The sequence below is a fragment of the Variovorax sp. YR266 genome, assembly GCF_900107295.1.
Taxonomy (GTDB): Bacteria; Pseudomonadota; Gammaproteobacteria; order Burkholderiales; family Burkholderiaceae_C; genus Variovorax.
The window spans coordinates 332,935-389,470 of record NZ_FNPM01000007.1 but is presented as its reverse complement, the minus strand read 5'-3'; the positions used below and the strand labels follow the sequence as shown (position 1 = coordinate 389,470).

Annotated in this window: 53 protein-coding genes (2 of these 53 running past the window's edge); 20 read left to right on the top strand and 33 right to left on the bottom strand. The window is 66.7% G+C overall.

Annotated features, from left to right (window positions below; genetic code table 11):
- Window positions 1-1,777: the 5' portion of a DNA internalization-related competence protein ComEC/Rec2 gene (locus BLW48_RS20455; RefSeq protein WP_093177165.1), read on the bottom strand. 641 nt of this gene lie to the left of the window's left edge; only the first 1,777 of its 2,418 coding nucleotides appear in the window; the start codon lies at window positions 1,775-1,777; its stop codon lies off the left edge, out of view.
- 171 nt (window positions 1,778-1,948) lie between these two features.
- Between BLW48_RS20455 and BLW48_RS20450 the strand changes: the two genes are divergently transcribed.
- From BLW48_RS20450 to BLW48_RS20425, 6 genes are all read left to right on the top strand, one after another.
- Window positions 1,949-5,458: a transglutaminase family protein gene (locus BLW48_RS20450; RefSeq protein ID WP_093177163.1), complete on the top strand. Its 3,510-nt coding sequence runs from the start codon at window positions 1,949-1,951 to the stop codon at window positions 5,456-5,458.
- A 62-nt stretch (window positions 5,459-5,520) separates the two neighbouring features.
- Window positions 5,521-8,271, top strand: coding sequence for a circularly permuted type 2 ATP-grasp protein (locus BLW48_RS20445; protein WP_093177162.1), 2,751 nt, complete (start codon window positions 5,521-5,523; stop codon window positions 8,269-8,271).
- 35 nt (window positions 8,272-8,306) lie between these two features.
- Window positions 8,307-9,128 (top strand): basic amino acid ABC transporter substrate-binding protein, encoded by an 822-nt coding sequence (locus tag BLW48_RS20440; protein ID WP_093177160.1) that lies wholly within the window; start codon window positions 8,307-8,309, stop codon window positions 9,126-9,128.
- An 11-nt stretch (window positions 9,129-9,139) separates the two neighbouring features.
- Entirely contained in the window at window positions 9,140-10,108 is a 969-nt protein-coding gene (locus tag BLW48_RS20435; RefSeq protein WP_093177159.1) for a transglutaminase family protein, read from the top strand.
- On the top strand, window positions 10,105-10,563 hold the full coding sequence (locus tag BLW48_RS20430) for a RidA family protein (RefSeq protein ID WP_093080114.1): 459 nt from the start codon (window positions 10,105-10,107) through the stop codon (window positions 10,561-10,563). Before BLW48_RS20435 ends, BLW48_RS20430 begins: the two co-directional genes overlap by 4 nt.
- 76 nt (window positions 10,564-10,639) lie before the next feature.
- Window positions 10,640-11,236 (top strand): nucleotidyltransferase family protein, encoded by a 597-nt coding sequence (locus BLW48_RS20425; RefSeq protein ID WP_093177157.1) that lies wholly within the window; start codon window positions 10,640-10,642, stop codon window positions 11,234-11,236.
- A gap of 25 nt (window positions 11,237-11,261) precedes the next feature.
- Here the strand turns inward: BLW48_RS20425 and BLW48_RS20420 are convergent, their stop codons facing one another.
- From BLW48_RS20420 to BLW48_RS20395, 6 genes are all read right to left on the bottom strand, one after another.
- Entirely contained in the window at window positions 11,262-11,927 is a 666-nt protein-coding gene (locus tag BLW48_RS20420) for an aspartate/glutamate racemase family protein (RefSeq protein ID WP_093177156.1), read from the bottom strand.
- Between the two features lie 21 nt (window positions 11,928-11,948).
- Window positions 11,949-13,403, bottom strand: a complete 1,455-nt coding sequence (locus tag BLW48_RS20415; protein WP_093177154.1) for an MFS transporter — start codon at window positions 13,401-13,403, stop codon at window positions 11,949-11,951.
- Between the two features lie 362 nt (window positions 13,404-13,765).
- Window positions 13,766-14,608 (bottom strand): MurR/RpiR family transcriptional regulator, encoded by an 843-nt coding sequence (locus BLW48_RS20410; RefSeq protein ID WP_176928712.1) that lies wholly within the window; start codon window positions 14,606-14,608, stop codon window positions 13,766-13,768.
- Window positions 14,609-14,789: 181 nt separating this feature from the next.
- Window positions 14,790-15,368, bottom strand: coding sequence for a hypothetical protein (locus BLW48_RS35425; RefSeq protein ID WP_177142363.1), 579 nt, complete (start codon window positions 15,366-15,368; stop codon window positions 14,790-14,792).
- A gap of 82 nt (window positions 15,369-15,450) precedes the next feature.
- Entirely contained in the window at window positions 15,451-17,013 is a 1,563-nt protein-coding gene (locus BLW48_RS20400; protein WP_093177153.1) for a serine hydrolase domain-containing protein, read from the bottom strand.
- Between the two features lie 156 nt (window positions 17,014-17,169).
- Entirely contained in the window at window positions 17,170-17,625 is a 456-nt protein-coding gene (locus tag BLW48_RS20395; RefSeq protein ID WP_256216930.1) for a MarR family winged helix-turn-helix transcriptional regulator, read from the bottom strand.
- A gap of 79 nt (window positions 17,626-17,704) precedes the next feature.
- Here BLW48_RS20395 and BLW48_RS20390 point away from each other — a divergent pair, with 79 nt between their 5' ends.
- Entirely contained in the window at window positions 17,705-19,204 is a 1,500-nt protein-coding gene (locus BLW48_RS20390) for an FAD-dependent oxidoreductase (protein WP_093177151.1), read from the top strand.
- Window positions 19,205-19,308: 104 nt separating this feature from the next.
- On the top strand, window positions 19,309-21,045 hold the full coding sequence (locus BLW48_RS20385; RefSeq protein WP_093177149.1) for a GMC family oxidoreductase: 1,737 nt from the start codon (window positions 19,309-19,311) through the stop codon (window positions 21,043-21,045).
- Here BLW48_RS20385 and BLW48_RS20380 read toward each other — a convergent pair.
- The 8 genes from BLW48_RS20380 to BLW48_RS20345 form a co-directional block, all read right to left on the bottom strand.
- Complete coding sequence (locus tag BLW48_RS20380; RefSeq protein ID WP_093050851.1) at window positions 20,945-21,970, bottom strand: LacI family DNA-binding transcriptional regulator; 1,026 nt, start codon at window positions 21,968-21,970, stop codon at window positions 20,945-20,947. The genes BLW48_RS20385 and BLW48_RS20380 overlap by 101 nt on opposite strands.
- Before the next feature lie 52 nt (window positions 21,971-22,022).
- Window positions 22,023-23,012 carry a 2-hydroxyacid dehydrogenase gene (locus BLW48_RS20375; protein WP_093177148.1) on the bottom strand — a complete coding sequence of 330 codons (990 nt, stop codon included), beginning with the start codon at window positions 23,010-23,012 and terminating at the stop codon, window positions 22,023-22,025.
- A 5-nt stretch (window positions 23,013-23,017) separates the two neighbouring features.
- Entirely contained in the window at window positions 23,018-23,971 is a 954-nt protein-coding gene (locus tag BLW48_RS20370; protein ID WP_093080089.1) for a sugar kinase, read from the bottom strand.
- A gap of 10 nt (window positions 23,972-23,981) precedes the next feature.
- Window positions 23,982-24,725: a sugar phosphate isomerase/epimerase family protein gene (locus tag BLW48_RS20365; RefSeq protein WP_093177146.1), complete on the bottom strand. Its 744-nt coding sequence runs from the start codon at window positions 24,723-24,725 to the stop codon at window positions 23,982-23,984.
- Window positions 24,726-25,481 carry an amino acid ABC transporter ATP-binding protein gene (locus BLW48_RS20360; protein ID WP_093050863.1) on the bottom strand — a complete coding sequence of 252 codons (756 nt, stop codon included), beginning with the start codon at window positions 25,479-25,481 and terminating at the stop codon, window positions 24,726-24,728.
- 29 nt (window positions 25,482-25,510) lie between these two features.
- Entirely contained in the window at window positions 25,511-26,308 is a 798-nt protein-coding gene (locus BLW48_RS20355) for a transporter substrate-binding domain-containing protein (RefSeq protein ID WP_093050866.1), read from the bottom strand.
- A 61-nt stretch (window positions 26,309-26,369) separates the two neighbouring features.
- On the bottom strand, window positions 26,370-27,023 hold the full coding sequence (locus tag BLW48_RS20350; RefSeq protein ID WP_093177145.1) for an amino acid ABC transporter permease: 654 nt from the start codon (window positions 27,021-27,023) through the stop codon (window positions 26,370-26,372).
- Between the two features lie 24 nt (window positions 27,024-27,047).
- Window positions 27,048-27,719, bottom strand: coding sequence for an amino acid ABC transporter permease (locus tag BLW48_RS20345; RefSeq protein ID WP_093050872.1), 672 nt, complete (start codon window positions 27,717-27,719; stop codon window positions 27,048-27,050).
- Between the two features lie 144 nt (window positions 27,720-27,863).
- Between BLW48_RS20345 and BLW48_RS20340 the strand changes: the two genes are divergently transcribed.
- Window positions 27,864-29,552, top strand: coding sequence for a CorA family divalent cation transporter (locus BLW48_RS20340; protein ID WP_256330846.1), 1,689 nt, complete (start codon window positions 27,864-27,866; stop codon window positions 29,550-29,552).
- Between the two features lie 21 nt (window positions 29,553-29,573).
- On the opposite strand, the gene BLW48_RS35850 is transcribed toward BLW48_RS20340, so the two are convergent.
- On the bottom strand, window positions 29,574-29,915 hold the full coding sequence (locus BLW48_RS35850) for a hypothetical protein (protein WP_256330845.1): 342 nt from the start codon (window positions 29,913-29,915) through the stop codon (window positions 29,574-29,576).
- A 305-nt stretch (window positions 29,916-30,220) separates the two neighbouring features.
- Window positions 30,221-31,864: a tannase/feruloyl esterase family alpha/beta hydrolase gene (locus BLW48_RS20330; RefSeq protein WP_256330849.1), complete on the bottom strand. Its 1,644-nt coding sequence runs from the start codon at window positions 31,862-31,864 to the stop codon at window positions 30,221-30,223.
- 307 nt (window positions 31,865-32,171) lie between these two features.
- On the opposite strand from BLW48_RS20330, the gene BLW48_RS20325 reads away from it, so the two are divergent.
- Complete coding sequence (locus tag BLW48_RS20325; RefSeq protein ID WP_177142362.1) at window positions 32,172-32,654, top strand: MarR family winged helix-turn-helix transcriptional regulator; 483 nt, start codon at window positions 32,172-32,174, stop codon at window positions 32,652-32,654.
- Between the two features lie 80 nt (window positions 32,655-32,734).
- Here BLW48_RS20325 and BLW48_RS20320 read toward each other — a convergent pair whose 3' ends face one another.
- Both BLW48_RS20320 and BLW48_RS20315 read right to left on the bottom strand, forming a co-directional pair.
- Entirely contained in the window at window positions 32,735-33,271 is a 537-nt protein-coding gene (locus BLW48_RS20320; protein WP_093177141.1) for a cysteine hydrolase family protein, read from the bottom strand.
- Between the two features lie 62 nt (window positions 33,272-33,333).
- Window positions 33,334-34,926: an esterase/lipase family protein gene (locus BLW48_RS20315; protein ID WP_093177139.1), complete on the bottom strand. Its 1,593-nt coding sequence runs from the start codon at window positions 34,924-34,926 to the stop codon at window positions 33,334-33,336.
- Window positions 34,927-35,146: 220 nt separating this feature from the next.
- Between BLW48_RS20315 and BLW48_RS20310 the strand changes: the two genes are divergently transcribed.
- Window positions 35,147-36,268 carry an MBL fold metallo-hydrolase gene (locus tag BLW48_RS20310; RefSeq protein ID WP_093050883.1) on the top strand — a complete coding sequence of 374 codons (1,122 nt, stop codon included), beginning with the start codon at window positions 35,147-35,149 and terminating at the stop codon, window positions 36,266-36,268.
- Here the strand turns inward: BLW48_RS20310 and BLW48_RS35625 are convergent.
- From BLW48_RS35625 to BLW48_RS20275, 7 genes are all read right to left on the bottom strand, one after another.
- Entirely contained in the window at window positions 36,265-36,534 is a 270-nt protein-coding gene (locus BLW48_RS35625) for a hypothetical protein (RefSeq protein ID WP_157632220.1), read from the bottom strand. The genes BLW48_RS20310 and BLW48_RS35625 overlap by 4 nt on opposite strands.
- A 299-nt stretch (window positions 36,535-36,833) precedes the next feature.
- Entirely contained in the window at window positions 36,834-37,025 is a 192-nt protein-coding gene (locus BLW48_RS20300; RefSeq protein ID WP_093050889.1) for a hypothetical protein, read from the bottom strand.
- Window positions 37,025-39,433, bottom strand: coding sequence for a DNA topoisomerase IV subunit A (parC, locus tag BLW48_RS20295; RefSeq protein ID WP_093050892.1), 2,409 nt, complete (start codon window positions 39,431-39,433; stop codon window positions 37,025-37,027). Before parC ends, BLW48_RS20300 begins: the two co-directional genes overlap by 1 nt.
- A 55-nt stretch (window positions 39,434-39,488) precedes the next feature.
- Complete coding sequence (locus BLW48_RS20290; protein WP_093177138.1) at window positions 39,489-40,610, bottom strand: Kelch repeat-containing protein; 1,122 nt, start codon at window positions 40,608-40,610, stop codon at window positions 39,489-39,491.
- Window positions 40,611-40,624: 14 nt separating this feature from the next.
- Entirely contained in the window at window positions 40,625-41,533 is a 909-nt protein-coding gene (locus BLW48_RS20285) for a lytic transglycosylase domain-containing protein (RefSeq protein ID WP_093177136.1), read from the bottom strand.
- 14 nt (window positions 41,534-41,547) lie between these two features.
- Window positions 41,548-43,545 carry a DNA topoisomerase IV subunit B gene (locus BLW48_RS20280; RefSeq protein ID WP_093177135.1) on the bottom strand — a complete coding sequence of 666 codons (1,998 nt, stop codon included), beginning with the start codon at window positions 43,543-43,545 and terminating at the stop codon, window positions 41,548-41,550.
- A gap of 90 nt (window positions 43,546-43,635) precedes the next feature.
- Window positions 43,636-44,091, bottom strand: a complete 456-nt coding sequence (locus BLW48_RS20275) for a DUF2846 domain-containing protein (RefSeq protein WP_093177133.1) — start codon at window positions 44,089-44,091, stop codon at window positions 43,636-43,638.
- 179 nt (window positions 44,092-44,270) lie between these two features.
- Between BLW48_RS20275 and BLW48_RS20270 the strand changes: the two genes are divergently transcribed.
- The 6 genes from BLW48_RS20270 (at window position 44,271) to BLW48_RS20250 (ending at window position 49,220) form a co-directional block, all read left to right on the top strand.
- Window positions 44,271-45,500 (top strand): MFS transporter, encoded by a 1,230-nt coding sequence (locus BLW48_RS20270; protein ID WP_093177131.1) that lies wholly within the window; start codon window positions 44,271-44,273, stop codon window positions 45,498-45,500.
- 36 nt (window positions 45,501-45,536) lie between these two features.
- Window positions 45,537-45,665 (top strand): hypothetical protein, encoded by a 129-nt coding sequence (locus BLW48_RS35845; RefSeq protein ID WP_256330844.1) that lies wholly within the window; start codon window positions 45,537-45,539, stop codon window positions 45,663-45,665.
- Window positions 45,666-45,678: 13 nt separating this feature from the next.
- Window positions 45,679-46,248, top strand: coding sequence for a class I SAM-dependent methyltransferase (locus tag BLW48_RS20265; RefSeq protein WP_093177130.1), 570 nt, complete (start codon window positions 45,679-45,681; stop codon window positions 46,246-46,248).
- Window positions 46,249-46,291: 43 nt separating this feature from the next.
- Window positions 46,292-47,218 (top strand): 4-hydroxy-tetrahydrodipicolinate synthase, encoded by a 927-nt coding sequence (gene dapA, locus BLW48_RS20260; protein ID WP_371127351.1) that lies wholly within the window; start codon window positions 46,292-46,294, stop codon window positions 47,216-47,218.
- A gap of 140 nt (window positions 47,219-47,358) precedes the next feature.
- Window positions 47,359-48,438: an outer membrane protein assembly factor BamC gene (bamC, locus tag BLW48_RS20255; protein WP_093050915.1), complete on the top strand. Its 1,080-nt coding sequence runs from the start codon at window positions 47,359-47,361 to the stop codon at window positions 48,436-48,438.
- A gap of 5 nt (window positions 48,439-48,443) precedes the next feature.
- Window positions 48,444-49,220, top strand: coding sequence for an MBL fold metallo-hydrolase (locus BLW48_RS20250; RefSeq protein ID WP_093177128.1), 777 nt, complete (start codon window positions 48,444-48,446; stop codon window positions 49,218-49,220).
- 79 nt (window positions 49,221-49,299) lie between these two features.
- Here the strand turns inward: BLW48_RS20250 and BLW48_RS20245 are convergent, their stop codons facing one another.
- The 3 genes from BLW48_RS20245 to BLW48_RS20235 form a co-directional block, all read right to left on the bottom strand.
- Window positions 49,300-49,554 carry a hypothetical protein gene (locus BLW48_RS20245; RefSeq protein ID WP_093050920.1) on the bottom strand — a complete coding sequence of 85 codons (255 nt, stop codon included), beginning with the start codon at window positions 49,552-49,554 and terminating at the stop codon, window positions 49,300-49,302.
- A gap of 93 nt (window positions 49,555-49,647) precedes the next feature.
- Entirely contained in the window at window positions 49,648-50,154 is a 507-nt protein-coding gene (locus BLW48_RS20240) for a hypothetical protein (protein ID WP_093080060.1), read from the bottom strand.
- A complete protein-coding gene (locus BLW48_RS20235; RefSeq protein ID WP_093177127.1) occupies window positions 50,144-51,286 on the bottom strand; it encodes a JmjC domain-containing protein in 1,143 nt (380 codons plus the stop codon). Before BLW48_RS20235 ends, BLW48_RS20240 begins: the two co-directional genes overlap by 11 nt.
- Before the next feature lie 14 nt (window positions 51,287-51,300).
- Here BLW48_RS20235 and BLW48_RS20230 point away from each other — a divergent pair, with 14 nt between their 5' ends.
- Window positions 51,301-51,825 carry an FKBP-type peptidyl-prolyl cis-trans isomerase gene (locus BLW48_RS20230; RefSeq protein WP_093050929.1) on the top strand — a complete coding sequence of 175 codons (525 nt, stop codon included), beginning with the start codon at window positions 51,301-51,303 and terminating at the stop codon, window positions 51,823-51,825.
- Window positions 51,826-51,902: 77 nt separating this feature from the next.
- On the opposite strand, the gene BLW48_RS20225 is transcribed toward BLW48_RS20230, so the two are convergent.
- The 4 genes from BLW48_RS20225 to coaBC form a co-directional block, all read right to left on the bottom strand.
- Entirely contained in the window at window positions 51,903-52,403 is a 501-nt protein-coding gene (locus BLW48_RS20225) for a glycine zipper 2TM domain-containing protein (protein ID WP_093080054.1), read from the bottom strand.
- A gap of 184 nt (window positions 52,404-52,587) precedes the next feature.
- Window positions 52,588-53,034, bottom strand: a complete 447-nt coding sequence (gene dut, locus BLW48_RS20220; protein WP_007835673.1) for a dUTP diphosphatase — start codon at window positions 53,032-53,034, stop codon at window positions 52,588-52,590.
- On the bottom strand, window positions 53,035-53,502 hold the full coding sequence (locus BLW48_RS20215) for a hypothetical protein (RefSeq protein WP_256330843.1): 468 nt from the start codon (window positions 53,500-53,502) through the stop codon (window positions 53,035-53,037).
- On the bottom strand, window positions 53,502-54,725 hold the full coding sequence (gene coaBC, locus BLW48_RS20210; RefSeq protein ID WP_093177125.1) for a bifunctional phosphopantothenoylcysteine decarboxylase/phosphopantothenate--cysteine ligase CoaBC: 1,224 nt from the start codon (window positions 54,723-54,725) through the stop codon (window positions 53,502-53,504). The genes BLW48_RS20215 and coaBC overlap by 1 nt, the downstream gene beginning before the upstream one ends.
- Before the next feature lie 124 nt (window positions 54,726-54,849).
- Here coaBC and BLW48_RS20205 point away from each other — a divergent pair, with 124 nt between their 5' ends.
- Window positions 54,850-56,532, top strand: a complete 1,683-nt coding sequence (locus BLW48_RS20205) for a CTP synthase (protein ID WP_093050939.1) — start codon at window positions 54,850-54,852, stop codon at window positions 56,530-56,532.
- A protein-coding gene (locus tag BLW48_RS20200) for a DUF1330 domain-containing protein (protein WP_093050941.1) crosses the window boundary here: on the top strand, window positions 56,529-56,536 show its start. 283 nt of this gene lie beyond the right edge of the window; the window shows 8 of its 291 coding nt (coding positions 1-8); its start codon is at window positions 56,529-56,531; its stop codon lies beyond the right edge, outside the window. The genes BLW48_RS20205 and BLW48_RS20200 overlap by 4 nt, the downstream gene beginning before the upstream one ends.

Sequence of the window (56,536 nt, the reverse complement as noted above, 5' to 3'; positions counted from 1 at the left end):
CATGCGCCCGCAGCAGCGGCACGAGCACGCGATGGCCGGCATCGCTTTCAAGGCTGTAGCGCGGGCCGGCGTCGTAGAGCAGGCTGTGCGTGGCAGTGCGCACGAGCACCGCATTGCCCTGGCCGATGTCGGCAGCGAGCAACTCGAATTCGCCGGCCGCCGGCCGGGGCGCCTGCCACAGCAACACTGGCAGCAGCAGCGGAATGCCGAGGCTGCGCAGCGACCAGGACAGCCGCATGGCGAGCAATGCACCGCCGGCCACGCCGCAAGCGGCCATCCACAAAGGCGGCGCGGCCATCGACAGCGTGGCATACGGCAGCCCGGCCAGCCATTGCAGCAGCAGCGCCAGCACCTGCACGGCCCGGGCTGCAAGGTCCCACAGCGGCGCCACGGCGACGCCCAGCATGGCCAACGGCGTGATCACAAGCGTGACCCAGGGGATCGCCACCGCATTGGCCAGCAGGCCGATCAGCGACACCTGCTGGAACAGCAGCAGGCTCAGCGGCGTGATCGCCAGCGTGATGACCCATTGCTCGCGAAAGAACTGCAACAGGCGGGAAGCGGCGCCGGTCTTCCGCTCGCCCGGCACCGCGGCGTCCGTGGCGAACAGCACGCCCACCGCCACGAAGCTCAGCCAGAAGCCGGCCTGCATCAAGGCCCACGGATCGAGCGCGATCACCACGGCCGCCGTCAGCAGCCACACATGCGGCCAAGGCCAGCGCCGGCCCGTGAGGCGCAGCAGCGCGACCGTCGCCAGCATCCACACAGTGCGCTGCGAGGGCACACCCCAGCCGCTGAAGAGCGCGTAGAGCGTGGCCAGCAGCACGCCGCCTATCAACGCCGCCTGCTGCGCCGGCACGCGCAGCATCAGCCGCGCGCTGCGCCGCCAGAGCAGGCCGACGATGTGCGCGGCCAGCCAGGCAAACATCGTGACGTGGAGGCCGGAGATCGACATCAAGTGTGCCACGCCCGTGGCGCGGAACACGTCCCAGCCCGAGCGGTCGATGGCGCTCTGGTCGCCGGTGACCAAGGCCGCGATCACGCCGGCCTGGGCGCGGTCGGGCACGCGCTCGAAGACGCCGTCGCGCACGGCTTCTCGTGCGCGCTCGATGGGATGCCACCACGTGCTTGCCACCAGCACGGGCGCCGCATCGCGCGCGCCGGTTCGCACATAGCCGCTGGCATGCAGGCCCTGCTCCCACATCCAGAGTTCGCTGTCGAAGCCATGGGGATTGCGGCTGCCGTGCGGCGCCTTCAGACGCACCGTCAGCCGCCATCGCTCGCCGGCGTGCAGGGAGCCGACTGTGCTGGCCAAGGGCGTGCGGCTTTCGGAAGCACGGCTCCACAGGCTCGAGCCTTCGGCATACCAGCCGAGTGCAATGCGATCGGGCACCGCGGGCCGCCCCTGCGCATCCGGATCAGCCCAACCCGCGGACTCGACATCCAGGCGGAACTGCGTTCCAGCTTCATTGCGCTGAGGCATCTCCGATACGACGCCCGTGACCTGCAGGTCGCGCCCTTCGAGCGCCGGGTCCAGCGCGCCGTTCGCATAGACCGCCGCGCGCCATCCCGCGAGCCCTGCGCCGGCCATCGCGCCGCATAGCAAGGCGATGAGCATCAGGCCCCTGCCCGGCATGCGTCGCCAACACAGGCCGGCCACTGCCACGAACAGCAAGCCGGCGTAGGCCCACGCCGGCCAAAGCACCGCCTGCTGCAACTGCAAGGCCGCTCCCAGCAGCGAGCCACCCAGCGCCACGAACGCCCCCGCTCCACCCATGGCACCGCCAGACGCACGAAACGGCGTCAACGAAAAACTCCCGAACCCATGATGCAAACCCTCCCCAAAGTCACGCTCAGTGGCGCGTTAATTGCTTGGCATCTGGGCTAGTATGCGTCTCACAAGAGACATCTTTTCGATGCAATCTCGCAGTACTGCACACAAAAACGCATGTCCATTCACGCCGCTCTCCACCACGTCACCCACTACAAATACGACCGCCTGGTGCAGTTGGGCCCACAGGTCGTGCGCTTGCGTCCCGCGCCGCATTGCCGCAGCAACGTCATCTCGTATTCGCTGCGGGTCGAGCCGGCCGAGCACTTCGTCAACTGGATGCAGGACCCGTTCGCCAACTACCAGGCGCGGCTCGTGTTCCCCGAGAAGACGCGCGAATTCAAGGTCACGGTCGACCTCGTGGTCGAGATGGCGGTCTACAACCCCTTCGACTTCTTCCTCGAGCCACAGGCCGAGAACTTCCCGTTCAAGTACACGGCCTCGCAGGCCGAAGAGCTCGCGCCCTACCTCGTCACCGAAGCGCCCACGCCGCTGCTGCAGGCCTACCTCGACAAGATCGATCGCAAGGAGCAGCGCACCATCGACTTCCTGGTCGGCATCAACCAGCAGGTCCAGCAAGACGTCAATTACCTGATCCGCATGGAGCCCGGCGTGCAGACGCCGGAAGAAACGCTCACCAGCGGGAGCGGCTCATGCCGCGACTCGGGCTGGCTGCTGGTGCAACTGCTGCGCCACTGCGGGCTGGCCGCGCGTTTCGTCTCGGGCTACCTGATCCAGCTCACGCCCGACGTGAAGGCGCTCGACGGCCCCAGCGGCACCACGGTCGACTTCACCGACCTGCACGCCTGGTGCGAAGTGTTCCTGCCGGGCGCAGGCTGGATCGGCCTCGACGCCACCTCGGGCCTGCTGGCTGGCGAGGGCCACATTCCGCTGGCCTGCACGCCCACGCCTTCGAGCGCGGCGCCCATCGAGGGCGGCGTCGACGAATCCGAGGTCGAGTTCGGCCACGAGATGAAGGTCACGCGCATCTACGAATCGCCGCGCGTCACCAAGCCCTACACCGAAGAGCAGTGGTCCGAAGTGCTGGCCCTGGGCGACGCTGTCGACGCGCGCCTTAAGGCCGGCGACGTGCGCCTCACCATGGGCGGCGAGCCGACCTACGTGGCCACCAGCGACCGCGACGCGCCCGAATGGAACACCGACGCCCTCGGCCCCACGAAGCGCGGCTACGCCACCGAGCTCGTGCACAAGCTGCGCGCCGAGTACGGCAAGGGCGGCTTCCTGCATTTCGGCCAGGGCAAGTGGTACCCGGGCGAGCAGTTGCCGCGCTGGGCGCTGTCGATCTTCTGGCGCGCCGACGGCCAGACGCTTTGGCACGACCCCGAACTGTTTGCCGACGAGCGCTTTCCCACGCACTACACGAGCGAGGACGCGCGCCGCTTCACCACCGTGCTGGCCCACAAGCTCGGCCTGACCGAGCGCTACATCCAGCCCGGCTACGAAGACATCTACTACTACCTCTGGCGCGAACGCCGCCTGCCGGTGAACGTCGACCCCTTCGAATCGAAGCTCGACGACGAACTCGAACGTGTGCGCCTGCGCCGCGTGTTCACGCAGAAGCTCGACGCGGTGATCGGCTACATGCTGCCCATCGAGCCCGGCAATGCGAACGGCGACGCCCCCGCGCTCGCCGGCCCGGCCTGGAAGACCGGCCCCTGGTTCCTGCGCGACGACCGGCTCTACCTGATCCCCGGCGACTCGCCCATGGGCTACCGCCTGCCGCTCGACTCGCAGCCGTGGGCCAGCAAGGGCGACTACCCCTACCTGATCGAACGCGACCCGACCGCGCCGCGCGGCGCCCTGCCGAGCGCGGCCGACTACCGCGCGCGCTATGCCGTAGGCACAACCGGCACAGGGGCCGACCTCGGCGCAGTGCCCTATGCCTTCGGCGCACCGCCCGTCGTGCCCGCCTCGCTACGCATGCAGGCGCCGGGCGCCGGCGAAGGCGATGCATCGGCTGCAGCAGCAACTGACGATGCGGACGACAAATCGACCACGCGCCAGCCGCTGCGCGGCGAATCGGCCCACTGGGTCACGCGCACCGCGCTGTGCGTCGAAGTGCGCGACCCGCGCCGCGCCAACGGTCCCTCGGCCGAGAAAAAGGGCAATGCATCGGGCGTGCTCTACGTCTTCATGCCGCCGCTCGCGCGCCTGGAGGACTATCTCGACCTGGTCGCAGCAGTCGAAGCCACCGCGCGCGACCTGGGCGTGCGCATCGTGATGGAAGGCTACCCGCCGCCGCGCGACCCGCGCCTGAAGATGCTGGCCGTCACGCCCGACCCGGGCGTGATCGAAGTCAACATCCACCCGGCCCACAACTGGAAGGAACTGGTCGACCACACCGAGTTTCTCTACAACGCCGCGTTCGAAACCCGCCTGTCGGCCGAGAAGTTCATGACCGACGGCCGCCACACCGGCACCGGCGGCGGCAACCACTTCGTGATGGGCGGCGCCACGCCCGCCGACAGCCCCTTCCTGCGCCGGCCCGAGCTGCTGGCCAGCCTGCTGCTCTACTGGCACAACCATCCGTCGCTGAGCTATCTGTTCTCGGGCATGTTCATCGGCCCGACGAGCCAGGCGCCGCGGGTGGACGAGGCCCGCAACGACCAGGTCTACGAGCTGGAAATCGCCCTGAAGGAAATCGCGAAGAACCGCGAGATCTATGGCCAGAACATGCCGGCCTGGCTGGTCGACCGCACGCTGCGCAACATCCTGATCGACGTGTCGGGCAACACGCACCGCAGCGAGTTCTGCATCGACAAGCTCTACTCGCCCGACTCGAGCACCGGCCGCCTCGGCCTGCTGGAGCTGCGCGCTTTTGAAATGCCGCCGCATGCGCGCATGAGCATCGCGCAGCAGCTGCTCATTCGCGCGCTGGTCGCCCGCTTCTGGGACGAGCCCTACAAGGCCCCCGTCACCCGCTGGGGCACCGAGCTGCACGACCGCTTCCTGCTGCCGACCTTCGTCAAGATGGATTTCGACGACGTCATCAGCGAAATGCGCCAGGCAGGCTTCGCCTTCGATGCCGACTGGTTCGCGCCGCACTTCGAGTTCCGCTTCCCGCTGGTGGGCCAGATGCAGGCGATGGGCGTGGAGCTCTCGCTGCGCAACGCGCTCGAACCCTGGCACGTGATGGGCGAAGAAGGCTCGGCCGGCGGCACGGTACGCTATGTCGATTCGTCGCTCGAACGCATCGAGGTGCGCGTGACCGGCCTGAACGAGAGCCGCCACGTCATCACCGTCAACGGCAAGGTGCTGCCGCTGCAGCCCACCGGCGTGGTCGGCGAGTTCGTGGCCGGCGTGCGCTACAAGGCGTGGAACCCGCCTTCGGCCCTGCACCCGAGCATCCCGGCCCACGCGCCGCTGACCTTCGACCTGGTCGACACCTGGATGAAGCGCTCGCTGGGCGGCTGCCAGTACTTCGTCGCCCACCCGGGCGGGCGCAATTACGACACCTTCCCGGTCAACGCCTACGAGGCCGAAAGCCGCCGCCACTCGCGCTTCACCCGCACCGGCCATACACCCGGACTCATGCGCACACCCCCGGCGACCATCGAGCTGCCGGGCAGCCGCGAATTCCCGTTCACGCTGGATCTGCGGCGATAAGGGGACATTTAGCACGCTGCCCAAACGGATACCCGTGAAGGCAGTGTGACAATCCCCCTCCTGTGGAACCTTTGAACGAATCCCTGTTCGACGCCCAGGCACTGGAGTTTCCAGCGGCCCTGGCGTCGGCGCTCGCCCCGCCGGCCCTGCCCGGCCATTTCGATGAACTGCGTGGGCAGTCCACCGCGGTAGCGCCTGTACGGCCAGTGCCGGGGGCTGCGCCAGCCCCTGCGCCCGCCCCGCTGCTGTACGACGCCGCGGTCGAACGACCACCGGCCACTGGGCAGTCGCAGTCCCAATCGCAGTCGTCGCAGTCTCAATCCCAGACGCAGACACAGGGCCCTTCCGGCGAACAACCGCCGCTCACGCCCGCCTGGAACGCCTTCTTCGAACAGCTCGGCCCGGGCGGCTTCAACGACCTGCCCCGACGCGCGGCCAGCCTTGAACGGCAGATCCGCGACAACGGCGTCACCTACAACGTGTACGCCGACGCCAATGGCCCGCAGCGCCCCTGGTCGCTCGACCTGTTCCCGCTGATCGTCTCGCCCGAAAGCTGGAGCCAGATCGAGGCTGGCGTGCTGCAGCGCGTGCGCGTGCTCGACCGGGTGATGGCCGACGTCTACGGCCCGCAGCAGCTGCTGGCCGAAGGGCTCATTCCCCCGGCGCTGGTGCGCGGCCACCCCGGCTATCTGCGCGCGCTGCACGGCGTGAAGCCGCCGGGCGACACCTGGCTGCACATCACCGCCTTCGACCTCGCACGCGGCCCCGACGGCAACTGGTGGGTGGTTTCGCAGCGCACGCAGGCGCCCTCGGGCCTGGGCTACCTGCTTGAAAACCGCCTCGCCATCACGCGGCAGTTTCCGCAAGCCTTCGAGGCGCTGCACGTGCAACGCCTGGCCGCCACCTACAGCGCCATGATGGAAGGCCTGCAGCGCATGTGCCCGGCCGGCGTACCGCCGCACATCGCGCTGCTCACGCCCGGCCCGTACAACGAAACCTACTTCGAACACGCGTACCTCGCGCGCTACCTGGGCATCACGCTGGTCGAAGGCAGCGACCTCACGGTGCGCGACCAGCGGCTCTACCTCAAGACGCTGCAGGGCCTGCGCCCGGTGCACGGCCTCATCAAGCGGCTCGACGACCAGTTCCTCGACCCGCTGGAACTGCGCCCCGATTCCACGCTCGGCGTGCCCGGCCTGCTGCAGGCCATTCGTGCCGGCAACGTGCTGGTGGCCAACATGCCGGGCTCGGCGTTCCTCGAATCGCCCGCGCTGCTCGGCTTCTTGCCGGGGCTGGCGCGCCGCCTGATCGGCGAAAAGCTCAAGCTGCCCGCGCTGCCCACCTGGTGGTGCGGCGAGCGTGCCGCGCTCGAATCGGTGCTGCCGCAGCTGGCCGACTGCGCCATCAAGCCCACCTACCCCGGCTTCGACGGCCGCGCCAGCTTCGACGCCGTGCTCGGCAGCCAGCTCGGCCGGCGCGAGCTCGACGAATGGGCCGGCCGCATCGTGCGAGAAGGCGACGTGCACACCGTGCAGGGCTACCAGCCGCTGTCGCAGATGCCCACCTGGGCCAACGACATGGGCCCGGGCCACATCGCGCCGCGCGCTGTGCTGCTGCGCGTGTTCGCGGTGAGCGACGGCGCGCAGTCGTGGCGCGTGCTGCCCGGCGGCCTGGCCCGGCTTGCGGGGCCCGATGCGCAGATCGCGTCGATGCAACGTGGCGGCAGCAGCGCCGACGTGTGGGTGCAGACCCACGGCGAGGTCGACCGCACCACGCTGCTGCAGCCGCACGCCACGCCGGCATCGCTCGCGCGGCACCGCGCGCCCGTTACCAGCCGCGCCGCGGAAAACATGTTCTGGCTCGGCCGCTACACCGAGCGCGCCGAAAACGCCGTGCGCCTTGCGCGCCTCACGCTCAACCTGCTGGGCAGCGAAGACCAGTCCTCGCGCCCGTTGCTCGAATGGCTGCACCGCATGGCGCTACGAAATGCACTGGTGCCGGCCGAAGTGCCGAGCGCGCCGCAATCGCGCCGCGTGTTCGAACGCGCGCTCATCGCCGAACTGGGCGATGTGGAGCGCGGCGGCAGCGTGGGTTTCAGCCTGATGTGCATCCGGCAAGCGGCCGCCGCCGTGCGCGAGCGCCTGTCGCAGGACAACTGGAACCAGATCGTGCGCGCCGAGACCGACTTCCTGCGCCGCGCGGCCGAGCAGGCTGGCGAGGGCAGCTTTGCCAGCAGTGCCGCGTTGCGCGCCCTCGAGTCCGCCAGCACCGCGCTGGCCGCCATGACCGGCGCGCAGACCGACCGCATGACGCGCGACGACGCCTGGCGGCTGCTGTCCATCGGCCGCCACATCGAGCGACTGGGCTTCTTGTCGAATGCGCTGGAGGCCGGCTTTGACAACGGCGCCGTGCACGAGGTGAGCGGCTTCGAGGCGATGGTGGCGCTGTTCGACAGCACCATCACCTTCCACGCCCGCTACCAGCAGCGCCGCGACGTCGCCACCATGGTCGACCTCCTGGTGCTCGACGCCGAAAACCCGCGCTCGCTCGCATGGGTCACGCAGACCCTGCGCGGGCGCATTGCACGGCTGGCCGGCAGCGCGCCCGGCAAGCTGACCGCACTGTCGTACGAACTGCCCGACCCGGCCGGCTGGACGCTCGAACACCTCTGCGCCGCAGGGCCCGAGGCCAACTACCCGGCCCTCGTCGAGCTGCTCGCCAACTGCGAGACGGCCGCCTACCATGTGTCCGACGCGATCGGCACACGCTACTTCACGCTGACATCCGAATCGCTGCGCTCGGTCGGAGCCTGATTTCCAGACAAAGACAGTTCCAAGGAGGCATATCCATGTCAGGCATCGCCATCAACCGCCGCTTCGCACTCACCGCCGCCGGCCTGCTCGCGGCGCTCGCCATCGCGGCCTGCAGCAAGCAGGAGCCTGCCGCGCCCGCCGCAGCCAGCGCACCGCCTCCACCTGCCGCCGCCCGGGTGCTGGTGGTCGGCACCGACGCCGCCTACACGCCCTTCGAATCGCAGAACGACAAGGGCGAGATCGTGGGCTTCGACATCGACGTGGTGAAAGCGGTCGCGCAGAAAGCCGGCATCGAGGTGAAGTTCGTCAACACGCCGTGGGAAGGCATCTTCAACGCGCTCGACCAGGGCGACCGCGATCTGCTGGTGTCGGCCATCACCATCACCGACGAGCGCCGCCAGACGATGGATTTCTCGCAGTCGTATTTCGACGCCAGGCAGCTGATCGCCGTGAAGAACGACTCGCCCGTCACGAAGTTCGATGACATCAAGACCCTGAAGGTCGGCGTGCAGAACGGCACCACGGGCGACGAGGTGGTGGGCAAGCTGCTGGGCAAATCGAGCACCGCCATCAAGCGCTTCGAATCGACGCCGCTCGCGCTCAAGGAACTCGAAGCCGGCGGCGTGCAAGCCGTGGTGGCCGACAACGGCGTGGTGGTGCACTACATCGCCAACAACACTGCAGGCGGCTTCAAGACGGTGAGCGATGCGAACTTTCCGGTCGAGAAGTACGGCATTGCCGTGAAGAAGGGCAACACCGAACTGCTCGCCAAGATCAACCAGGGCCTCGAAGGCATCCGGGCCGACGGCACCTACGCCAAGATCTACGCTTCGCATTTCGGCGCCGAGTCGAAGTAGGCCAACCCATCATGCTGCTACACGTCACCCACGAAACGCGCTACGAGTACGCGCCGCCGGTCGAGACGGCGCAGCACCTCGCCCATCTGAAGCCGCTGGCCACCGACTCGCAGCGGCTCGTGAGCCACAAGCTCGCCATCGAGCCGGCGCCCGCACAGCGCAGCGAGGTGGCCGACCTGTACGGCAACACGCGTGCCTTCTTCGCGCTGGAGGCCACGCACGACCGGCTCGTCGTCACGGCCGAGAGCGTGGTCGAAACCTCGGTGCCCGTGCTGCCCGCCACCGTGGCGCGCGAGCTGCCCTGGGAGAGCGTGCGCGAGCGCTTCCGCTTCCGCAAGGACGCCACCTTTGACGCGGCCTCGGAGTTCGTCTTTCCGTCGCCCTACGTGCCGCGCCACGACGACTTCACGGCCTATGCGCGCGCCAGCTTCGTGCCCGGCCGCCCCACCTTCGACGTGGCGATGGACCTCACCGAGCGCATGTACGAAGACTTCGCGTACGACGCCGACAGCACCGAGATCAACACCCCCGCCGTCGAGGCCCTCGCGCAGCGCAAGGGCGTGTGCCAGGACTTCGCCCACATCATGATCGCGTGCTTCCGCACCATGGGCCTGCCCGCGCGCTACGTGAGCGGCTACCTGCTGACGCAGCCGCCACCCGGCCAGCCCCGGCTGGTGGGCGCCGACGCCTCGCACGCCTGGGTGTCGGTGTACCTGCCCGGCGACGGCCCCGAAGGCGTCGGCAGTCAAGGCGGATGGGCCGACTTCGACCCCACCAACGGCCGCCAGCCGGGCGAAGACTACGTCACGCTCGCCATCGGCCGCGACTACTCCGACGTGTCGCCGATGCGCGGCGTACTCCATGGTGGCGCAAGGCACACGCTGCGGGTCGGCGTGACCGTGCAGCCAGTGGGGGAAGTGGTCGAGGGCCTTCCGCAAACCCGGACACAATCGCCTTCCCAAGACAAGGAGTCTCCATGAGCGTTTACGACAAACTTTCCAGCCTCGGCATCACCCTGCCCCCGGTCTCCGCCCCTGCCGCCGCCTACGTGCCCTTCGTGCAGACCGGCAACCTCGTGTTCCTCTCGGGCCATATCGCGAAGAAGGACGGCAAGGTCTGGGCCGGCCAGCTCGGCGCCAACATCAGCACCGAAGAAGGCAAGCAGGCCGCACGCGCCATCGCCATCGACCTGCTCGGCACGCTGCATGCGGCCGTGGGCGACCTCAACAAGGTCAAGCGCATCGTCAAGGTGATGAGCCTGGTCAACTCGGTCGGCACCTTCACCGAACAACATCTGGTGACCAACGGCGCGAGCGAGTTCTTCGCTGAAGTCTTCGGCCCCGAAAAGGGCGCGCATGCACGCAGCGCCTTCGGCGTGGCACAGGTGCCGATGGGGGCTTGCGTGGAAATCGAGCTGATCGCTGAAGTCGGCTGATCCGCTTCTTTCGCATCTCCACGATTCGAGGCCTGACGGCGATGGTCGTCAGGCCTCTTTGCATTGCGTCGACACCATGCCATTGACACCCACCGGCTTGATCGGGCAAGCCATGCAGGACCCGGTCAACGCCGCGCTGCTTTCACGCCTGCCCGGCCTCGGGCTTCGCCAGGGCTTCCTGACCGCCGGCTGCCTGTTCCAGGCGACGTGGAACCGTCTTTCCGACAAACCGCCCGGCTGGGGCGTGAAGGATTACGACGTCTTCTACTTCGACGACACCGACCTGTCGTGGGAAGCCGAAGACATCGTGATCCAGCGCGTGCAGAAAGCGGTGGCCGACCTGGGCGTGAGTGTGGAGGTCAAGAACCAGGCGCGCGTTCACCTCTGGTATGAGCAGCGCTTCAAGTCGCCCTACCCCCGGCTCGGGTCCGCGCGCGACGGGATCGACCGCTACCTCATCGCATGCACCCGCGTCGGCATCGACCTGGCCGACGGAACGCTCTATGCGCCCGACGGGCTGGACGACCTGGCAGCGGGCATTCTGCGCATGAACCCGCTGCTCCCGATGCGCGAGTTGTTCCTCAAGAAGGCGGCGGACTACCAGGCACGATGGCCGTGGCTGCGGATCGTGCAGCCCGAAGCGGCTACTCGCGCTTCCAGCTCGACACTGTGATGAACACGTCCACGGTGCTCATTCCTCATGCTCCCCGGGTTGATGCGAACCGCGAACACAGCAGTCGCATGGCGGCCGAGATGGGCGCGATCACCGGCACGTCGAACCGTGGGGCCAGCGCCAGTGCGGCCTGCCCCAGCGGGCCGCCGCCGATGATCACCGCCTGGGCGCCGTCTTCGTCGATGCAGCACTGCACGGCCTTTGCCAGCGCTTCTTCCAGCGCCTGCGGATCAGCTGCCAGCGCGCGCGGGTCGCCTTGCGTCAGGCGGATGCCGGTGTAGAGAGCGCGCAGTCCCAGCGCGGCCGCCCTGCCCTCGATGGGCGACACCAGTTCGGGCGTGACCGTGGCAATGCCGAAGCGGCGACGGCCCTCGCTGGCCGCGAGCATCGATGCTTCGGCGATGCCGACCACCGGCACGCCTGCTTCACGGCGCAGCAACTCGATGCCCGGATCGCCGAAGGCGCTGACAATCACGCCATTCCACCTTCCGCCGGCAGCGGAACGCCAGGCTTTCAACACCTCCGTCGCAGCCGCATTCAGCTCGTCTTCATTGACGATCATGGTCGGCCCGCCGGCCGCGGTGATGCCTGTCACGCGGCACCCGGCCGGTGCCTCGCTGCTGGCGATCTTCGCCATCATTGCGGTGGTCGACGACGACGAGTTGGGGTTGATGAGCAGGATTTCTTGCATGCGTGAGGACTCTCTGAAAATTCAACCCGGCTGCACGATCTTCGTGGTCGGGGCAGCGTCGTCGCCGGGGCTTTCACCCGGCAGCGGCAACGCATCGGGCGACTGGCCATAGGTCTCGGGCACGCTCTGCACGCTGACCACGAAGACCGCGTACATACCGGCCGCAAGGCTGAACACGCCGACCAGGCCGAAGGCATCGAAGAGCCGGCCCGCCACCAGCGGCATCAGCGCGCCTGCCGCTGTGCCAGTGGCAAGAATGAAGGCCGTGCCGAAGGCTCGCACCCGGGTCGGGTACAGCTCGGGCGCGAAGATCCAGATCGTCGTGTTGAGCAGCAGCACGAAGAACTGGAACACCGCGCCGGCAATCAGGATCACCACGATGCTCTTGGCAACGAAGCCGATGGTCAACGCCGCCAGGCAGGCGCACACGGCGCCGGCCGTCAGCACGCGCTTGCGCGGAAAGTGAAAACCCAGCAGCGAGGCTGCGATGGCCCCCAGCAGGCTGCCGCCCTGCATCACCATCGTGAAGAGCAGGCTCTTCGACATGCTGTAGCCCAGGGCAACAAGGATGGTCGGCATCAGCGTGAGCACCGAGATCTGCGCGCCGTAGGTCATCCAGATCGTGATGCACAGCGGAATGGTCCGCCGCGCCAGTGCGCCGCGAAAGATCTCGGTCACGCGTACCTTGATGCGGGCATTCGGCGCGGCCAGCCCATCGTCGGTGATGTACTGATGCTGCGGCACGTTCTTCTTCGAAAGCCTGCCCGACGCCAGTCGCGACAACACCGCATTGACTTCCTTCACCTTGCCCTGCGACAGGAGGAAGCGCGGCGTCTCGGGGATGTAGCGGCGATAGAAAGCACCGAGTAGCGCCGGCACCATCAGGCAGGCGAACAGCCAGCGCCATGCGTTGTCGCCCGGGAACATCCAGAACACCAGCAGGCCGAAGCCCGGCGCCAGGAAGTTGCCGAGCCCACCCGCACCGACGTTCACCAGCCCGACAGCGGTGCCGCGGAACTTGGTCGAGCAGAACTCGGCCAGCATGGTGACGGCGATCGCGATCTCGCCGCCCAGCCCGAAACCCACGACCGCGCGGCCCAGCGCCATCACCGCCAGGTTGGGCGCCATCGCGCAGATGCCTGCGCCGAGGGTGAACAGCAGCAGGTCGATCGACAGCATCACGCGCCGGCCGTAGCGGTCGGCGATGAAGCCCGAGATGATCCGCCCCACCGCCGCGCAGGCGAAGGTAACGGTGTTCAGCAAGCCGATGTCGGAAGCGCTGAGCCCCCACTGCTCGCGCAGCATCGGTCCCACGATACCCACGGCGTTCTGCTCGAAGCTGTCGAACAGGCAGCCGATGAGGATCAAAAAGATGATCGTGTGGTGCGATCGGGTGACGCCGATCTTGTCGAGCGCTCTGTCGAGTTCGGCGACCCGGGGCGAGTCGGGTCCGGAAGAGAGTGCAGGTCCAGCCATAGGAAACCCCTTGAGAAAGGTATGAAGTGCTTTGCTCGGCGCAGTCCGGAATCGCTTCGCATGCTATCGGCGACTCCATCGGTCTGACATATCGATTTCACCTAGTTTGTTTTTGTGAAATCTCAATTTCATACGAAACATCCCTACGCAAGCTACATGCCCGCCTGCGCGTGACGCACGTAAGCCACGTGCCGCAGGGGTACTTTTCAGAGGGGAAAGCGTGGGATGACCGTCACAGGCGGGCGCATCCGAGACCTGTTGCAGCCTCTGCGGATGCACCTTGGATGGGCAGATGCGCACTACGGTCGTGCGTCTTTTCAGTGCACTCCGACCAGATCAGGCCAGTCGAGCGCCGCTGCCGCTCAAAGCTCGCCGTTTTCCTCGTGCTCGAGCTCGATCGCGGCCAGACGCTTGCGACCGGCGGAGCCCGAGGCTTCGATCACCATCGTGGCGATCAGGTCGCAGATGCCCATCACGGCAGTGTGATTGTCCAGAAGCCCCGGCCCCCGGCAATCGCATTGCAGCGACCAGGTGGCCCCAGCGAAGTCCGGCGAGGCCTTGTCGCTGATGTAGACGATCTTCGCGCCGGCCTTGCTGGCGCCCGCGAGCAGGATGTCCATCTGCCGCGTCTGCCGTCGCGTGCCGAAGACGATCACGCAGTCGCGCCCGGTCAGGCCAGCCAGGTGCTCGGCCAACGTCTCGCCGGGCCCCGGAATGGCGGTGACGCGCGGCACCACCTGCACGATCTGCCAACGCAGGTAAAGGGCAAAGGCATGGCTGCTGCGGCTGCCGAAGATCAGCACCTGCCCCGCGCCGATGATCGCCTTCACGATGCCGGCCATCTGCCTGTCGTTGAGCCGGTCGAAGGTGCTGGCCAGGTTGGCCTGCGACTGCTGGAAATGCGTGGCGACAAGGTGGCCGCGCTTCGACGCCTCGGTCGCGTTCTGGAACAGCGGCGAACCCGTCTGCTTTTCCTCGCGAACCTGGCGCCGGGCCTCTTCGTAGTTCTCGTAGCCGATGCGACGGATGAAGCGGCTCACCGTCGAAGGCGACACCCCCGCCAGTTCCGCCAGCTCGTTGCCCGCATAGCTGGCCAGCTCGCCCGGAAACTCCAGGACGAAATCGGCAAGCTGCCGCTCGGTTGCGGACAACTGGTCGAGCTGGCTGCGGACGCGGCGGACAAAGGAATCTGCGGACATGGGCATGCGAGTGGGAGAGGCGCACGATGATGCCATGCCGTCCCCTTCCCGCAGCAGGATGTACGTCCCTCCTCTTCCCTGGAGATCCCGGACTTGATCGCAGCATCCCGCACCCTCGTCGCCCTGGCCGCACTGTTCGTTGCAGCTCATTCAATGTCGAGCCATGCGGCAGAACCGACGTGGTTCATCATGAACCGCGAATCGGGCCGCGTGCCGCTCGCGGAGTTGCGCGACGTCTTTCCGTCGCTGACGGATCGCGAGGCAGCGCATTGGCGACGACCTGCACCGCCTCGCGCCGACGACGCACCACGGCGGTCGGCCGCATCCGCGGCCCGCCCGGCGCCCTCGGGCGATTCCGATGCGCCCCATTGACGATGGGCAGCGGCTGCGACGGCTGCCGGTGCGCCTCGAAGCGCGCTTCCTTCTGCTTCAGGTAGTGCATGAGCACATGCGAAACCATATTGAGGCCGAAGGTGCCGAACGCAGCAGGAATGATGTAAAGCGCAATCGACAGCTCGGACGAGAAGACGATGTCGTCAGCCAGCGAAGGCGTGGCCTGCGCCTCCAGCGAGAGCGCGCGCAGCACGAAGATGTCGACGCCCGCGAGCAGGATCAGCAGCAGGCCGAAGGCAAGCACGGCCTTCTTGGAGAACTCGCGCCGCACGAACAGCGTGACGAAGATCGCGGCCGGGCACACCAGCGAGCAGAGCACCAGCACCCAGAAGCGCACCTGCGTGAAGATCGTGGCGTCCGAAAGCATGTGCATGACGGACATTGAGCCACGAACCGCGCCCGTCAATTTGTCCGGGAAGTGAAGCGCCGGTAAAAGCGCCTCTCAAAAAGTGTGGCTAAGTCTTCGCGCGCGTCCCCGTGAGCGTAGGCATTTCGGTTGCGCTGGAGTTCACATTGACGCTGCGGTCGAAGCGCATGTACGGCCCGGAGAAGCGGCACTCCACGGTGTCGCGGAAGGCCGACTCGACGAAGGTCCACGTCATGACGAAGGTGCGCGCGTCGCGCCACTCGCCGCTGGCCACCACGCGCATCACCTCGGGCTGGTACTCGTGGTGCAGCTTGTTGCCGGTGATGGTGGTGTCGCCCTCGAAGGGCTTGCGCAAGCCGACCTGCACCTTGTGCGTGCCGCGGTCGTCCTCCATGGTGAAGACGCAAGACTCCGCGGAAGAGAAGTCGAGCCGCATGGACTTGATCTTCTCCGGGTTCTCCGCAAAGTCAAAGCGCTGGCCCGACACGTTCGCGGCAACGGGCGAGCTGGTCGGCTTCACCGGCGGCAGCAGTTGCAGCGTGCGCGTGCGGGCCTTGAGCGCGGCGTAGTCCTTCTCGCTGGCCACGGCAGTAGCGCCGAATGCCGCGGGAAAGTGCTTGTACAGGATGCTTGCGTTGAACCCGGCCTTGGGCGGCAGCGCTGAGTTGAGCGCGAGCACCGCGTTCTGCTCGGGGAACACCACCGAGTACTGGCCGAACAGGCCGTCGGCGTTGTAGGCGCCGTGCTGGCCCAGCCACCACTGGTAGCCGTATCGGTCCTTGGTGTGCGGCGCGTGCACCGAATCGACCCAGGCCTTCGTAAGGATCTGCTTGCCGTTCCACTGCCCGTTCTGCGCGTGCAGGATGCCGAGCTTGAGCGAATCGACCGTCTTCCAGCTCAGGCCGTTGGCGCCTGGCGAAATGCCCTCGGGGCCCACGTCCCACTCATAGCCGGTGATGCCCAGCGGCTCGAAGAAACGCGGCTTGAGGTAGTCGGCCGTCGATTGCCCGGTGGTCTTCGTCACGATGGCCGACAGCATGTAGGTAGCCGCGCTGGTGTAGACGAACTTGCTGCCCGGCGTGTAGACCACGGGGATCTTGAAGAACTCGGCAATCCAGCTTGTGCGAATGGGTCGCCACACCGAGCCCGACACCATCGACTCGTGTCCGGTGCGCATGGTCAGCAGGTCGCGCACGGTCATTGCCGCGAGGTTGGCGCTGACCGTGGGCGGCAGGTGCTCGGGAAAGAAGGACACGACCTTGTCGTCGAGTCCGAACTTGCCGTCGGCAATGGCCATGCCGACCGCGCACACGGTGACGCTCTTGGTCAGCGAATGCGTCATGTGCCGGCGCTCGGGCTTGTAGGGGTCCCACCAGCCCTCGGCCACCACATGGCCGTTGCGCCACAGCATGAAGCTGTGCAGCTCGAACGCGCCGCGCTCGGCATCGTCGAGAAAGGCGAGGATCGACGCCGACGAAATGCCCTGCGCCTCGGGCCGGCTGCGCGGCAGGCCGTCGGCAAAGGTGGGTACCGCGGCGCCAGTGGCTGCCCAGCCGATGCCGGGCAGCGAGGCCATGGCGGTGCCGCCAAGGGAAAGGCGCAGCAGGCCGCGGCGCGAGATGGCGGGGGTCGTTGTTGTTGTCTCTTCCATGTTCCTGGCTTCCTTGTCTTGCGGGATGGACCGGTTGCGACAGTGTCGCGCCGGTGGCTGTCAATCGCCTGTCCGCAGCGGCAGAGGAAACCCGATGAGGCCCCGGTCGCGCACCATGTGTTCAAAGGTCAGCGAGGCAGCGCCCCCTCAACCCGATCAACGCTCGCCTGCAGGGCCCGCCTCGATATCGACCGCAAACTTCTGCAGGAGCCGCACCAGCTCCTCGAAATCCTGCTGTTCCCACTTGGCAAATATGGCGCGCCCCAGCCGTTCCCTTGCTGCATCCACGGCATCGGTCATGACCTTGCCCTTCGGCGTCACGATCGCTTCGCGCACGCGCCGGTCGTGAACGCCGCCCTGGCGCTCCACCAGGCCAAGACTCTCCAACTTCGCGACCTGCCGGCTGACCGTGGTGTAGTCGCGCCCGACACGGTCGGCGAGCTCGACCACGCCGATCGGTCCTACGCGTTCGATGCCCACCAGCAGCGGAAACAAGGCGCGGTCGAGCGAGATGCCCGCTTCGCGCACCATCGCCTCGTCGCGCTGCGGGCGATTCATGACGCTCACAACGGTCAGCAGCGCACCGTGCAGCGCCCGCAGTTGCGCGGACATATGTGTATCTTGCACATTTATTTTCTTTGGCATAGCATCCGCTCCTATTGAGTGCATATTACACATATTGGAGTTTGCCATGACACAGCAGTTTTCCGCCCACGTCCTGATCTGCGGCGCCGGCGCAGCCGGCCTCACGCTCGCCATCGACCTGGCGCGGCGAGGTGTTTCCTTCCGCCTGATCGAGAAGATGGACACGCCTTTCCGGGGCTCGCGCGGCAAGGGCATCCAGCCGCGAACGCAGGAGGTCTTCGAGGATCTGGGCATCCTCGAGCGGATCGTCGCGGCCGGCGGCCTGTATCCGCCCTCGCGTGAATACCGCGCTGACGGCAGCCATGCCGATTCGCTGGTGATGGCGCACGAAGCACCGACACCTTCTGAACCCTATGGCTCTCCTTTGATGGTCCCGCAGTTCCTGACCGAGGGCGTGATGCGCGAGCGCCTGACCGATCTCGGGCATCGACCTGCATTCGGCCGCGAACTGATCGGCTTCGAGCAGGACGAGGACGGCGTGACGGCGCGGCTGGCCAGCGCGGCGGGTGAAGAAACGCTGCGCGTGCGCTTTCTCGTCGGCGCCGACGGTGGCCGCAGCTTCGTGCGGCATTCGCTGGACATCGGCTTTCCGGGCAAGACGCTGGGCGTGCGTGCCGTGGTGGCCGATGTCGTCCTGTCAGGGTTGGGGCGCGAAGCATGGCACCGCTTCAACGAAGGCGAGATGAATGCACAGATGTCCCTGTGCCCGCTCGCCGGAACGGAGCTGTTCCAGCTGCAGGCACCGATACCGCTGGAGGGCGACATCGACCTCTCCGCACAGGGGCTGGCAGCAATGGTTGCCGAACGCACCGGCCGCGACGACATCCGTATCCACTCGGTCTCGTGGGCCTCGGCCTTCAGCATGAACGCGCGTCTGGCCGATCGCTACCGGGCAGGTCGCGTGCTGCTGGTCGGCGACGCCGCACACGTCCATCCCCCCACCGGCGGCCAGGGGCTCAACACCAGCGTGCAGGACGCCTACAACCTTGGCTGGAAGCTGGCGGCAGTTGCCGCCGGCGCACCCGGTACCGTGCTCGACAGCTACGAGGAGGAGCGCCGCCCGATTGCCGCGGACATGCTCGGGCTTGCCACGAAGTTGCTCGGCGAAGCCAAGCGCGGCGAGATGCGGCGCGGGCGGGAAGTGCATCAGCTCGACCTCGGGTACGCCGAATCGTCCCTCGCGATGGAGAAGCCGGCACGCGTTGGCGGCCTGCGTGCGGGTGACCGCGCGCCCGATGCGCCGGTCACCGGCGCCGCCGGGCAACCGACGCGCCTGTTCGAGCTGTTCAAGGGCGCGCAGTGGACGCTGCTGGGCTGCGAGGTCGAGCGTCGCGACGTGGCACCGCGCCCAGGCCTGCACATCCACACCTTCGGCGAAAGAGGCGACCTGCGCGACCATGGCGGCCATTTCCGCGAAGCCTATGGGCTCGCGTCGGGCGACTGGGTGCTGGTGCGCCCGGACGGCTATGTCGGCGCCATCGTCGACTCCGCCCACATCGAAGAGCTGCAGAGGTATCTGCACGACCTCGGCATGACCTCGACCTGACTTCGGAGACAAGGGAAAACGCCAAGCCCTGATTGCACGTTCATTCCTACAGTCGAATCCGTCCGCGCGGACGCAGGCAGCACAGAACAAAAGGAAGAAGCGCCATGGAATTCGACTACGTCATCGTGGGTGGCGGCTCCGGCGGCGCCACGCTGGCCTCGCGGCTGAGCGAAGACCCCGCCGTGAAGGTCTGCCTGGTCGAGGCCGGCGGCGACGGCCGCGGCATCCTGGTGCGGGCGCCTGCCGCCACGGTGGCAATGCTGCCGGGCCGCCCGCGCATCAACAACTACGCCTACCAGACCGTGCCGCAGCCCGGCCTGAACGGGCGCAAAGGCTACCAGCCGCGCGGGCGCTGCCTGGGCGGCTCCAGCGCGATCAACGCCATGCTCTACGTGCGCGGCCATCGCGACGACTACGACGACTGGGAGCGCGCGGGCTGCACCGGCTGGTCGTTCGACGCAGTGCTGCCCTACTTCAAGCGCGCCGAGGGCAACCAGCGCGGCGCGAGCGCACTGCACGGTGCCGACGGGCCGCTGCAGGTCTCGGAGCAACAGAGCCCGCGCCCCATTGCCGAAGACTTCGTGCGGGCCGCTGCGGAGTGCGGCATTCCGCGCAACGACGACTTCAATGGCGCCGAACAGGAAGGCGCGGGCCTCTACCAGGTCACGCAGTTCCACGATGGCGCGCGCAACGGCGAGCGCTGCTCGGCGGCCGCCGCCTACCTGCATCCGGTGATGAACCAGCGCCCCAACCTCACAGTGCTAACCGACACGCAGGCCCTGCGCGTGGTGCTCGAAGACCGGCGCGCCACCGGCGTGGAGGTGCGGCGCAAAGACGGCAGCATCGAGACCCTTCACGCCCGGCGCGAAGTGGCGCTGTGCGGCGGCGCATTCAACTCGCCGCAACTGCTGATGCTCTCGGGCATCGGCGACCCGGCCGAGTTGGGCCGCCACGGCATTGCCGTGCAGCATGCACTGCCGGGCGTCGGCCAGAACCTGCAGGACCACACCGACTTCATCCTCGCCTACACCTCGAAGCACACCGACCTGTTCGGCATCGGCGTGGTGGGTGGCCTGCATCTGGTGAAGGCCATCGCCGAGTGGCGCAAGAGCGGCAAGGGCATGATCGCGACGCCGTTCGCCGAGGGCGGCGCCTTCATCAAGTCGTCGCCCGAACTGCGGCGGCCCGACCTGCAACTGCACTTCGTGATCGCGATCACCGATGACCATGCACGCAAGCTGCACGCGGGCTTCGGCTTCTCGTGCCACGTGTGCGTGCTGCGTCCCAAGGGCCGCGGCGACGTGCGCCTGAACGATGCCGGCCCAGGCTCGCCGCCGCGCATCGATCCGCGCTTTCTGTCAGACCCCGAGGACATGGCGCTGCTGCTGCAGGGCGTGAAGAAGATGCGCGAGATCCTGCGCGCGCCGACGCTCGAAAAGTACCGCCACCACGAGCTCTACACGGCCGACGCGCACACCGACGAAGAACTCATTCAGCACATTCGCGCGCGCGCCGACACCATCTACCACCCCGTGGGCACCTGCAAGATGGGCACGGATGCGATGGCGGTGGTCGATGCAAAGCTGCGCGTGCACGGCATCGAGAACCTGCGCGTGGTCGATGCCTCGATCATGCCGACGCTGATCGGCGGCAACACCAACGCGCCGACGATCATGATTGCCGAACGCGCGGCCGACTGGATGCGCGGGCCGATCACCTTCGACCGCGCGCAGCAGGACGCTAGAGCGCCTGCGACGAGCCCCGCACCACCAGCTCTCCAGGCAGCAGCAACTGGCGCGGCGCCGCATCCAGCCCACGCAGCCTCTCGATCAGGCAGGTAGCGGCCGTGCGGCCGATGGCGTCGGTAGGCTGTGCCACGGTGCTCAGGCCGGGGCCGATGAGCGAGGCCCATTCGGGATCGTCGAAGCCGACAAAGCCGAGGTCGGCACCAAACTGCCAGCCCAGCCGCGCCATGGCCTGCGCGATGCGCAGCGTGACCACGGCATTGCCCGCGACCACCGCGGCACGGCGGCCGCGCTTGGCGCGCTGGCGCAGAGCGCGCAGGGCCTCGTCGAGCGCATCGCTCTCGCCCTCGACGCACTCGAACACCTCGCCCGCCACGCGCGGCTCGTGCGCGGCCACGCAGGCACCGAAGGCGGCCGTGCGTTCGCGCCGCGAGCTCACGCCCTTCTGCGGCTCGGTGACGTAGAGCAGCTCGCGATACCCGCCTTCGACCAGATGACCGCAGGTGGCCTGCATCGCGGCGTGGTTGTCGAGCGAGACGAAGTCGGTGTGCATGCCGGTGTGGCGGCGGTCGACCAGCACCGCCGGCTTGCCGTGCAGCGTGACCGCGTCGACCACATTGCTGCCGCGGCCCAGCGTGTTGAGGATGAAGCCGTCGACCTGGTAGCCCGCCAGCGCGTCGATGGCCTCGCGCTCGCGTTCGCTCTCGTTGCCGAGGTTGAACAGCATCACGAGGTAGCCGGCGTCCTGGCAGGCCTTCTCGGCGCCGCGCAGCACCGCCACCGAGTACGGATTGGTGATGTCGGCCACGATCAGGCCGATGAGCCGCGAGCGGCCATGGCTCAGCGCCTGCGCCATCGGGCTCGGCGAATAGGCCAGCGCCGCGATGGCGACTTCGACGCGCGCGGCGATGTCGGGGCTCAGCAGCCGCTCGCGGTGATTGAGGAAGCGCGAGACGGTGGCCTTGGAGACGCCGGCGGCTTCGGCGACGTCGGCGATGGTGGCGCGGCCGGTCGGCTTCATGGTTTTGCTCCCGCCCTCCCCCAGCGGGGGAGGGAGAAAAACCGGCTCGTGCTCATGCGTTCGCCGTGTCGTACGGCGCAGTCGGCTTCTCTCCGGCCAGCACCTGCAGCAGGTTCGTCGTGGCGAGCTCGGCCATGGCGTGTCGCGTCTCGTGCGTGGCCGAGCCGATGTGCGGCAGCGGCGTCACGCGCGGATGGGTGCGCAATGGCGAATCGGCCGGCAGCGGCTCTTTCGCGAACACATCGAGGCCGGCGGCGCGCAGTGTGCCGTGGTCGAGTGCGTAGAGCAGCGCGTCTTCGTTCACGGTGGCGCCACGGCCACCGTTGATGAAGGCTGCACCGGGCTTCATGCGCGCGAAGAAGGCGGTGTCGATCATGCCGCGCGTCGCGTCGGTCAGCGGCAGCATCGCGAGCACGATGTCGGCGCGCGCGAGCAGGTCGTCCAGCGGCGTGTGCGTGGCGCGGCCCTGCAATTCGGGCGCCTGCGTTGCCAGGTCGACCGGGCGGCGTGCGTGATACAGCACCGGCATGCCGAAGCCCAGCGCACCACGGCGCGCCACGGCCTGCCCGATGCGGCCGAAGCCGAGGATGCCCAGAGTCTTGCCGTGCACGTCGGTGCCGAAGAGCTCTTCGCCGATGTTCTTCGTCCAGCGGCCTTCGCGCACGAGCGTCGAGAGCTCGACCACGCGGCGCTGCGTTGCCATGAGGATCGCGAACACCGTGTCGGCCACCGTTTCGGTGAGCACGTCGGGCGTGTGGCACAGCACGATGCCGCGCTTGTGCAGCTCGGCCAGCGGATAGTTGTCGACACCGACCGACACGCTCGAAATCACCTGGAGCTGCGGCGCCCCATCGAGCAACGCGGCATCGACCGGGTGGCTCGACCCGATCAGCCCGTGCGCGCTGTGAAGCGCGGCGGCAAAGGCCTCGGGCTCCCTGCGCGGATCGGCCACGACCACATGGTGCGCGGCTTGCAGGCGCGCCAGCTGGTCTTCGGGCAACGGCCGGAAGACGAGCACGTTCTTCTTCGACACATTCGCCATGGTGTTCAGAGCCCCGCTTCTTCGAGTTGCGCCCGCGTCGGCAGGCCTTCGGTGTCGCCCAGCACCTGCACTGCACGCGCGCCGATCCATGCGCCGCGGCGCACGGCCTCGGGCACGCTCTTGCCTTCGAGCAGCGCGCTCACCACGCCGGCTGCGAAGCCGTCGCCCGCGCCCACGGTGTCGATCACTTCCTTCACCGGGAAGCCATCGACACGGCCGGTGCCGGCCACATCGCTGTCGTAGTAGGCGCCCTCGGCGCCGAGCTTGACGACGACCAGCTTCGCGCCGCGATCACGATAGAACTTCGCCACGTCTTCGGGCTTGTCATGGCCGGTGAGCAGCAGCCCCTCTTCGATGCCGGGCAGCACCCAGTCGGCGCGCGAGGCGAGTTCGTTGACCCAATGGCGCATGGTCTCGGTGGACGACCACAGCGTGGGGCGCAGGTTGGTGTCGAACGAGATGGTGCGGCCAGCGGCGCGCATCACGTCCATGGTCTTGAGCGCGGCCTGCAGGCTGGTGTCGGAGATGGCGGCGAACACGCCGGTGGCGTGCAGGTGACGCGCCGAACGCAACCATGCTTCGTCGACGTCGGCCGGGCCCATGTGGCTCGCGGCCGAGCCCTTGCGGTGGTATTCGATCGGCGGGTCGCTGCCGTCGGTGACACGGCCCTTGAACTGGAAGCCAGTGCGCTGCGTTGCGTCGGTGATCACGTGCGAGCAGTCGATGCCTTCGGCGCGCATCGCGGCCAGCAGCGCGCGGCCCATCGAGTCGGTGCCGAGCCGGCTGGCCCAGCCCACCTTGAGGCCCAGGCGCGAGAGGCCGATGGCCACGTTGGTCTCGGCGCCGGCAGTGCGCTTGTGGAACGCCTCTGCGTTTTCCAGCGGGCCGGGCCGATCGGCCACGAGCAGCAGCATGGCTTCGCCGAAGAGTGCAACGTCGAAGGCGGTTGGTTCTGTCATGTTTTTGTTCCTACGCCCGCGCGGCGCGGATGAAGTCGATCTGCGCGCGGGTAACGGCCAGCAGGTCGTCGCCCACGAGCGGGTATTCGATGGCGTGCGGCACGTCGGCAGGCAGCGCACGCAGCACCGAGCGCCATGGCGCGACCGAGTCGCCCAGCGGCACTGCCACCCACTTGTGCGGCAGGCGCTGCGCACCCTTGCAATGCACGTAGCGCACGCGGTGGCCGAGCGCCTGCGCGGCCTGCAGCGGGCATTCGCCGAGCCAGTGCCAGTTGCCCATGTCGAAGGTCATGCCGAGCGGCACGCCGGCGCGGTCGGCCACGTCGAAGAAGGTCTGCAGCGCGGGCAGCGTGCCGGCGCGCACGGTCTGGTCGTTCTCGATGAGCAGCTCGACGCGGGTTTCCGCAAGCTCCACCTTCAGGCCCCAGAGCGAGCCGTGCGAGGAAGCCTGGAAGTCGCCGATGGACATCTTCAGCCGCTTCGCGCCCACGCGCGTGGCGGCAGCGATGCCGCGCTTGAGCGCGGCGCTGTCGAGCCAGCCGCCCTGGGCCCACAGGCCCTCGGGGCTGGAATACACGGAGGCGAGCCCGTTCAATGCGGGCAACTCGGCATCGGCGTCGCGCAACATCTCGCCGCGCACTTCGACCGAATCGGCGCCGGCCGCGCGTGCCAGCTGCGAACACCAGAGCTGGCCATGCCGCCCCACCTCGGCCGCGCCGAAGGACGACAGAGAAATCAGAACGGAGAAAGACATTCAGTGTGCTTGGTGGGAGCTGAGGATCTGGCCGAGGAACTGTCGCGTGCGCTCGTCCTTCGGGTTGCCGAAGAACTCTTCGGGCGGCGCCTGCTCGACGATCTTGCCTTCGGCCATGAAGATCACGCGATCAGCGACGCTGCGGGCAAAGCCCATTTCGTGCGTCACGCACAGCATGGTCATGCCGTCTTCGGCCAGGCCAATCATGGTGTCGAGCACTTCCTTGACCATCTCGGGGTCGAGCGCCGAAGTGGGCTCGTCGAACAGCATGATCTTGGGCGTCATGCACAGCGCGCGCGCAATCGCAACGCGCTGCTGCTGGCCGCCCGAGAGCTGGCTGGGGTACTTGCCAGCCTGCTCCGGAATGCGCACGCGCGTGAGGTACTTCATGGCCACCTCTTCCGCCTGCGCCTTCGTCATGCCGCGCGAACGCATCGGCGCAAGCGTGCAGTTCTCGAGGATGGTGAGGTGCGGGAACAGGTTGAACTGCTGGAACACCATGCCGACCTCGGCACGCACCGCGTCGATGTTCTTGCCGCCGGCCGTGAGGTCGATGCCGTCGACCACGATGCGGCCCTTCTGCACCGTCTCGAGCCGGTTGATGCAGCGGATGAGCGTGGACTTGCCCGAGCCCGAGGGCCCGCAGATCACGATGCGCTCGCCCTGGCGCACCGACAGGTCGATGCCGGTCAACACCTGGAATTCACCGTACCACTTGTTGACCGCTTCCATGCGGATGATCGATTCCGTCGTCATGCCAGGATTCCTTCAGCCTCGGGGGTTGCTTATTGCATTTTGGGCAGGTCGGCCTGCAGCCACTTCTGATACAGCTTGTTGAGCTCGCCGTTGGCGGTGTTCTTCTGCACGAACTCGTTCACCGCCTTGTGCAGCTCTTCCTGGCCCGGACGCATCGCGATGCCCATCGACTGCTGCACCAGCGTGAACTTGTTTTCGAAGGTGTTGGCGGGTACGCGCTTGGCGATCTGCGCTGCCACGGTCACCGAGCAGCCAATGGCATCGACCTGGCCCGAGATCAGCGCCTGCATGGCCGATGCATCGTCGTCGAAGCGGCGGATTTCGGTGCCTTCCGGTGCGGCCTTGGTCACGGCCACGTCTTGCGTCGAAGCGCGAGCCACGCCCACGCGCAGGCCCTTCAGGTCGCCTGCCGCCTTGATGGAGGTCTTGGTCGCACCGTACAGCACGATGGTGGCGGCTGCGTAGGGCTGCGAGAACTGCACCTGCTTCGCGCGCTCGGGCGTAACGGCCAGCGAAGCCACCAGCAGGTCGACCTTGTTGGTCAGCAGGAAGGGAATGCGGTTCGGGCCGGTCACCGGCACGATGTTGGCCTTGACGCCCCAGTCCTTGGCCAGCAGCTTGGCCACGTCGGCGTCGTAGCCGTCGGGCTGGTTCTTGGCGTCGGTGGTGCCGTAGGGCGGAAAGTCGACCAGCATGCCGATGGTGATCTCGCCCTTCTTCTTGATGTCGGCCACGGTCTGCGCCGAGGCGAAGGGTGCGAACACGGTGAGGGCGGCGCCGAGGCCGAGGGCTGCCAGCGCTGCGCGGCGGGAGGTGATGACGGTCATTGGATGTGTCTCCTGAATAAGGGAAGGAAGCGACGAGAAAGAAAAAGAACAACGAAAAGGGTCAGCGCGCGAGCGCCCGGGCGCGGCGGCGCTCCATGCGCGCGGCCAGCAATGAAAGCGGCCAGCAGATCGCAAAGTAGATGGCTGCTACCACCGAGAACACGATGAGCGGCTGGAAGGTGGCGTTGTTGACGATCTGCCCCGCACGCGTGACCTCGACAAAGCCGATGATGGCCGCGAGCGAGGTGCCCTTGATGATCTGCACCAGATAGCCCACCGTGGGCGCCAGCGCGATCTTGAAGGCCTGCGGCAGCACCACGTCGCGCATGCGCGAGCTGTACTTCAGGCTCAGCGCCTCTGCTGCTTCCCACTGTCCGCGCGGAATGGCCTCGATGCAGCCGCGCCAGATCTCGCCGAGGAAGGCCGCGCTGTTCAGGATGAGCGCTACGCCGGCGGCAACCCACGGATTGATGTCCAGCCCCAGCACCGGCGCGCCGAAGAACACCAGGAACAGCTGCAGCAGCAGCGGCGTGCCCTGGAAGATCTGGATGAAGGTGGTCGATACGGCCCGCGCCCACGTCGATTCGGACGTGCGCATCAGCGCAATGATGAGCCCCAGGATCGCGCCGCCCACAAAGGCGATGGCCGACAGCGCCAGCGTCCACTTGGCCGCTTCGAGGATGAAAAGGAATTCGGGAAAGCCGAAGGTGCGCATGTTGTTGTCTCCGTCCGTCGTCTCTTACCGGCGGTCCGGGTAGTTGAGCGTGCGCTTGTAGATCAGCTTGAACATGGCCGAGAAGGCCAGCGCCAGCGCGAGATAGATGGCGGCCACGACGATGTAGATCTCGAAGCTGCGGAAGGTCTGTGACTGCAGGTTGGCGGCCACCGAGGTCAGGTCGTCGGCCGAGATGACCGACACCACGGCCGAGCTCAGCATCAGCAAAATGAACTGGCTCGTGAGCGCCGGGTAGATGGCCTTCAGCGCGGGCTTGATGATGACGAAGCGGAAGATTTCCCAGGGCTTGAGGTTCAGCGCCCTGCCCGCCTCGATCTGCCCCTTGGGAATCGACTCGATGCCCGCGCGGATGATTTCCGTGGCGTAGGCGCCCAGGTTCACCACCATGGCCACCAGCGCTGCCGTCTGCGGCGACCAGCGCAACCCGATGGCCGGCAGCGCGAAGAAGAAAAAGAACAGCTGCACGAGGAACGGCGTGTTGCGGATCACCTCGATGTAGGCATTGACCAGAAAGCGCAGCCAGCCCGGCCCCGAGGTCTTGCCCCAAGCACAGAAGATGGCCACCACCAGGCCCAGCACCGTGGCAATGAGCGAGAGCTGGACCGTGATCCACGTGCCCTTGAGCAGCAGCGGCCAGGCGGCAAAGACGGCGTCGAATTGAAACTGGTAGTTCATGGTGGGCGGACCCGAATGCGCGCCGGGTGGGCGCGTGCGTGCCCCGAAAGCAAGGCTTGCAGCTTATATGAAACCGGTTTCATGCTCATATAGGGATTCCCCTAGGTGGTCGTTTTGTCTCACCTTCTGCCTACACTGAAGCCCATGCTGAACCCACCCGCGGCCACCATGCCCACAGAGGCACATACGCCCCTCACGGGCGCCCCCACCGTGCAGCATTTCCGCCAGGCCCTTCTCTGGCCCTTGCGGCTGATGCCTGCGCCGCACGCTGCACACCATCACGCCCCCTGGCATGTGCTGCGCGAGATGGGCGACGCCTCGCCGTGGCGCGAAGAGGTCGACGAATACACCGGCGACAGCAGCCGCTTTCACGAGCGGCACTACAACGAGTTCGTGAGCTTCCTGCCGTACGTGCAGCGCTTCCTGTACGGCGAAGGCCGCTCGCGTGGCGATGGCATGGGCGGCGACGGCGATTCGCCGATGCGCATCTTCCGCCGCCACGACATTGCGGCCGTGCGCCTGGTGGCGCAGCCAGGCGACGCGCCGGTCACGCTCGATGTGATCCATTGCGACCTGTACTTCTTCTTCGACATCGACGTGGTGCTGCTCAACCTCGAAGTCGGCGCGAACAACCTGAGTCTCGCGCAGGCGCAAGACATCCTCTACCGCTTCGGCCGCGCCTACCCCTCAGGTTGGGAACCCGACGGCTCGGCACTGCACTGCATGGCCAGCGTCGAATGGCTGGCCGCCGACGGCCATGTGCTCGCGAGCTCCGACGCGCAGCAGCGCGAGGCCTTTCTCTCGCACGTGGCGCAGCATCGCGCGCCACGCATCTCCGCCCATTGGGCCTACCTGATGCAGCCGCTGGTAAGCGACCATTCGGAAGACCCCGGCGTGCTGCGCTACCGGCAGATCGAGTACTACCGCATGCCGGTCATGGCTTATCTCTCGCTGGACGACCCGCGCCGCCTCACTCGCGACGACTTCGTGCGGCTCGCGCTGGTCACCGGCGCAGGCGCTACCGACGCCCACCTGCCCTACGCGGAACATCACCTCGCGGACTTCGAGCACAAGTACTGCTACGACCGCTTCTGGGTGAACGCAGGAGCAGCGCCCAACACGCGCTACCTGTGCAACGGCCATGCGCTCATCGTGGTGGGCGACGCGAACTCCGAATTCTTCTGCTGCCGCGACCGCGGCGTGCTCGCGCAGTTCAGGCATCAGCACTTCCTGCTGTTCCTCATTGCGCATTTCCAGAAGGCCTCGCTGCTGATGTTCTCCGACCAGTTGGTGGAGGCGCTCAAGCGGCTGGACATTCGCAGCACGCCGAGCGTGAAGCAGTTCAAGCGCGCCATCCGCGCGAGCTTCGAGCGCTTCCTGCGCTTCACGCACCGCTACTGGTTCCACGAAATTTCAGAGCAGGCGCAGGTGCGCGCGCTCTCGCACATGTGCGCCACGCACCTCGGGCTCGACCCACTCTACGACGAAGTCAAGGCACGCATCGCCGACATGAACACGTATCTCGACGCCGACAGCCTGCGCAGGCAGGCCAGCACTGTCGTGCGGCTCACGGTGGTCACGCTGTTCGGCCTCATCGGCACCATCACCACCGGCTTCCTCGGCATGAACCTGCTGGCTGAGGCCGACGCGCCGCTGTGGCGCAAGGCAATGTGGTTCGGCGTGGTGTTCGTCGCGACGACGTGGCTGACGATCTACACGATGGTGAAGTCGCAGCGGCTGTCGGATTTCATCGATGCGCTGTCGAACGACCGGCTGGGATTCAGGGGCAAGATGGCCGCACTGGCGCGGGTGTGGCGGCCTGGGGCGGATTGACCGGCGCTTGCCCCGAGCCACTCATCGATCAGGTTCGCAGACTTGCTTGCTCAAAGCGTCGCGCAAGGAGCCGATCGTGCTGTCCGCAGCGTCGATCCGCCGTTGCAGCTCCTCATTGACCAGGCGGAACAGTGCGCCGAATTCGGATCGGGTTGGATAGATCTCCTCGCGCTCATTCACCTGCATCGGAACGACGAGCTTTTCGAGGCATACGTAGGCGCTGTGCACTTGGCGAATGCCCTCGACGTCGTCGCCTGCTTGCAGGGCAACCGACTCGGCATTTGAATGGGGATGAGCCGACTTCGGCGTTGAGGCGGCATCGGTTTTCGGCGCGTGCTTGAGCACGCGAGCAGACTTGGTCACGAGCGACCTCCCGAGGTTGCGATTTGCAAAAACCGCCACACCCGCTGCTAAACGGGGCGGCAGCTCGGACGGGTTAGCAGACCGGGCAACCTCTTGCGAGAAACCGGCAGGGCGCGAGCCCTCCCATCCGAGCCGCCAAAACTGGAAGCGCGAATGACAAAGCCGCAGGTCCTGCGGGGAAACTGCGGCTCACGTCGCAGAGATTGCTTCGGGCTGCTAAACCCGATCACGCCTTGTTCGGCATGACGGGCGCAGTATAGCCACGCACTTCGCTCGCGGCCGAGTGCTACCAGCCGCGAAGCCTTTCATTGGCAGCTGAAACTCTCGGCCTTCTCGATATCGCCCGTGCCCTTGTAGCGCGCAACCTTCGGGTAGGCGCAGAGCGGCCGGCTGCGGGTGGGCGACCAGCCGGAGGGAACATCCCCGTTCACGCCGCCTGCGTTGCCCGCACCGCGCGCCGAAGCGACGACGGAATCGGCGGCCTCGCCCTTCTCCACCCAATTGACGAGCGGTGCGAGCATGTCGAACTGATCGGTGGTCGGGCCGCCGGCGCAGTGGTTCATTCCGGGCACCCGATAGAACCGTGCGAAGTTGGACGCATCGCCGCCGTTGGCCGCCGTCAGCTGGTCATACCAGTGCTGCGTATCGTCGCTCGAGAAGATGGGGTCGCTCGTTCCATGGTAGGCCATGACCTTGGCGCCGCGCTTCTTCAAGCGACTCAGATCCGTAGGGTTCGGCGGCGTCATGAACGAAAGCGAGTTCTCGGTGTAGAGCCCGTCGGTCGACGTGATCTTCGAGAGGATCGAATCGATGTTGGCCGTGAGCGTGAAATTGGGACCATTGAAGCCGGTCGGGTTCTCGGGCGGCACCTGCCAGACGAAGGCGACCGCGCCCGAGTCGAGGTTCAATGAATTCGAGAACTTCCACGATGACCAGCCGGTGGTGTTCAGGCCCGCATCGAAGGGAAAGCTCGCATAGATCTTCTTTCCACTGCCGTCGAGCGCACCCGCGAAGAGTTGCGCAATGCGAAGCTTCTGGTCGGCCGAGAGGCATGTGCCATCGCGCGAGCCGCTGCAGGTGGGAACGTCGCGGTCGAGCGAGAAAGCCGCCTGGCATGCGCCGGTGTCCTGGACGATGCCGTCGGTGGTGCCGTCGAGGGCGTCGCACTTGGCGAGGACTGCATTGGAGACCAAGGTACGTTCGGCCAGCGTGAAACCCGTGCCCGGATCGCCCGGGGTGGTTGCCAGGGCGTTGTAGTTCTGGGCGCCGACGATGTTTGCGGAGGCCGCAAGGGGAAGCCGGAAGCCGGGGTCGCCCACCAGGAAGCCGTCGTAGTCGTCCGCATAGCGTGACATGGCAACCATCGTGTGGCGCCCGCCGTTGGAGCAGCCGCCGATATAGGAGCGGTCCGGGCCCTTTCCATAAGCCGACGCGATCAACGCCTTCGCCATCGGCGTGAGCTTGCCGACCGCCTGGTAGCCGTAGTCGAGACGAGCCTGTGGATCGATGCCGAAGAACGGCGTGGGCGCCTGGTGCCCCGCGTCGGAGCTGATCACCGCGAAGCCCTTGTTCAGGGCGTTGTCCAGAACACCGCCTCCGCCCACCGGCCCGGTGGCTGTGCCGACGCTGCCGTCGAGCCCCCCGTTGGCCTGATAGAAATACCGCCCGTTCCAGTTCACCGGCAAGCGCATCTCGAAGCCGATCGCATAGCTCTGGCCGTCGACCGGGCTTGTGCGCTGATACATCGATCCGCGCACCTGGCAATGCGCCCCCACCGGCTTGCCGGCGACGCTCAGGGTGCCGGCGGCAATCGCATTGGCTGCAGTGATCGTCGCGTTGGCAAAGGTGAAGCCGGCGAGCGAGGCGCAATCGATGAGCGCCGCGCCGGTGGCCGCGCCGAGCACCGGCAGTGTCTCGACAGGCGGCAGCGGATTGTCGGGAGGAGTCACGGGATTGCCGTTGCCGGCCGGCGGGGCGCTCGTCGACGTGCCGGTCGCCGGGAACGAGCCGACGAAGCCGCCACCACCATTTCCTCCGCCGCAGGCGGTCAGCAATGAAGCGACAAAGATCAGGGATGCGGGGGTCTTCAAGAATGTCTCCTTCGACGCCTGGATGCAGCGCCTATAGTTAATCTACTTAACTATCAAAGATAACCAGTTATGGTTTTCCATTAAGCAGTTTGCACTCCAACGATGATCCACTGAGCCAGTTAGATCAGGCAGTGAATCACTTGGAGGCAGAACGACAATGCCCGGAATGCCCAAGAACAGAAGCAATCCGGTAGATGCCACACCAGCCGGCCGGCTGGTCGAAGCGTCCCTGCATCACGTGCTCGGCTATCAGCTCGCGCAGGCGACGATCGTCACCGACGCAGTGTTCGCCGAGCGAGTAGGCACACCTTTCGACCTTCGCCCCGTCGAGTTCACGGTGCTGTGCCTGATTCACGAAAATCCCGACGTGTCGGCCGCCCGCCTGGCAAAGGCACTCGCGGTCACGGCGCCCAACATCGCGGCATGGCTCGAACGGCTGGAGAGGCGAGAGTTGATCCGCCGCACCCCGCACGCAACGGATCGAAGGGCCCAGTACCTTCGCACCACCCCGACCGGCGCAACGCTTGCCAGCAGCGCTACACGGTTGGTGATCGAAGGCGAGCAGCATGTGCTCGGCAACCTCTCCAAGGGCGAGCAATTGATCTTGATCGAGCTTCTGCACAAGGTTGCCGTGTCACGCAGGGTGTGAGCATTCAGGCATCCATTCGATGCAGGCTCTTTCGCCTGCGGGCGCACGCCCGTGCCGCGCGCGGTTCGGGCAGGCTGCGTTCAGTCGCCGAAGGCGACTTCCGCGCTGGCCACGGCGCGGATCGGCACGCCGAAGCTCGTGATGTCCGACAGCGTGGCGTTGTGATGCTCGCGGATCTTCGCGCCCGTGGCGTGCGGCTTGTCGTGCGAAGTGTGCGCATCGGTCGCGAGCACCACGTGGTAGCCGAGGGCGGCAGCGCGGCGCACTGTCGTGTCGACGCAGAACTCCGACGAATAGCCGCAGACCACTACGCGCTTCACGCCGTGCCCGGAGAGCCAGGCTTCCAGCGGCGTGCGAAGGAAGGAGTCGGGCGTGGTCTTGCGGATGCGCGCGTCGCGCGAGTCGGTGTTGAGCGCGCCGGCGAGCTGCCAGCGCTCGGAGTCGAATTCGAGGTCGACCGCATTCTCGTGCTGGATGAAGGCCACCGGCACGCCGGCCGCGCGGGCGCGTTCGGTGAGCGCGTTGATGCGCTGCATCACCTCGTGGGCCTGATGGGGACGCGGCGGATCGTCGCAAAGGCCACGCTGGACGTCGATGACGAGAACGGCAGTTTTCATGGGTCTGGAATCGGCGGGTTCTTGACCGGCGCGATTGTGCCCCACGCTGCCTGACCTGCGCCCTACTGCCAGGCGCTCACCTCCAGCCGCACCTTGCCGCTGATGCCGGGCGCGGCCGGTGCAGCGCCAAGGCTCGACAGCGGCACCACGAACTGCAGCTTGCCGCCGGCCAGCTGCTTCGGGCTCATCGGCAGCGAGGCCCGCCCGGCCGTGTCGGTCTGCCAGCCGTACTTGACGTTCCAGTTCTGCGCCGGGTCGTCGGCCTGGGGCGGCGCGATCTCGATGATCAGCGTGTCGCGGAACAGCGAGCTGCCCTCGTAGTGGCCGTCGAGCCAGAACTTGTTGTTGACCTGGTAGTCGGGCACGCGCACGCCGAGCGTCATGGCATAGGCAAGCGTCGGGCGGTCCTGCTTCACGCGGGCCTTGTTGGCGAGGAACACGGTCGAGAGGTAGATGGAGCGGCGGTCGGCCTTGGCCGGGTCGGTCAGTTCCTTGTGCGTGCGGCAGGCGGGCGAGTCTTCTTCCGCCACGCGCCGGCTCAGGTACCAGCGCTTGCCGCGCGGCGCGGCGAGCAACTCGACCTGGTAGAGCGCATCGACGTCGGCGCCGGCTGGCAGGTCGGGCGGCAAGGTGACGCCGTCTATGTCGAACCACAGGTCGACCCGCACGTCGCCGAACAGGAAGCGCGTGAGGTTCTGGTAAGCCTCCTCGGAATTGACGATGCCGAAGAAGCCGGAGTGCGACCGGTAGGTGAAGGCGGTGGCCACCGGCTGCGTCTTGCCTGCGGCATCGGTGGACCAGAGCGAGGCGTTTTCGATGCGCACGAGCCCGTCGCTGCCGTGGCCCGCGAACATGCGCGACAGGCCCTTGGCGCTTTCATAGTCGCCGCGGTTGGTGCCGACCATGCAGAAGAAGCGCTCGGCCGGAAAGGCCGTGGCCGGCAGGTAGTCCATGCGGCCGTTGATCGGCTGCGTGGCCAGGAACTCGGACATTTTCTCGCGGTTGAAGGTGTTCATCTCGTTCACCGTGAGCCAGGCCGGCACGTTGATGCCGCCCATGTCGATGCCGTTGTGCGGCGTGGCATAGGTGAACACCTTGTCGACGCAGGCACGCGCGGCCGCATCACCGAGTGCGGGGTTCTGCAGGAAGGCTCGCACCACCAGGCCGCCCATCGAATGCGCGACGAGGTAGCAGCGGAAGTCGGCGGGCGAGTAGCCCGGCCCCTCGCGCAGCGCCACGAGCTCGCGCACGCGCAATATCAGCTGGCTCAGGCCCTGCGCATACACCTTGACGTCCTTGGCCTGGCCGTCGCCCAGCAGCTCGGAGCCCGAGTCGTAGTAGCGGTAGATGATGACCGAGGCCGAGGGGATGCCGTCGACGTCCCGGCCGTTCTCGTCCGGCGAGGGTTTCCAGTCGGGGTCGAGGATGTCCAGGCCGTTCTGGTAGACGCTCTGGTACTGGAAGTCGGCCAGCAGGCGCACCATCGGCGATTCGAAAACGAACTTCTGCGCCGGCGCTTCCTTCTTGACGGTGGCGCGATACACCGTGGAGCCGATGTTGAAGCCGCAGAACGGATCGGCCGCGGTTTCGTCCCGCTCGGACTCGGTCATGGCATAGCCGCGCACGTAGATGATGGGATAGCGATTGCTGCTCATGGAATCTGCCGCCTCGTCGAAAGTCGATGAAGCTTTCCAGTGTGCCGAACCTGGCAGGGGCCCGCCATACGGCTCATGGCATAGGAAGGCCGGGGGACATTCGCGCAGGGGAGACCGATATACCCCCGCGCCCCAAATGTTTCTACCGCTGAAACCATTGAAACGTTCGCCGTGGCTACTCTCGCGCCATCCTGCAAACAAAGATCCAGAGGGTTTTCTCATGGCTGACGATTCGGGCTCCCAGGGCTCCTACCTGCCCCAACTGCTGCGCCGGGGCACCGTGCTGGCCGCGGCCGGCTGCGCCCTCGTCGCGGGCTGCAGTGCCGCCGGCAGCGGCGAGACGCGCTATGACAGCTCGCCGCAATTCAAGGACGGCGGCTTCCACAACATGGCCAACCCCGACCTGCCCGCCCAAGCCAGCGCATGGCGCATCTGGTCGCGCTTCATCGTGGGCAGCAAGGTCGACACCGTGCCGGTCGATGCAATTCCGGTGAAGGCGCTGGACCGCGGTGCGCTCGATTCGCTCGACGTCAAAGCCAACCACGTGGTGCGCCTCGGCCATTCGTCGCATCTGCTGAAGCTGCGCGGCAAGTATTGGCTGATCGACCCCGTGTTCAGCGAACGCGCGTCACCCGTGCAATGGGCCGGGCCGAAGCGCTTTCACCAGCCACCGATCACGCTCGAACAACTGCCACCCATCGAAGGCGTGATCCTCTCGCATGACCACTACGACCACCTCGACGTGGCAACCATCGAATACCTTTCGAAGAGCGTGCAGCGCTACTTCGTGCCGCTGGGCGTGCGTGCGCGGCTGATAGTGATGGGCGTGCCGGCAGAGCGCGTGACAGAGCTCGACTGGTGGCAAGGCGGCGAACACGACGGCGTGAAGCTCACCGCCACGCCCGCACAGCACTTCTCGGGCCGCACGCTGAACGACCGCGACCGTACGCTGTGGGCTTCATGGGTGGTGCAAAGCGGCGACCAGCGCCTCTTCTACAGCGGCGACTCGGGCTACTTCCCGGGCTTCAAGCAGATCGGCGAACGCTTCGGCGGCTTCGACATCGCGCTGATGGAAAACGGCGCCTACGACACCATGTGGCCCGCCGTGCACATGACGCCCGAGCAGAGCGTGCAGGCCTTCGAAGACCTGCGCGGCAAGGTGTTCTTCTCGGTGCACAACAGCACGTTCGACCTGGCGTTCCACACCTGGCACGACCCGCTTGACCGCATCGCTGACCTGGCGGAGGCGAAGAAGATCGAGCTGGCGACGCCGGTGATCGGCGAAGTGGTGACGGTGGGGCAGGCGCGGACCAACACGCGGTGGTGGCAAGGGTTGCGCTAGTCGCAACGCGAGGCGCTGGGCTCCTCGATACGTGAAACCTCGCCGTTTCCGGCCAGAACAATCCTGCGCAACTGAATGGTGCAGCGAGGCGCCGATGCAGGCCAGAGAAAAATCGCTTCGTACTGTTCGCCGCTGCGAGGGACGAAGCGAACGGTTCCCACGCAATTCGACCACACGGTGCTGCCGCCAGCCAGCAGCACCACTTCAACGTCCGCCGGAATGATCCGCTCAGAGCTCATGAAGTCGGTACTCAGACGGGGCGCCATGCCTACCCTCCTGGACTCCGATCGCTCGTTGAAGAGCACACCGCCCTTGGGTCCCTCCCTGCGGCAACTCTCGCGCACCGCGAAGGAGTAAGAGATCACCCGGGCCGACGCATTCTGGACAACACGCAGCCTTGCAGTCCTGTCGCCCGTCGCGTCCTTGTATTCGACGCTCGCACACCCCGACAACACAGCCGCTGCGCCTGCGAACGCGATATAGCGAACGCAACCGAGCAGTCCCTCAGCTACTGCCATAACGCTCTCTCCTCCTGCTGTTCGACTCCAAGCGCAAGCGGCCATGTTTACTCGCCGCGCTCCTTGCGCTCCCGCGCGCGCCGCACCTGGCGCGTCTCGTTGGCCTGCGACGCAATGCGGTTCTTCTCGCGCTTCTTCGCCGCCCGCTTCTCGCGCATGCGACGGCCCAGCACGTAGCTGCCGAGGCCCGTGACCACGGCAATGAAGATCCCGATGACGCTGATGTCGATGCCACCCATCACAGCACCCGCACGATGCTCGTCGGCTTGAAGCCCAGGTCGGCCGCCTTGCCCTTGCGCGCGCGGCTGCCGCGCGCGTTGTTGAGCGTGCGAATTTCCAGCGTCTCTTCTCGCTCCTTGGCACCGCGGCCGATGCCTTCGATCTTCACGCTGCGCGTGTAGGCAGCGGCTCCGGCCAGGGTGTCCTTGGCCTCGAGGTCGATCAGCGTGAGGCCACGACCGCCCTTCGGCAGGCTCTTGAGCTCGGTGATGTCGAAAGTCAGGATGCGGCCGCCGGTCGAGGCGCAGGCCACATGCGTGGCCGGGAGCATCGGCTCGGCGCCACTTGCGCCACCCACCAGCGACGGACGGCACAGCTGCTCGCCCTCGCCCACGTCGATGAAGGCCTTGCCGCCGCGCTGGCGCGACATCATGTTCTCGACCGTGGCGATGAAGCCGTAGCCGCCGGTGTTGGCCAGCAGCACGCTGGCGCCCACCGGGCCCGCGAAGAAATGCGTGACGTGCGTGCCGGCATCGAGCTCGATGAGCGTGGTGACGGGCTGGCCGTCACCACGTGCGCCGGGCAGCGAGGCCACGGGCACGGTGTAGACGCGCACGCTCTTGTCCTTGGCGCTGCCGAACACCAGCAGCGTGTCGACGCTGCGGCACTCGAAGGCGCCGTAGAGCGAGTCGCCCGACTTGAAGCTGTATTCGGGCGTTGCGCCCTTTTCTCCATTCGCGCCATTGCCCGCGGCCTTCTCGCTGGCCCAGCCCTTCTGTGCACGAACCCAGCCCTTCTGCGACACGATGACGGTGACGGGCTCGTCGACCACCTTCACTTCGGCCACTGCGCGCTTCTCGGCCTGGATCAGCGTGCGGCGCGCGTCTTCAAAAGTCTTGGCGTCGGACTCGATTTCCTTCACCAGCAGGCGGCGCAGCGCGGCCGGGCTGCCGAGGATGTCCTCGAGCTTCTTCTGGTCCTCGCGCAGTTCCTTGAGCTGCTGCTCGATCTTGATGGCTTCGAGCCGCGCAAGCTGGCGCAACCGGATTTCGAGGATGTCCTCCGCCTGCACTTCGCTGAGATTGAAGCGCGCGATGAGCGCCGCCTTCGGGTCTTCCGCCGCACGGATGATCGCGATCACCTCGTCGATGTTCAGCAGCACCAGCTGCCGGCCTTCGAGGATGTGGATGCGGTCCATCACCTTGCTGAGCCGGAACCGCGAACGCTTCTCGACGGTGATCTCGCGGAACGCGATCCACTCGTTGAGCATCTGGCGCAGCGACTTCTGCGTGGGCTTGCCGTCGATGCCGACCATCGTGAGGTTGATCGGCGACGAGGTTTCGAGCGAGGTCTGCGCGAGCAGCGTGGTGATGAAGTCGTCCTGGCTGATGCGCGAGGTCTTGGGCTCGAACACCAGGCGCACGGCGGCGTCCTTGCTGGACTCGTCGCGCACCACGTCGAGCACCGACAGCATCGCGGCCTTCAACTGGGTCTGCTCGGCGGAGAGCGCCTTCTTGCCGGTCTTGACCTTCGGGTTGGTGATTTCCTCGATTTCCTCGAGCACCTTCTGCGTGCTGACGCCCGGCGGCAGCTCGTTGACCACGAGTTGCCATTGCCCGCGCGCCAGGTCCTCGATCTTCCAGCGAGCGCGCACCTTGAGCGAGCCGCGGCCGGTGCGATAGGCGTCGGCGATGTCGCTCGCGCTGCTGATGATCTGCGCGCCGCCCGGGTAGTCGGGGCCGGGCACGATGGCGAAGAGCTCTTCTTCGCTGAGCTTGCCGTTCGACTTGATCAGCGCCACGCAGGCGTCGGCAATCTCGCGCAGGTTGTGGCTCGGGATTTCGGTGGCCAGGCCCACGGCAATGCCGCTCGCGCCGTTGAGCAGCGTGAACGGCAGCCGCGCGGGCAGCAGGCGCGGCTCCTCGGTGCTGCCGTCGTAGTTGGGAATGAAATCGACCGTGCCTTCGTCGATCTCGTCGAGCAGCAGGCTGGTGATGCGCGCCAGGCGAGCTTCGGTGTAGCGCATGGCCGCGGCACCGTCGCCGTCACGGCTGCCGAAGTTGCCCTGCCCGTCGACCAGCGGGTAGCGCTGCGAAAAATCTTGCGCCATGCGCACCAGCGCGTCGTACGCGGCCTGGTCGCTGTGCGGGTGGAAGCGGCCGAGCACGTCGCCGACCACGCGCGCGCTCTTCACGGGCTTGGCGCCCACAGTGCCGTTGGTGCCGCCGAAGCCCAGGCCCATGCGCGACATCGAGTACAGGATGCGGCGCTGCACCGGCTTCTGGCCATCGGACACATCGGGCAGCGCGCGGCCCTTGACCACGCTGAGCGCGTATTCGAGGTAGGCAGTCTGGGCGTAGTCGGCGAGGGTCAGGGTCGTGTCGCCGTCGGTAGGACCCTGGAGATCGAGCGGAGGTTGGGAATCCATGAAAGAGAAGGTGAGAAAAACAGTTGCTGCGGGCCGTGCGCGAGGGTAGTCGCGATCAGCCCAGTGTGAATGCCTCGTGGACCGCGGACTGCACGGCGCCGCCGAGCACCGCGCCGCCGCCCGCGACGTAGATCCAGTCGCCGATGACGGCCGCGCCCACGGCGTGGCGCGGCGTGGCCATGGGAGCGTGGCGTTGCCAGGTGTCGTCCACGGGGTTGTAGCTTTCCATCTGGCCGAACACCTTGGCCTGGCGCGGTACGCCGCTGACGAGAATGCCGCCCTCCCCGCCCATGGCGAAGAAGCGGCCTCGATACACCACGAGGCCATGGCCCGAGCGCGCGGTAGGCAGCGGCGAGCGCAGCTCCCAGGTGTCGCGTGCGGGCAGGTAGACGTGATGCAGGTCGGTGTTGTATTCGAAGGTGTTGAAGCGTCCGCCGATCACGTGGATCTGGCCGCCATGCGACACGCAGCCGACGTGGTCGCGCGCGCCGGGCAGCGGCTTGGCGGTGGACCAGCGATCGGCCTTGGGGTCGTAGACCTCGTGCCAGCTGACGCTCGCGCGTTCGGCAGCAGGCTCCGACGCTCCGCCGATCAGGTGCAGCGCGCCGTCGAGCATTACTGCAGCCGCCGCGCCGCGCGGTCGCGGCAGCGGCGCGATGGCAGTCCAGCGGTTGGCGGCAATGTCGTAGACGTAGGCGTTCGTGTCGGAGCGGCGGTTCTGCTCGACGAAACCGCCGAGCGCATAGACGCGGCCACCCTCGGCCGTCACCGCGACATGGTTGGCGCCGCGCGGCAGGGGCGCGCCGTCGAGCCAGCGGTCGGCCTTCGGGTCGTAGATGTGGTGGTAGTCGCGGTTGACCTTGCCCTCGCCATATCCGCCGACCACGTGCATGCGCCCCATCGCGGCGGTGGCCCAGGCCATCTCGCTGCGCGGAATCGGCAAGGCCGCGCGCGGCTCCCAGCGGCCTTGCGGGCCGGGTGGCGCGGTGCTCTCGGTGAAGCGCTGCGCCTCCTGGTCGGGCGTCATGTGGTGCGGCACGCCGCCCTGCAGCTTGGCATAGGGCTCGGCCGACGAAGGCACTGCGGGCAGCGTGTCGTGCGTGGCCGGATGCTGTGCACGCGCAGTGCCTGCCACCATGCCGGCAGCGGTCGCGAGGACGAAGCTTCGACGGTGCATGGCGGGCTCCTTCATCAGGACAGCGGTGCGCCGGGCGCATCGGCCGCGCCGGTCGGCACCGCCGAAGGCTCGGGAATGTCTGGCATGGTCGGCATGTTGCGCGGCGCGTCGGACGGCATGTTGCCGCGGCCGATGGCCCCGCCCTGCGGCACCGTCAGTTCCATGCGGATTCGGCCCGGCGTCTTGCCACCACGCACGGCACCACCGCCACTACCGCCCGCTGCCACGGACGGCTTCAGGTACGCATACAGCTGCAGCACGGTCTGCACGTAGTTCTGCGTTTCCTTGTAGTTCGGGATCTTGTTGCCCGCGCGCTGCACCGCCCCCTCGCCCGCGTTGTAGGCGGCCAGCGCCAGCTCGATCTGGCCCGGGAACATCGCGATCAGGTCGCCGAGGTAGCGCGAGCCGGCAGCGATGTTGATGCGCGGGTCGAACAGCTTTTTCTCGATGGTCGCGCGCTTGTCCGCCGACACGCCGTAGCGCTGAGCCGTCGCGGGCATCAGTTGCATGAGGCCCATGGCGCCCTTGGGCGAGACGGCCTGCGCGTCGAAGCCCGACTCGGTCGCGATGAGCGCCTGCAGCAGTTCGTAGTCGATCGAATGCTTGTTCGATGCGTCGCGCAGCGCCGTCTTGGCGGTCTTGTAACCGGGCGATGCCTCGAACATGGCGAGCAGGCTCTGCGAGGCGGGTGACACCTTGCCGTCGAGCTTGCGGCCACCACGGCCCAGCGGAGAAATGCCTTGCGCCGTGTCGAAGCTCTGGCCGCCGCGAAAGAAGATCTGGTAGCGCTCGTCGATCTTTTCGGAAGCGAAGTGCGCGATGCCCTTGCTGTCGATGTAGCCGTAGATGTCAGCGGCGTGCGCCAGCCCCTGCTGCGTACACAGCAGGAAGGCCAATAGCAACAAGCGCTTGAAAACTGACATGCGTGGTGGAGGAATCAAACATCGATGTCGACATCGTCGGCGCGCAACTCCATGAGTTCGCGCCGGGCTGCCGCTTCGCCCTTGCCCATGAGCTTGGTGATCTCGCCCTGGGTGGACGTGAAGTCGAACCGGCCCAATTGGACCTGCATCAGGCGCCGGGTGTCAGGATTGAGCGTGGTTTCCCACAATTGTTCCGCGCTCATTTCGCCCAGGCCCTTGAAGCGGCTGATGCTCCAGGCGCCTTCGCGAACGCCATCTTTACGCAATTTGTCGAGCGTGGCGGTCAGTTCGCCCTCGTCCAGCGCATAGACCTTGGAGGCCGGCTTCTTGCCGCGCGCGGGCGCATCGACCCGGAACAATGGCGGCTTTGCGACATACACGTGGCCGGCTTCGATGAGTTTCGGGAAGTGCCTGAAGAACAGCGTGAGCAGCAGCACCTGGATGTGCGAGCCGTCCACGTCGGCATCGCTCAGGATGCAGACCTTGCCGTAGCGCAGGCCGCTCATGTCGGGCGTGTCGTTGGGGCCGTGCGGATCGACCCCCACAGCGACCGAGATGTCGTGGATTTCGGTGTTGGCGAACAGCCGGTCGCGCTCCACTTCCCAGGTGTTGAGCACCTTGCCGCGCAGGGGCAGGATCGCCTGGCTTTCCTTGTCGCGGCCCATCTTGGCGCTGCCGCCGGCAGAGTCGCCCTCGACCAGGAAGACTTCGTTGTGGCTGATGTCCTTGCTCTCGCAATCAGTGAGCTTGCCGGGCAGCACGGCCACGCCGGAGCCCTTGCGCTTCTCGACCTTCTGGCCGGCGCGCTGGCGCGTCTGCGCGGCCTTGATGGCCAACTCAGCCAGCTTCTTGCCGTAGTCGACATGCTGGTTGAGCCATAGCTCGAGCGCGGGACGCACGAAGCTCGACACCAGGCGCACGGCATCGCGCGAGTTCAGGCGTTCCTTGATCTGGCCCTGGAACTGCGGATCGAGCACCTTGGCGCTCAGCACGTACGAAGCGCGTGCGAACACGTCTTCGGGCAGCAGCTTCACGCCCTTGGGCAGCAGCGAGTGCAGTTCGATGAAGCCCTTCACCGCAGTGAATAGGCCGTCGCGCAGGCCGCTTTCGTGCGTGCCGCCGGCGCTGGTGGGAATCAGGTTGACGTAGCTCTCGCGCACTGGCTGGCCGTCTTCGGTGAAGGCCACGCACCAGTCGGCGCCCTCGCCTTCGGCGAAGTTGTCGGCGTTCTTGTCGGCATGGCCGCTGCCTTCGAACAGCGGGATGACGGGGTCGCCGTTGAGCGTCTGCATCAGGTAGTCGCTCAGGCCCCCCTTGTAGAGCCACTGCTGTGTTTCCTTGGTCTTCTCGTTCGTGAGCGTGACGCTCACGCCGGGCATCAGCACGGCCTTGCTGCGCAGCAGGCGCGTGAGCTCGCCCATGGGCAGCACGGCGGTTTCGAAGTACTTGGCGTCGGGCCAGGCGCGCACGGTGGTGCCCTGCTTGCGCTCGCCCGCTTCGAGCTTGCGGATTTCGAGCGCCTCGATCACATCGCCGGCACTGAAGGCCAGCTTGGCGGCCGAGCCTTCCCGGTGCGAGGTGACTTCGAGCCGCTTCGACAGCGCATTGGTCACCGACACGCCCACTCCGTGCAGGCCGCCCGAGAAGCTGTAGGCGCCGCCCGAGCCCTTGTCGAACTTGCCGCCCGCGTGCAGCCGGGTGTACACGAGTTCGATCACGGGGGCCTTTTCTTCAGGGTGCAGGCCGAAGGGAATGCCCCGGCCGTCGTCTTCGACGCTGACCGAGCCGTCGATGTGCAGGGTGACCTTGATCTTCTTGCCGTAGCCCGCGAGCGCCTCGTCGGCCGCGTTGTCGAGCACTTCCTGGATGATGTGCAGCGGGTTGTCGGTGCGGGTGTACATGCCCGGGCGCTGCTTGACGGGCTCGAGGCCCTTGAGCACGCGGATGGAGCCTTCCGAGTAGCCGGAGGATGCGGACGGTGAATTGGGGGGAGTCTTGGGGGGAGTCGCCATGGGGGCGGATTGTAGTCAGTCGCCGCCAAATGACTGGATACCCATACAGGAGCCTCCGGCCGCAGCCAGAGGTTTGCATGATGGCCGGGCCTACTTGTCGATGATGACCTGACCGGTGTAAGCCAGCGAGGCAAGCTCGGGCCTGGCCTTTTCAGCCGGCTCCATGTCCAGAACGATGCTCCCGGTCACCAGGCCGAACGACGGCGACATGCGCACGTACTTCGTTTCGCCGGCTTCGAGGGAAATGCCGAGCGTCTTCCTCAGGTCGCTCATGGTCGCAGCCTGGTAGGTGCCGGCGGGACGGTCGACATAGAAGAAGCCACCGGACTTCGAAGCTCCCACCACCACCTTGTCGAGGCGAATGAGGGGCTGCAATGCCGAGCCGTAGGGGGTTGCAGCGCGGAAGAAAAAGATGCGGCCTTCGCCGGGCTTCACCTTGGGAATGGTGCCGGACATGTCCTGATATTTGGTGCCGGTAACGGCGCAGCCCGCAATCGCGATCGTCATCACCGTGAGTACGGCAAGCTTCAGGGCGGTTCTTTTCATTGTTTGAATTCCTCGTGAGGAAAAAGCACTGCAGATGAATGTAACGAATTACAAACATGGATTTACGAGGCCCGCGTCAGCTTGATGCGCCGATTGCATCAAAACCGCCCCGATAAATCATCAATGGCTTTGGCCGCCGTGCCACCTGCCAAAGCAGGCGAATCGTTACATTCGAAGTCATGCAATCCCCCGCCGCCCCTGCTCTCTCGGTCAAGCAAGTCCTGTTCTGCGGGGCAATGATCGTCACGCTCTCGATGGGCATCCGCCACGGCTTCGGGCTCTGGCTGCAGCCGATCACGCAGGCGCAGGACTGGAGCCGGCAGACCTTCTCGTTCGCGCTGGCCATCCAGAACCTCTCGTGGGGCATCTTCGGTGTGTTCGCGGGCATGCTGGCCGACAGGTTCGGCGCGTTCCGGGTGTTGATCGGCGGCTCGGTGTTCTATGCGCTGGGGCTGTTCGGCATGGCGCATTCGCCGACGCCGCTGCTCTTCACACTGAGTGCAGGCGTACTGATTGGCGCAGCGCAGGCAGGTTCGACCTATGCGGTGATCTATGGCGTGATCGGGCGGCAGATTCCGGCCGAGCGGCGATCGTGGGCCATGGGCGTGGCGGCGGCGGCCGGCTCGTTCGGCCAGTTCCTGATGGCGCCCATCGAGGGGCGGCTGATCGGCCACCTGGGCTGGCAGACAGCGCTGGCCGTTGTGGCGGTGCTGGTGCTGGTGATCATCCCGCTGGCCTTCGGCCTGCGCGAACCGAAGACGGCAGCGCTGGCCGGGCACCGCGAACAGTCGGTGCTGCAGGCGGTGGGCGAAGCCTTCCGCTACCCGAGCTTCGGGCTGCTGATGGCGGGCTACTTCGTCTGCGGCTTCCAGCTGGCGTTCATCGGCATCCACATGCCGACCTACCTGCGCGACCGCGCATTGCCGGCCGAGGTGGCTGGCTACGCGCTGGCGCTGATCGGGCTGTTCAACGTGTTCGGCACGTATACGGTGGGGCTGCTGGGGCAGAAGCTGGCCAAGCGCAAGATCCTCGCGGCGATCTACTTCGCGCGGGCCGTGTCGATCGCGCTGTTCCTGCTGGCGCCAATCTCGCCGCTCAGCGTGTATGTGTTCTCGGCGGCAATGGGCTTCCTGTGGCTGTCCACCGTGCCTGCAACCAATGCAATCGTGGCGGGCATCTTCGGCGTGGCGCATCTTTCGATGCTCAGCGGCTTCGTGTTCCTGAGCCACCAGGTCGGCTCGTTCCTGGGCGTGTGGCTCGGTGGCTACCTGTACGACACCACCGGCAGCTATGACATCGTCTGGTACATCGCGATCGCGCTGGGCGTGTTCGCGGCGCTGATCAACCTGCCGGTGAAGGAAAGCGCCATCGCGCGCTCGTCGCCCCAGCCGGCCGGTGCCGCAGGCTGACGGGATTGCGTATAAACCAGGGCCATGACTCCGCAAATGCGCCACCACATCATCCACGCGGGCTGGCTGGCCGCCGCGCTGGCTGTGCTGGGTGGCGTATTCGCGCTTTACGTGCACCCGGACTTTCTGGTGACGCTGGTCGATCAGATCTGGTCCTGCTTCTGAGGCCGGGCCGGTCATGAAAGACGTAGCACCCATGCACGGCCTGTCCGAGCCTTCCGAATGGATCGTCCGCTGGTCGCACCTGCTTGCGTCTGGCGCCTCGGTGCTAGACGTGGCCTGCGGCGCCGGGCGGCACATGCAGTGGTTCGCGGGCCGCGGGCACCCGGTCACCGGTGTCGACCGCTCGCCCGAAGCCATCGAGGCAGCCGGCGCCTTCGGCCGCACCGTCGAGGCGGACATCGAATCCGGCCCCTGGCCCTTCACCGGCCAGGCCTTCGGCGCTGTCGTCGTCACCAATTACCTCTGGCGCCCGCGCATGGCCGACATCGTGGGCGCTGTGGCGCCGGGCGGCGTGCTGCTCTACGAAACCTTTGCCGCGGGCAACGAGACCGTCGGCAAGCCCTCGCGCCCCGACTTCCTGCTGCAGCCCGGCGAGTTGCTGGCGGCCTGCGCCGGCCTGCGGGTGGTGGCCTACGAAGACGGCTTCATCCCCGAACCGGCGCGCTTCGTGCAGCGAATCGCGGCCATACGCCCGGCCGCACCCGACGCCGGCCAGCCCGCCCGCCACCTCCTTAAGGGAAACTGAGGGGGCCGGGGCGGCTGTCTTGCGGGGCGCCGGAGTAAGTAGAATCGGCGCTTTCGTCCACCGACAAAGAGATTCCCCCTTGGAGCAACTGACAGGCAGCATCGTCGCGCTCGTCACGCCGATGCACGACGACGGCAGTGTCGACTACCCCGCCCTGCGGCGGCTCATCGACTGGCACATCGAAGAAGGCACCGACTGCCTTGGCGTGGTCGGCACCACCGGCGAATCGCCGACGGTTGATGTCGAAGAGCACTGCGAAATCATCCGTGTCTCGGTCGAGCAGGCCAAGGGCCGCGTGCCCGTGATGGCCGGCTGCGGCGCGAATTCGACCAAGGAAGCCATCGAGCTCGCCAAGTTCGCCAAGGGCGTTGGCGCCGATTCGCAGCTCCAGGTCGTGCCGTACTACAACAAGCCCACGCAAGAGGGCCAGTACCAGCACTTCAAGGCCATTGCCGAGGCCGTGGGTGACCTGCCCATCGTGCTTTACAACGTGCCCGGCCGTACCGTTGCCGATATGGCGCACGACACTGTGCTGCGCCTGGCGCAGGTGCCCGGCATCATCGGCATCAAGGAAGCCACCGGCAACATCGAGCGGGCCCAGTGGCTCATTCGCGACCTGCCGAAGAACTTTGCCGTCTACTCCGGCGACGACCCGACCGCGGTCGCGCTCATGCTCTGCGGCGGCCAGGGCAACATCAGCGTCACGGCCAACATTGCGCCGCGCAAGATGCACGAGCTGTGCGTGGCGGCGCTGGCAGGCGACGTCAAGCGCGCCATGCAGATCCAGTTCGAGCTCATGCCGCTGCACCGCAACCTCTTCGTCGAGCCCAATCCGATTCCGCTGAAGTGGGCCATGGCCCGACTCGGCCTTTGTGGCGGCGCGCTGCGCCTGCCGCTCACCGAACTCGGCGAAGCGAGCCGCCCCGCAGTCGAAGGCGCCCTGCGCGCCACCGGCCTGCTGAAGGGCTGAGCACCCCTCCCCCTACATTCCGGAACTGCCTTTTCCCTGGTCGCAGCAAGGTTAAGCAACCTTTTGCCCGAACCGTGCTCTGAGATGGCGGGCACTGCGGCCCATAGATAGACCGAACCATTCCAACAAGGAAGACGACGTTGAAGAACCTTTCGCGACTTGCACTGCTGGCCCTCGTTGCCAGCCTCGCCGCCTGCTCCGTCCTCGAGAGCGACAAGATCGACTACAAGAGCGCAGGCAAGGCCCCGACGCTCGAAGTCCCACCCGATCTCTCCCAACTCTCGCGCGACAACCGCTATGCCATTCCCGGCGGCGCCGTGACTGCCAATGCCTACCAGGCCGGCATCGCCAACGCCCCCGGCATCCCCACCGCCGTGAGCAACATCGGCGACGTGCGCATGGAGCGCTCGGGCACGCAGCGCTGGATCATCGTCAACCGCACGCCTGACCAGCTCTGGGACCCGGTGAAAGACTTCTGGCAGGAAAGCGGCTTCCTGCTGACCACCGACCAGCGCAACCTGGGCATCATGGAAACCGACTGGGCCGAGAACCGCGCCAAGCTGCCGCAGGACATCATCCGCGGCACGCTGGGCAAGCTGGTCGATTCGGTCTACTCGACCGGCGAACTCGACCGCTTCCGCACCCGCCTGGAGCGCACGCCGACCGGCACCGAGATCTTCATCAGCCATCGCGGCATGCAAGAGGTCTACAACAACTCGCGCCAGGACCAGACCGTGTGGCAGCCCCGCCCCAGCGATCCTGAACTCGAGACCGAATTCCTGCGCCGCCTGATGGTCAAGCTCGGCGTCTCGCAAGAGCAGTCGAAGATCCTGGCCGCTACCACCGCGCCGACCAAGACCGCCACCATCGCCAAGGTCGGCAACCAGCCGGTCGTGCAGATCAGCGAAGGCTTCGACCGCGCATGGCGCCGCGTGGGCCTCGCGCTCGATCGCACCGGCTTCACCGTGGAAGACCGCGATCGCAGCGCCGGCCTGTACTACGTGCGCTACGTGACGCCCGATCCCGACAAGAAGGAACCCGGCTTCTTCGGCAAGCTGTTCAGCGGCTCGAGCAAGACCGAAGCGCCGCTCAAGTTCCGCATCTCGGTCAAGGGCCAGGGCGAAGCCACCACGGTGTCGGTGCTCAACGAAACCGGTGCGCCCGAAACCTCGGCGAATGCCGAGCGCATCGTCAAGGTCATCGCCGACGACCTGAAGTAACCCGCATGCTCCGCTTCCGAAGTCTCGGCAGCGGCAGCACGGGCAACGCCGCGCTGGTCGAAGCGACCAGCGGCGGCCGCACCTCCCGCCTCCTGATCGACTGCGGCTTCGGCCTCAAGCAGCTCGATCTGCGGTTGGCCCAGGCGGGCCTTGCCGCCGGCGACATCGATGCGGTCTTCGTGACCCATGAGCACGGCGACCACATCGGCTGCGCCCATTCGCTGTCGCGGCGCAACCGAATTCCAGTCTGGATGAGCGAAGGCACCTGGCTCGCCACCGGCGGCCGCGATTTCGAGGGCCTGCTGAACCTGGCGCGCGACGATGCGGAGTTTGCGGTCGGCGACATCTGCGTGCAGCCCTTCACCGTTCCCCATGATGCACGCGAGCCGCTGCAGCTGCGCTGCACCGACGGCAACCGCACGCTGGGCGTGCTGACCGATCTGGGCCACGCCACGGCCCACGTGCTGGCCCGCCTGAGCGGCGTGCATGCGCTGTTGCTGGAGTTCAACCACGACAGCGATCTGCTGGCCAACTCGGCTTATCCGCCTTTTCTCAAGCACCGCGTTGGCGGCAACTACGGGCACTTGTCGAACACGGCCGCGGCCGAGATCGCGCGCGCGGTGCTGCACGACGGCCTGCGCCATGTGGTCGCGGCGCACCTGAGCGAGCAGAACAATCGGCCCGAGATCGTGCGGCGCCTGATGGCCGAAGCGCTCGGCGGTGATGAAGCCGAGATGCTTACCGCCACCGCATCAGAGGGCTCGCCCTGGCTCGACGTGTGAGCCGAAGCGTCCTCACTCTCTCCTAAGAAAAAAAGCCGCCTCATGGCGGCTTTTTGCATGGCGAATGCCGAGGCCTTGCTTATTGCTTCGGCGCTTCATTCTTCTTCGCGGCCTCGGTAGCTGCGTTCGCGGCATCGAGTGCAGACGAAGCACCGGGTGCAGGCGCTGCGGCTGGATCGGTGGCAGGCGCAGGGGCCGGAGCGGGCGCGGGTTCGGTCACGGGCGCAGGAGGCGGCGTCACGACAGCCGGCGCTGCATCCTCCTTCTTTCCGCAGGCGACGAGCGCAGCAGCGGCAATCAGCGAGGCAATCAGGACGGACGATGACTTCTTCATGGAATCTCCTTTGGCAATGAAGGTCTGGACGAAAAAATTCTAGACCTGCATACCCGCCCGAATATGTCTCGCGGCCGCATTCGCGGCATTGGCTTACAAGCCGAGTGTCGATGCCGGAAAGGCGGGCCGCGCAAGGCGCCAGCACTCGTCGATGGCCTCGCGCAACGCACGGCGCGCACGCGCGTCGTCACCGCTCACGCCCCTGCTGCGCTCGGGGTCGATGCGGTGCACGAACCACGTGGGCGTCCAGATGGCGCTCGGCACTTCGGAGCCCGCGGCCTTGCCGGTGGCGCGGCATTCGATGATGTGGTCCCACATGCGGCGCCACGGCACGAAGCGCGCGTGGCCGCGCTCGAGAACATCGAAGCGCTGCGCGAGCAACATCAGGCGGCGGCCGCTGGCCGACCAGGCCTGCAGCGCTTCGATGGTCGCGCGCTCGCCCAGGGGCCAGTCGGCAAAGTCGGGGTCGCTGAAGACGACCTCTTTCCAGCCCTGCTGCGCCGCGACCGACAGCGCGCCGCGCAGGAGTGCATCGAAGGCCTCGCGGCCATCGAAGCGCCCTTCGGGCAACGATAGGCTGGGCGCGTCGTCATTCGGCATGAAGCCACCCTGCCTCGCACCACTCGCCCAGCAACGCGAGTGCGCCTTCGCTCGCGCGCGCCAGCTCGCGTGCGCCGAGCGCGCGCTGGTCGGCCAGACGGCGCATCAGCGTCGCGTCGGCACCGCCCGCGCGAAAGCTCTCGCCGTTGATGTAGATGTGCCGCGTGTCGTAGAGCATGCGCGTGCGGCGGTCGAGCGCCACGTGCTGCATCGCATCGGGCGCCTCGCCGCCTTCTCCGAACCAGACGTTGGCCTTGGGCTCGGTGAGTGACTCGCCCAGTGCGCGATCGACGGCGTCAGGGTCGCGCAGTGCGGCCTCGATGGCCTTGCGCGCGAAGCCCTGGAGCGCAGCAGGCATTGCGGCCGGCGCATCGACCGCGGGCTGTGCCGGATCGCGGTAGCGCGCCAGCTCGGCCGGGCCTGCATCTTCCAGGTCTTCCGCGTACGCCTGCGCCATGCGCGCCAGCAGGTCTGCGCCGAGCTCGCCCAGGGCCGACGAACGCAGGCCGATGGAGCAGGTCATGCAATCGTCGCCCACGGCCACGCCGTCGTGGGCATAGCGCGGAGGCAGGTAGAGCATGTCGCCGGGCTCGAGCACGAAGGTTTGCTCAGGCTCGAAGTTCTCGAGAATCTTGAGCGGCACGCCCGGCTGCAGGCGCAGGTCGCTCTGCTTGCCGATGGACCAGCGGCGGCATCCCTGTGCCTGCAGCAAGAAAACGTCGTAGCTGTCGAAATGCGCGCCCACGCCGCCGGTGTCGCTCGCGTAGCTGATCATCAGGTCGTCGAGGCGGGCGTCAGGTAGAAAGCGAAACTGCCGCAACAGTTCGTGCACGCCCTCGTGATGCAGGTCGACGCCCTGCACCAGCAGCGTCCAGGCCGGCTGCTTCAACGGCGGCAGGGCGCGCCGGGCCAGCGGCCCATGCTTGAGCGACCAGCCGGCCTTGCCGTGGCGGATCAAGCGCGATTCGACGTCCTCACGCTCGGCCAGGGCGAACAGCTCAGTACGCTCGATCGGTGGCACCATCGCGGGTATCGCCTGGCGGACGAGCAAAGGTTTTTTCTGCCAGTACCGCCGCATGAACTGCGCGGCGCTCAGGCCGCCGAGCAACGGCAGCGGTTGGTTAATCTCCATGGGAGAATTCTGCAATGGAAATCTCTGAACAATGCGTGGTCGGCTTGACCTGGACCATGAAAGACACGCTCGGCGACGTGCTGGATGTGCTCGACGAGCCGGTGGAATTCATGGTCGGCGGCGACGATCTCTTCGACGTGATCGAAGCAGCCCTGCAAGGCCATGAGCCCGGCGCCCGGGTGCAGCTGCAAATTGAACCCGAACAGGGCTTCGGCGACTTCAACGACCAGTTGCTTTTTCTGGAGCCCCGCTCGCTCTTTCCCGAAGGCACGGAAGAAGGCATGACCTTCGACGGCTCCGCCCTGCCCAAGGGCGTGAACAGCAACATTCCAAAAGACGCGATCTACACCGTGGCCGAGATCTATCCCGATCACCTGGTGCTCGACGGCAACCATCCGCTGGCCGGCATCGCGATCCGGCTCGACATCACGGTGCGTTCGGTGCGAGAGGCCACCGAAGAGGAAGTCGGCCGCGGTTCGGCGGGCACGGGCTTCTTCAAGGTGTCGCCGATGGCGCCAAGCAACCAGACGCTGCACTGACCGAAGGGCAGCCAGCGAGTGCCCACAAAAAAGCCGGGCGGCGCCCGGCTTTTTCACGCCCCGAAGGACGAAGCGACTTACATGCGCGAGATCTGACCGTTGTCGATGCGCACGCGGTCGCCGATGCGCAGGTCGCCCGGGCTCTGCACGTCGAAGGCGCGGAAGCCGCCGCGATCAGTCTGCACCGACACGCGATAGGTTTCATAGGCGCGCGGGCCGTTCTGCTGGGCCTCGATGGTGTTGCCCAGCAAGGCGCCGCCCACGATGCCCAGCGCGGTGGCTGCGGCACGGCCATTGCCGCGCCCGAACTGGTTGCCCACCACCCCACCGATGACGCCGCCGGCGACAGCGCCGCCGCCCGTGGTGCCGGTGCCAGCGGTTTCGCTGCGCAGCACCTCGATGTTGGCCACGTGGCCGTACTCGACATAGGAAGCTTCGCGGTACTGAATGGCCTGCGGAGGCGCCTGGTACGGATAGCGCGAGGTCTGGTAGACCGGCGCCGGTGCCACGCATGCCGTGAGCGTGGCCACGGCCAGCACGGAAGCGGTGACGGAAACAAAGCGCATTGAGATCTTCATGTTGGGAGGCTCCTCGAATAGAACGATGCATGAAGAATGCATGCATCGGCTTGTGCCTGCCTGACTAACGCCGCAGCGCCCGCTGCGATGACGTCAGAACACACACTGATACCTTCGAGGCCGGCCGGCCTTTGCCGGTTCCGCTCTTTACCGCTCGGAAACCCAACTTCCCTCCCAGATCGGCTCAGTGCTTGCCCGTGGAGCCGTAGCCGCCCTCGCCCCGTTGCGAAGGTGCAAAGTCTGTGACCACCCGAAACTGCGCCTGCACCACCGGCACGATCACCAGTTGCGCGAGCCGTTCCATCGGCTGCAGCACGAAAGGCGTGTCGCTGCGGTTCCAGGCGCTGATCTTCAGCTCGCCCTGGTAGTCGCTGTCGATCAGGCCGACGAGGTTGCCCAGCACGATGCCGTGCTTGTGGCCCAGCCCGGAGCGCGGAAGTATCAGCGCCGCATAGGCCGGGTCGGCCAGGTGGATGGCAATGCCGGTGCCCACCAGCTGCCAGCCATTGGGCTCCAGCGTGATGGGGGCATCGAGGCAGGCCCGCAGATCGAGGCCGGCGCTTCCGGGAGTGGCATACGCGGGCAATTGATCCACCATGCGCGGATCGAGGATACGAACGTCGACTTTCACTTACTTGCTGCCTTGCTTCTGTTGCTGTTCTTTTTGCTTGCGGGCGGCTTCCTCGAGCACCTGCTGCCATTTGGCGACGCCGGGGGTGAGCTTCACGCCCTTCAATTTCTTGCCGAACCAGACGGCCAGGCCCGCCAGCAGGACCAGCACGCCGAACGGCACGCCGGCCGCCCACAGCACGAGGAACACCAGTGCGCCGCCGACGCCCAGCACCTTGAGGGTCAGGGGGTCGAACGACCCGGGCTGTGACTTCGGCACTTCGCCGTTCGACGCTGCCTCGTTGCGTTGCTGCATGGCGGCAGTCACGGGGCCGCCCTGCTGCCCGGGCGCCGTCGTGATGCCGACATCGAGCCCGGGCTCGCCGGGCTGCGCCGCCCTCTTCGGCAGCGTGGCCTGCGCCGACAGCCGCTCGACATAGCGAGCGAAGTCGCCGTTCGGCGGCGTGTTCCATTGGGGATTCAGGTTCATCAGACACTCCAGTCGGTAAGCCGGGCTGCAATTTCGGTCATCAGTTCGCGCGCCAGCGTGAGCTTGGGCGCGCGCGGAAGCTCACGCACGCCGTTGGCGTCCACCAGCAGCAGCGCGTTGTCGTCCTGCCCGAAGGTCAGTGGGCCGATGTTGCCGACCAGCAGCGGAATGCCCTTGCGCTCACGCTTGGCCTTGGCGTGCTCGGCGAGGTTCTCGCTCTCGGCCGCGAAGCCAACGCAGAAGAGCTTCTTCGACTGGGCCCGCTCGCTCTTGGCGACCGTGAGGAGGATGTCGGCGTTCTCCACGAAATTCAGCACCGGTGTCTTGCCACTGCCGTCCTTCTTGATCTTCTGGTCGCTGTGCATTGCGGGCCGCCAGTCGGCCACGGCGGCTGTAGCTACAAAAATGCTAGCAGACTGCGCAGCGCGGGTGGTCGCTTCGAGCATGTCTTGCGCCGACAGCACGTCAACGCGCGTCACGCCACGCGGGGTCGGCAGGTGCACCGGGCCGGCCACCAGCGTGACCTCGGCGCCCGCCTCGCGGGCCGCACGGGCAATGGCAAAGCCCATCTTGCCGGACGAATGGTTGGTGATGCCGCGGATCGGGTCCAGCGCCTCGAAGGTCGGGCCGGCCGTGACCAGCACCTTCTGCCCCGCCAACAGCTTGGGGCTGAAGAAGGCGGTGATGTCCTCGAGCAGCTGCGCCGGCTCCAGCATGCGGCCGTCGCCGGTTTCGCCGCAGGCCTGCCAGCCGTTGCCCACGCCCAGCACGGTCGCGCCATCGGCCGACACCTGCATCAGGTTGCGCTGCGTGGCGGGATGGACCCACATCTCGCGGTTCATGGCCGGCGCGATCAGCAGCGGAACGCGGTCCATGGGGCGGGCCAGGCACATCAGGCTCAGAAGGTCGTCGGAGCGGCCCTGCACCAGCCGCGCGATGAAGTCTGCGCTGCAGGGCGCCAGCACGATCGCATCGGCCTCGCGGCTCAGGTTGATGTGCGGCATGTTGTTGGGCTCACGCGTGTCCCACTGCGAGGTGTAGACGGTGCGCCCGGAGAGCGCCTGCATGGTCACGGGAGTGATGAACTGCTCCGCCGCCTCGGTCATGACGACCTGGACGGTCGCGCCCGCCTTGACGAACAGGCGGCACAGCTCGGCCGACTTGTAGCAGGCGATGCCCCCTGTGAGGCCCAGGACGATGTGTTTGCCGGCGAGATCTTGCATGGGCCGTATTGTTGCTCACATGCCATCGAACAAGCGGCAACAAGCCCTTGGCGAAAGGTGTCGCGAAGGGCACACCTATAATCGCAATTTCCCACTGCCCGGATTCACAGCGTCCGGAACTGGCATGACCAAATTTGTCTTCGTCACCGGTGGTGTCGTTTCTTCCCTTGGCAAGGGAATCGCCTCCGCCTCGCTCGCCGCGATCCTCGAATCGCGCGGCCTCCAAGTCACCCTCATCAAGCTCGATCCGTACATCAATGTCGACCCCGGCACGATGTCGCCCTTCCAGCATGGTGAAGTGTTCGTCACCGATGACGGCGCCGAGACCGACCTCGACCTCGGCCACTACGAGCGCTTCATCAACACGCGGATGCGCAAGGCCAACAACTTCACGACCGGCCAGATCTACAAGACCGTGCTCGAAAAAGAGCGCCGTGGCGACTACCTCGGCAAGACGGTGCAGGTGATCCCGCACATCACCAACGAAATCCAGGAATACATCAAGCGCGGCGCCGGCATCGGCACGGCGCACGAGGTGGACGTGGCCATCGTCGAAATCGGCGGCACCGTGGGCGACATCGAGTCGCTGCCCTTCCTCGAAGCCGTGCGCCAGATGAGCCTGCGCATGGGTCCGAACAACTCGGCCTTCGTGCACCTGAGCTACGTGCCCTGGATCGCCGCCGCCGGCGAACTCAAGACCAAGCCCACGCAGCACACCGCCAAGGAACTGCGCGCCATCGGCATCCAGGCCGACGCCCTGCTGTGCCGCGCCGACCGCCCGATTCCCGACGACGAACGCGCCAAGATATCGCTGTTCTCGAACGTGCCCGAATGGGGCGTCATCTCGATGTGGGACGTGGACACCATCTACAAGGTGCCCCGCATGCTGCACGAGCAGGGCCTGGACGGCCTGATCTGCGACAAGCTGCGCATCAACACCCCGCCCGCCAAGCTGCAGCGCTGGGACGACCTGGTGTACGAAGTCGAGCATCCGCAAAAGGAAGTGTCGATTGCCATGGTCGGCAAGTACGTCGACCTGTCGGACAGCTACAAGTCGCTGAACGAAGCACTGCGCCACGCCGGCATGAAGAACCATGCTCGCGTGAAGATCGACTACATCGACTCCGAGACCATCTCGGCACAAGACGTGTCGCGCCTGGCCAAGTACGACGCCATCCTGGTGCCCGGCGGCTTCGGCCAGCGCGGCGTCGAGGGCAAGATCTCGGCCGCCCGCTTCGCCCGCGAAGGCAAGGTGCCCTACCTTGGCATCTGCCTGGGCATGCAGGTCGCCACCATCGAATACGCCCGCCACGTGGCCGGCTTGAAGAACGCCAACAGCACCGAGTTCGACCCCGAGACGCCTACCCCCGTGATCGCGCTGATCACCGAGTGGAAGGACCGCGACGGCACGGTGAAGACGCGCGACGAGAAGTCCGACCTCGGCGGCACGATGCGCCTGGGCGCGCAAAGCTCCGACGTGGCTCCCGGCACGCTGGCGCACAGCATCTACGGCGACGTGGTCACGGAGCGCCACCGCCACCGCTACGAAGCCAACGTGAACTACCTCGACGAGCTGCGCAACGCCGGCCTCGTGATCTCCGCGCTCACGCAGCGCGAGCACCTGACCGAGATCGTCGAGCTGCCGCAGGACGTGCATCCGTGGTTCATCGGCGTGCAGTTCCACCCCGAGTTCAAGTCGACCCCGTGGGGCGGCCACCCGCTGTTCAACGCCTTCATCAAGGCTGCGCTCGAGCACAAGGACAAGGGCGCCGGCAGCACCAACAAGACACTGAAGGCGGTCGCATGAGCAG

Coding starts and splice junctions, on each gene's coding strand:
- BLW48_RS20450 (WP_093177163.1), top strand. CDS start 1,949: ATGTCCATTCACGCCGCTCTCCACCACGTCACCCACTACAAATACGAC.
- BLW48_RS20440 (WP_093177160.1), top strand. CDS start 8,307: ATGTCAGGCATCGCCATCAACCGCCGCTTCGCACTCACCGCCGCCGGC.
- BLW48_RS20435 (WP_093177159.1), top strand. CDS start 9,140: ATGCTGCTACACGTCACCCACGAAACGCGCTACGAGTACGCGCCGCCG.
- BLW48_RS20430 (WP_093080114.1), top strand. CDS start 10,105: ATGAGCGTTTACGACAAACTTTCCAGCCTCGGCATCACCCTGCCCCCG.
- BLW48_RS20425 (WP_093177157.1), top strand. CDS start 10,640: ATGCCATTGACACCCACCGGCTTGATCGGGCAAGCCATGCAGGACCCG.
- BLW48_RS20420 (WP_093177156.1), bottom strand. CDS start 11,927: ATGCAAGAAATCCTGCTCATCAACCCCAACTCGTCGTCGTCGACCACC.
- BLW48_RS20415 (WP_093177154.1), bottom strand. CDS start 13,403: ATGGCTGGACCTGCACTCTCTTCCGGACCCGACTCGCCCCGGGTCGCC.
- BLW48_RS20410 (WP_176928712.1), bottom strand. CDS start 14,608: ATGCCCATGTCCGCAGATTCCTTTGTCCGCCGCGTCCGCAGCCAGCTC.
- BLW48_RS35425 (WP_177142363.1), bottom strand. CDS start 15,368: ATGCACATGCTTTCGGACGCCACGATCTTCACGCAGGTGCGCTTCTGG.
- BLW48_RS20400 (WP_093177153.1), bottom strand. CDS start 17,013: ATGGAAGAGACAACAACAACGACCCCCGCCATCTCGCGCCGCGGCCTG.
- BLW48_RS20395 (WP_256216930.1), bottom strand. CDS start 17,625: ATGTCCGCGCAACTGCGGGCGCTGCACGGTGCGCTGCTGACCGTTGTG.
- BLW48_RS20390 (WP_093177151.1), top strand. CDS start 17,705: ATGACACAGCAGTTTTCCGCCCACGTCCTGATCTGCGGCGCCGGCGCA.
- BLW48_RS20385 (WP_093177149.1), top strand. CDS start 19,309: ATGGAATTCGACTACGTCATCGTGGGTGGCGGCTCCGGCGGCGCCACG.
- BLW48_RS20380 (WP_093050851.1), bottom strand. CDS start 21,970: ATGAAGCCGACCGGCCGCGCCACCATCGCCGACGTCGCCGAAGCCGCC.
- BLW48_RS20375 (WP_093177148.1), bottom strand. CDS start 23,012: ATGGCGAATGTGTCGAAGAAGAACGTGCTCGTCTTCCGGCCGTTGCCC.
- BLW48_RS20370 (WP_093080089.1), bottom strand. CDS start 23,971: ATGACAGAACCAACCGCCTTCGACGTTGCACTCTTCGGCGAAGCCATG.
- BLW48_RS20365 (WP_093177146.1), bottom strand. CDS start 24,725: ATGTCTTTCTCCGTTCTGATTTCTCTGTCGTCCTTCGGCGCGGCCGAG.
- BLW48_RS20360 (WP_093050863.1), bottom strand. CDS start 25,481: ATGACGACGGAATCGATCATCCGCATGGAAGCGGTCAACAAGTGGTAC.
- BLW48_RS20355 (WP_093050866.1), bottom strand. CDS start 26,308: ATGACCGTCATCACCTCCCGCCGCGCAGCGCTGGCAGCCCTCGGCCTC.
- BLW48_RS20350 (WP_093177145.1), bottom strand. CDS start 27,023: ATGCGCACCTTCGGCTTTCCCGAATTCCTTTTCATCCTCGAAGCGGCC.
- BLW48_RS20345 (WP_093050872.1), bottom strand. CDS start 27,719: ATGAACTACCAGTTTCAATTCGACGCCGTCTTTGCCGCCTGGCCGCTG.
- BLW48_RS20340 (WP_256330846.1), top strand. CDS start 27,864: ATGCTGAACCCACCCGCGGCCACCATGCCCACAGAGGCACATACGCCC.
- BLW48_RS20325 (WP_177142362.1), top strand. CDS start 32,172: ATGCCCAAGAACAGAAGCAATCCGGTAGATGCCACACCAGCCGGCCGG.
- BLW48_RS20320 (WP_093177141.1), bottom strand. CDS start 33,271: ATGAAAACTGCCGTTCTCGTCATCGACGTCCAGCGTGGCCTTTGCGAC.
- BLW48_RS20315 (WP_093177139.1), bottom strand. CDS start 34,926: ATGAGCAGCAATCGCTATCCCATCATCTACGTGCGCGGCTATGCCATG.
- BLW48_RS20310 (WP_093050883.1), top strand. CDS start 35,147: ATGGCTGACGATTCGGGCTCCCAGGGCTCCTACCTGCCCCAACTGCTG.
- BLW48_RS35625 (WP_157632220.1), bottom strand. CDS start 36,534: ATGGCGCCCCGTCTGAGTACCGACTTCATGAGCTCTGAGCGGATCATT.
- BLW48_RS20300 (WP_093050889.1), bottom strand. CDS start 37,025: ATGGGTGGCATCGACATCAGCGTCATCGGGATCTTCATTGCCGTGGTC.
- parC (WP_093050892.1), bottom strand. CDS start 39,433: ATGGATTCCCAACCTCCGCTCGATCTCCAGGGTCCTACCGACGGCGAC.
- BLW48_RS20290 (WP_093177138.1), bottom strand. CDS start 40,610: ATGCACCGTCGAAGCTTCGTCCTCGCGACCGCTGCCGGCATGGTGGCA.
- BLW48_RS20285 (WP_093177136.1), bottom strand. CDS start 41,533: ATGTCAGTTTTCAAGCGCTTGTTGCTATTGGCCTTCCTGCTGTGTACG.
- BLW48_RS20280 (WP_093177135.1), bottom strand. CDS start 43,545: ATGGCGACTCCCCCCAAGACTCCCCCCAATTCACCGTCCGCATCCTCC.
- BLW48_RS20275 (WP_093177133.1), bottom strand. CDS start 44,091: ATGAAAAGAACCGCCCTGAAGCTTGCCGTACTCACGGTGATGACGATC.
- BLW48_RS20270 (WP_093177131.1), top strand. CDS start 44,271: ATGCAATCCCCCGCCGCCCCTGCTCTCTCGGTCAAGCAAGTCCTGTTC.
- BLW48_RS35845 (WP_256330844.1), top strand. CDS start 45,537: ATGCGCCACCACATCATCCACGCGGGCTGGCTGGCCGCCGCGCTGGCT.
- BLW48_RS20265 (WP_093177130.1), top strand. CDS start 45,679: ATGAAAGACGTAGCACCCATGCACGGCCTGTCCGAGCCTTCCGAATGG.
- BLW48_RS20250 (WP_093177128.1), top strand. CDS start 48,444: ATGCTCCGCTTCCGAAGTCTCGGCAGCGGCAGCACGGGCAACGCCGCG.
- BLW48_RS20245 (WP_093050920.1), bottom strand. CDS start 49,554: ATGAAGAAGTCATCGTCCGTCCTGATTGCCTCGCTGATTGCCGCTGCT.
- BLW48_RS20240 (WP_093080060.1), bottom strand. CDS start 50,154: ATGCCGAATGACGACGCGCCCAGCCTATCGTTGCCCGAAGGGCGCTTC.
- BLW48_RS20235 (WP_093177127.1), bottom strand. CDS start 51,286: ATGGAGATTAACCAACCGCTGCCGTTGCTCGGCGGCCTGAGCGCCGCG.
- BLW48_RS20230 (WP_093050929.1), top strand. CDS start 51,301: ATGGAAATCTCTGAACAATGCGTGGTCGGCTTGACCTGGACCATGAAA.
- BLW48_RS20225 (WP_093080054.1), bottom strand. CDS start 52,403: ATGAAGATCTCAATGCGCTTTGTTTCCGTCACCGCTTCCGTGCTGGCC.
- BLW48_RS20215 (WP_256330843.1), bottom strand. CDS start 53,502: ATGAACCTGAATCCCCAATGGAACACGCCGCCGAACGGCGACTTCGCT.
- coaBC (WP_093177125.1), bottom strand. CDS start 54,725: ATGCAAGATCTCGCCGGCAAACACATCGTCCTGGGCCTCACAGGGGGC.
- BLW48_RS20205 (WP_093050939.1), top strand. CDS start 54,850: ATGACCAAATTTGTCTTCGTCACCGGTGGTGTCGTTTCTTCCCTTGGC.